Here is a 57,671-nt window from a genome sequence, read left to right on the forward strand (position 1 = left end):
CCCGCACAGGGGCGACGCCTGAAGCACGCTAACGAATCGCGGATGCCAGCGCAAAACCCAAACCGCGGATACCAGCCCGAACAGGCAAAGCAAAGCAAACCAAACCAAACCGCCCGCGCAACACCCCCACCACACCGCCAAAAAAGCCACCCCACGTCGCAGACAAAAAAAACCTACTTCTTAACACTCCTCTGCCGCACCGCTTCAAACAGACAAACCCCTGACGCAACGGAAACGTTAAGGCTCTCCACCGACCCAGCCATGGGAATATTCATCACCTCATCACACGTATCGCGGGTAAGCCTGCGCATCCCCTCCCCTTCGGCACCCATAACCAGCGCTACCGGCCCATCGAGCTTCGTCTCATACAGCGACGCTGTCGCCTCCCCAGCAGTGCCAACGATCCAAACCCCCGCATCCTTCAACTCCCGCAACGCGCGAGCCAGATTCGTCACGGTAATGTACGGCACCGTATCAGCCGCACCGCTCGCTACCTTCGCCGCCGTGGCATTCAACCCCACAGCCCGATCGCGCGGCGCAATCACCGCATGCGCGCCCGCCGCGTCGGCAACCCGCAAACACGCGCCGAGATTGTGCGGGTCCGTAATCCCATCCAGCACCAGCAACAACGCCGGCCCCTGAACGCCATCAAGCAGCTCGGCAAGGTTCTGCGCCAAAGGCAGATCGCCCGCACGCGCTACCACGCCCTGATGCCGCTCGGTATGCGCAAGCCCCCACAGCCGCGTCTCGTCGGCAGCAATCAGGCGCACTCCCGCCTCTTTCGCCACGGCCAGAAACTCGTTCATCCGGCGATCGCGGCGGCTCTGGTCGTAATAAATTTCTTCGACCGTCGATGAATCGTGACGCAAGCGTGCCGTCACCGCATGAAAACCGTAGAGAACCTTGAGACGTGACATGACTAGAACAACCTTTGAATGAGCGCACCTGACCAAACCAGTCGAACAGTTCAGGGCGCGCCCGATGAGAATGAGCGCCGCGCACGCATGACGCGCGCGCGGCGTTACTACGGAATCAACGCTTCTTGTGCACCGGCTTCGCGGTCGACTTCGACGCCGCGCGCTTCTTCGACGCCGCCGCCTTGCGCGCCGTGCGTGCTTCCTTCACGGCCGCTGTCTGCGCGGGTGCCGCTTTCTTGCGCCGCGCGCCGTCGACGGGCGCCGTGCGATCGACGGAACGCACGCGCGGGCCGCCAGCATCGCTCGCCTTCTCCACCGGGTTGCCGCGATGCGACTGCGACTTCACCGGCGTGTCGCGCACCAGACGGAAATCGATCTTGCGCGCGTCGAGATCGACGCGGCTCACCTGCACCCGCACACGATCCGACAGGCGATAACGGATGCCCGTGCGCTCGCCGCGCAGTTCGTTCTTGATCTCGTCGTACTGGAAGTAGTCCGAGCCGAGCTCCGTCACATGCACGAGCCCTTCGATAAAGAGCGCATCGAGTTGCACGAAGATGCCGAACGACGTCACGCCGCTCACCATGCCGCCATACTCTTCGCCGAGCTTGTCGCGCATGAAATAGCACTTGAGCCACGCTTCGACGTCGCGCGATGCTTCGTCCGCCCGGCGCTCGTTCGCCGAGCAGTGCAGGCCGAACTCTTCCCAGATCGCCGCGTTCGGACGGCCGCGATTGGTGCGATTGCCGCGCTTCTCGTCTTCCGCCTGCAATGCGCGGGCTCGCGGCGACAGCGCCGTGTTCAGCTCGACGCCGTGCGGCGCCTTCGGCTCGTACTTGCGGCCCTGCAGGATCGCATAGATCGCGCGGTGCGTGAGCAGATCGGGATAGCGGCGAATCGGGCTCGTGAAGTGCGCGTACGCCTCATAGGCGAGACCGAAGTGGCCGATGTTGTCCGGGCTGTAGACGGCCTGCTGCATCGAGCGCAACAGCATGGTCTGCAGCATCTGCGCATCGGGACGATCGCGGATGTGCGCCATCAGCGCGGCGTAGTCGCTTGCGTGCGGCGTGTCGCCGCCGCCGAGCGTCAGGCCCATGCCGCGCAGGAACGTGCGCAGGTTTTCGAGGCGCTCCGCCGTCGGCCCCGCGTGCACGCGGTAGAGGCCAGGGTGCTTGTTGCGCTTCATGAAGTCGGCCGCGCAGACGTTCGCGGCCAGCATGCATTCCTCGATCAGCTTGTGCGCGTCGTTGCGATGACGCGGCACGATCTGCTCGATCTTGCCCTGCGCATTACAGACGATATACGTCTCCGTCGTATCGAAGTCGATCGCGCCGCGCTTCTGGCGAGCGGCGAAGAGCGACTTGTAGACGCCGTACAGGTTCTGCAGTTGCGGCAGCAAAGCGGCGCGGCGCGTCGCCTCCGGACCCTTCGTGTTGGTCAGCACGGCCGCGACTTCCGTGTACGTGAGACGCGCGGCCGAATGCATGACGCCCGGATAGAACTGGTACGCCTTGATCTCGCCGCGCGCGGTGATGACCATGTCGCACACCAGCACGCAGCGGTCGACCTGCGGGTTCAGCGAGCACAGACCGTTCGACAGCTTCTCCGGCAGCATCGGAATCACGCGGCGCGGGAAATACACCGACGTGCTGCGTTCGACGGCATCGACATCGAGGCCGCCGTCGGGCAGCACGTAATGCGACACGTCGGCGATCGCGACGATCAGGCGGAAGCCGTCGCCGCGCCCCACTTTCACCGGCTCGCAGTAGACAGCATCGTCGAAGTCGCGCGCATCTTCGCCGTCGATCGTAACCAACGGCACATCGCGCAGATCGACGCGATGCTTCATGTCGACGGGACGCACTTCGTCGGGCAGTTTCGCGGCGGCGTCGAGGGCAGCCTGGCTGAACTCGTGCGGCACGCCGTATTTGCGCACGGCGATTTCGATTTCCATGCCGGGGTCGTCGATGTCGCCGAGCACTTCGACGACGCGCCCCAGCGGCTGCGAATGGCGGCTCGGAAAGTCCGTCAACTCGACCACCACCACCTGCCCGACCTTCGCCTTCTTCGTGTTCTGCGTGATCAGGATGTCGTGGCCGATACGCTTCTCTTCGGGCGCGACGATCAGCGCGCCGTTCTCGTTCAGCAGGCGGCCGATCACGCGCTTGTTCGCGCGGTCGGTCACCTCGACGATATGGCCTTCGGGACGCCCGCGCCGGTCATAACCGACGATACGCGCCAGCACGCGATCGTTGTGCATGACCTTCTGCATTTCGCCCGTCGGCAGGAACAGGTCGTCCTGGCCGTCGTCGCGGATCAGAAAGCCGTAGCCGTCGCGATGGCCCTGCACGCGGCCCGCGACGAAGTTCGACGGATGAGTCAACTGATAATGGCCGCGCTGATCGAGTCTGATCTGGCCATCGCGCTCCATCGCGGCAAGGCGCTTGAAAAACCCTTCGCGCTCCTGGCGCTTGATCGACAGTGCTTCGGCGATGTCGTTCGCTGCAAGCGGCGTTTCACTCGTGCGTAGCACGCCGAGGATTTCTTCGCGGCTTGGAATCGGATACGGATATTTGCTCAAGGGCTTGTCGATGATTGTTCTCGTTGCGTGGACGTCGGCGGATGGATGACGCTGCTCTAACTGAACTTGAACTGCAACTGCTGCTCTTGTGACTTTGTTGACTGCGACTGCTCTCTGACCGTCGACAACCGTGCGGCCGCGAATGCGGCCCTGAGCGAGGCCCCACTGAGACCCGCCGGCCCGTCACGCGGGGCCGCGCACGGGTGCCCGGCGCCAGCCTGCTACTGCGGCGATTCTAACACCCGTCTCGCCCGCTACGCGCCGCCCGGCGGGCGACTGCGCGACGCGCGCCACGCTCCCGCGCGAGCATGGCGGCCGTCACGCGAATGTTTTCGCGAAATGCTTGACACGCTTCTTCGACCCGCTATAATTGCGGTCTCTGCTTCAAACGCACCTTGCCCAGGTGGCGAAATTGGTAGACGCACTAGGTTCAGGTCCTAGCGGTGGCAACACCGTGGAGGTTCGAGTCCTCTCTTGGGCACCAGATTCAAATGAAAAGCCGCCTTCGGGCGGTTTTTCATTGTAGTGAGAGCATTGCGCTTCGCGGCGGTTTCAAGATCGCGACGAAGCATGGCAGGAAGTTGCAGTAACGGTTGATCGTCGAGTCATTTGATGCGCGAACAACCTGACGAAAAGATGAAGCGTTTTCAAAATACCGATTGACACGCAGATTCTTCTCGTTAAAATAGCGGTCTAGCTTGAGACGTGCCCAGGTGGCGGAATTGGTAGACGCACTAGGTTCAGGTCCTAGCGGTGGCAACACCGTGGAGGTTCGAGTCCTCTCCTGGGCACCACTCTCTCAAGCTGAACAGATCACCCCGCAAAGCGATAAGCCTGCGGGGTTTTTTGTTTTTCGGGCGGTCTCACCGCGGCCGATCGGCAACGCAACGACCCACGTCGCGTGTTCAGTGATTTCGCGTGTTCATACCTCACGAACATCGCCCAAGCCTGAACGACGACTGCTCAAGCGCTCAAGTCAGCGCGCGTCCGACCTGAACCGGACATATCCGCCCACGCTCCCTTCACGCCTCATCCCCAACTTCTGCGCAACGCGCTGCGAAGCGAGATTGCCTTCGGCGATACCCGCCACCACCGAATGCAGCCCAACCGTGCCAAATGCATGGGCGATCACGACGCGCGCCGCCTCGCTGGCGATGCCTCTGCCCCACGCTTCACGCACGAGGCGCCAGCCGATCTCCACCTCCGGCCCATACGTGTCTTCCGGAATCAGCAGCACCCAGCCGACAAAACGGGCCGGCGCACTCCGTTCGGCAATCGACCAGTAGCCGAGCCCATCCGGATACGCGCGGGTGATGCGATCCACGACAAACCGTCGATGCGCATCCGGCTCATGCCATGGACCATCGATATGCCGCGTGACCTCGGGATCGCGATCCATCGCGATGCAATCGTCGAGATCGGCCAGCGTGCGCGGCTTTAAATACAGGCGTTGCGAGAAAAAAGCGGGCAGCAATTGTTATTCCCGTTTATTACGAATAGCAAACCGTATTCAATCATAATTAATACATAGATTACATTATGCAGACATCATTCCCGATTCCGAAATCGATTATCCAGGGATAAGCACTGACAAAGCCAGGCTGTTTCATGCAGCCGCTTAATGGTCGGCGTACACTCGTCGCAGCCTTTAGTTACGGGCATGCCGTGCCATTCCAGGTCTTTCGCCAATTGAATGGCACGAATTGGAGACCGCAACCCACGTTGCATGGAATCAGAGTAAGCGCCAAAACGCCAACTCCGATCGACAGGAGAACAATTGAAATGAGCTGGACTCGGGAACAGAGAAACGTCACGATCGCGGCATATTTAGGCTGGACTCTCGACGCATTCGATTTCTTTCTGATGGTTTTCGTCCTGAAAGATATCGCCAGTGAATTCGGCACCGACATCAAATCGGTTTCGTTCGCCATCATGTTGACCCTGATGATGCGGCCCGTCGGCGCGCTCATCTTCGGCTACCTCGCCGACAAGTTCGGCCGCCGCCCCACGCTGATGGTCAATATCGCGTGCTTTTCGCTGCTCGAACTGTTGTCCGGCCTCTCGCCGAATCTCACCACGCTACTCGTGCTGCGCGCCCTGTTCGGCATCGCGATGGGCGGCGAATGGGGCGTCGGCGGCGCGCTGACGATGGAAACCGTGCCGCCCAAGGCACGCGGCTTCGTCTCCGGCCTGCTGCAGGCGGGCTATCCGAGCGGCTATCTGCTCGCGGGCCTCGTGTTCGGGCAGCTGTACCAGTACATCGGCTGGCGCGGCATGTTCTTCGTCGGCGTGTTGCCCGCCCTGCTCGTGCTGTACATCCGCGCGCACGTGCCCGAATCGCCCGCGTTCAAGACGCTCGAGAAGAAGGCGCGCCCCGGACTCGTGGCCACACTCAAGCAGAACTGGAAACTGTCCGTCTACGCCATCATCCTGATGACGGCGTTCAACTTCTTCTCGCACGGCTCGCAGGATCTGTATCCGACCTTCCTGCGCGTGCAGCACCACCACGACGCCCACACCGTGCAATGGATCACGATCGTGCTGAACATCGGCGCGATCTGCGGCGGCCTGTTCTTCGGCGCGCTGTCGGAGCGGATCGGCCGCAAACGCGCCATCTGCATCGCCGCGCTGATCGCGCTGCCCGTGCTGCCGCTGTGGGCGTTCTCGTCGACGCCCGTGCTGCTCGCAGCGGGCGCATTCCTGATGCAGATTTCGGTGCAAGGCGCATGGGGCGTGATTCCCGTGCATCTGAACGAAATCTCGCCCGATGAAATTCGAGCGACCTTTCCTGGCCTCGTGTACCAGCTGGGCAACCTGATCGCGTCGGTGAACGGACCGCTCCAGGCGGGCATCGCCGAAGCGCACGGCAACGACTACGCGAGCGTGATGGCGACGGTGATCGGCATCGTCGCTGTCGTGATCGCCGTCTTTATCCTGTTCAGCCGCGAACGGCGCGGCGTAGATATGACACAATCCGCCGAACAGGTCGCGGCGACGGTACACTGAGCGCACGCACCGCACATCCAACATCAGGGCGCCACGGCGCCCGGGCCAATGCAGCAGATACGAGGCCGCTCCGATTCGTTTCGGAGCGGCCTTTTTTGTCCGCGTCGTCTGCGAGGGCACGCGCGGTCGGACACTTTTAGAGGGGTTTATCGACACTCGCCTCTTGCCCGATCACCGACTGCATTCTTATCCTGAAAAAGAACGCACGTTTCAAATTCCAATTTGAATCGATTGTTTCGATGGGCGGGAGTCAGGCGCTGAAGCGCAAACTCCGCCCACACAGGGAGACACAACATGACAACACGGACGACGAGCCGCCACGCCGGCGACACGAAGGCGCGGATCCTCGATGCGGCAGAGACGCTCTTCATCGAATGCGGTTATGAAGCGATGTCGCTGCGGCAGATCACGTCGAAGGCGGAGGTCAATCTGGCCGCCGTGAATTACCACTTCGGCAGCAAGGAAGCGCTGATGCACGCCATGCTGGCGCGCCGCCTCGATCTGCTGAACCAGGAGCGCGTCAAGCTGCTCGACCGTTTCGACGCGATGCTCGGCACGCGCCTGACCTGCGAGCACGTGCTGGGCGCGATGTTCATTCCAGCGCTGCGCGTCTCGCGCGACACGCGAATCGGCGGCAAGGCGTTCCTGCGGCTGCTGGGCCGCGCGTACACCGATCCGTCGCCGTTCATCCGCGACTTCCTCAACGCGCACTACGCGAGCGTCTCCGTGCGCTTTTTCGATGCGTTCCAGCGCGCGCTGCCGCATCTGCCGCGTGAGGAACTCGGCTGGCGGCTGCACTTCGCGATCGGCGCACTCTCCGGCGTGCTGGCGGGCGCCGATACCGACAGCCTGATCAGCGAGTTCTCGCAAGGCAAGTCGATGAACGACCTGCAACTGATCGCGCGGCTCGCGTCGCTGATCGTGTCCGCGCTGAAGGCGCCGCTGCCCGATGCGAGCCAGCTCGCCGTGTTCGCCTCCGTGCTCGGCGATGCGGGCAGCACCGACATCGCGTGCGATGCGGTTCGGCAGGCGGCGCAAGATGGAGCGCAGGCGGCCTCGGAGCCGCAGACGCCATCGACGCCGCAAGCATCGCAGCCGCACCCATCGACCGATGCGGTCCACCGCTCCGGCCTGGGGTCCTTCGCGCAACCGGCGCAACCGGCGCAAGCCGACCGTCCCGCCGACACCCGCGATTACGGCGCGCACTACGCGACGCACGGCTGACACCCGCTGCAGCACGCGCGCAGGCACCGTCCCAGGTGTCTGCGCTTCGTATCGAACGAGGCAACGCTGGGCCTGAACCGCATTAGACGCGCCGCTCGGTGCGGCGGGCACGCAGGCTGCGATGGATAAGAGCGGGCGTCCGCCCCGCACCAGACAACCCGAAGACATCGCGAGCCGGCTATGTATCGCAAGCCGTGCTCGCCCTGAAAAAACGAAAAGGAGGGATCGCCATGACGTGGTTCATCGTTGCGCTGATCGTCGCCGCCGCGGCGCTCGTCTATGGGCAGGCACGGGCCTCGTGGTGGCTCGCGTTCCTCGTCGCGTGGGTCGCCGCTGCCTTCGTGACGCGCGCAGTGGGCGCGACGGCGACGATCCTGCTGTCGATCGTGCTGGTCCTTCCCGCGCTGGTGCTGACGCTCAAACCGCTGCGCCGCGCGTGGCTCAGCGCGCGGGTGCTCGACCTGTTCCGCAAGATCCTGCCCGACATGTCGCCGACCGAGCGCGACGCGATCGAAGCGGGCACGGTCTGGTGGGACGCCTCGCTGTTCTCCGGGCGCCCGCATTGGGACACGCTGCTCGGCTATGGCCCGGCCACGCTGTCCGTCGAGGAACAGGCATTCCTGGACAACGAATGCGAGCAACTCTGCGATCTCGCGAACGACTGGGAAACGACGGCCATCTGGCAGGACCTGTCGCCGCAAGCGTGGCAATTCGTCAAGGACAAAGGTTTTCTCGGGATGATCATTCCGAAGCAGTACGGCGGCAAAGGCTTCGGCGCCTACGCCCACTCGCAGGTCATCATGAAGCTCGCGACGCGCTGCTCGGCGGCCGCCGTCTCCGTGATGGTGCCGAACTCGCTCGGTCCCGCCGAACTGCTGCTGCACTACGGCACCGACGCACAGAAGAATCACTATCTGCCGCGTCTCGCGCGCGGCGACGAGATCCCCTGCTTCGCGCTGACGAGCCCTTACGCGGGCTCGGACGCGGCCGCGATTCCCGATGTCGGCATCGTCTGCAAGAGCACGTTCGAGGGGCGCGAGACGCTCGGCTTTCGCGTCACGTGGAGCAAGCGCTACATCACGCTCGGCCCGATCGCGACGGTGCTCGGTCTCGCGTTCCGCGCGCTCGATCCCGACCATCTGCTCGGCCAGGACGACGAACCGGGCATCACCTGCGCGCTGATTCCGACCCGCCACCCCGGCGTGAACATCGGCCGCCGTCACTGGCCGCTCAATGCCGTGTTCCAGAACGGCCCGAACTGGGGCAACGACGTGTTCATTCCGCTCGACTGGGTAATCGGCGGACGCGCGCAGGTCGGCAACGGCTGGCGCATGCTGATGGAATGCCTCGCGGCGGGCCGCGCGATTTCACTGCCGTCGTCGAATGTGGGCATGTCGAAAATCGCGGTGCGCGGCGTGGGCGCGTATGCGGCCGTGCGGCGTCAGTTCCGCACGGCGATCGGCAAGTTCGAGGGCGTGCAGGAAGCGCTCGGCCGCATGGGCGGCAACCTCTACGTGATGGACGCCGCGCGCCGCCTGTCCGCGCAGGCCGTCGATCTCGGCGAGAAACCGTCGGTGATTTCGGCGATCTCGAAGTACCACATCACCGAACGCAACCGCGAAGTGATCGATGACGGCATGGACGTCGTCGCGGGCAAAGGCATCTGCATGGGGCCGTCGAACTTTCTCGCGCGCGCGTACCAGCAGGTGCCGATTTCGATCACCGTCGAAGGCGCGAATATCCTCACGCGCTGCCTGATCATCTTCGGCCAGGGCGCGATCCGCTGCCATCCGTACGTGCTCAAGGAAATGGCCGCGACGCGCGAGCCCGACCGCGCGAAGGCGCTGCGCGATTTCGACGACGCGTTCTTCGGCCATATGAGCTTCACGCTGTCGAACGCAGTGCGCAGCCTCGTGCACGGCTTGACGGGCGGCGTGCTGATCGCGAAGCCGCAGCGCGCGCACGCGCCGCTCGTGCGCTACTACCGCGCGGCCACTCGCCTTTCGACCGTCTTCGCGCTGCTCGCCGACGTGTCGATGCTCGTGCTCGGCGGCGAACTGAAGCGCCGCGAGCGTATCTCGGCGCGTCTGGGCGACGTGCTGTCGCAGCTCTATCTGATCTCCGCGACGCTCAAGCGTTACGAAGACGAAGGCCGTCACGGCAGCGATATGGCGCTCGTGCAATGGGGTGTCGAAGATGCGCTGTATCGCGCGCAAACCGCCCTCGACGGCGTCCTGCAAAACTATCCGAACCGCTTCGCCGCGGGCCTCGTGCGGATGCTCGCGTTTCCGTTCGGCCTGCCGCATCGCGCGCCGTCCGATGCGCTCGGCAGCACCATCGCCGCACTGATGCAGACGCCGGGCGACACGCGCGACCGCCTGCTCGCGGATTCGTATGTGCCGCACGCCAGCGTCGACGCGATCGGCTACGGCGAGCTGGCGTTCGCGCTGACGCCGCAGGTCGCGCAGATCGAACAGCGCTTGCGCGAAGCGATCAAACACGGCCGCCTCGCGCCGATTCCGCAAAGCCTCGCCGATCTCGCCGAATGGACGGAGGCGGCGCAGCAGCGCGGGCTGATCGACGAAGACGAGCGCAAGGTGCTCGACGACTACGCGCGCTACGGCGCCGAGGTCGTGAAGGTCGACGACTTTCCCGCCGACTTCGGCCTGCTCGCCGACCTGCAACGGCGCAAGGAAGCCCTCGACAAGGCAATGGAACTGGCCGCCTGACCCATCTGCTCGATTCACCGCGCATCGTTTGACGGCTGCCGCAGGGGGGCGGCCGGCCAACGTCCTTCTTTCGCTCTCGATCCGTTAGTATTCCCCCGCAGCAACTCGAAGAAGGGACGCATAGATGCTAAGGATTCCAACGCTTGTCAGCCTTGCCTTTCTCGCCTCGGCAGCGTCGGCTGCCCACTTCGACAACCAGTCGGGACGCTATTCATTCACGCCGCTACCCTCGGCCGAAGCCGAGATGAAACGCATGAACACGATCATGGAGCTGTCGGATCAGCAACCCACGGGTCGCTACGTGCGTAAGGGCGAGACCGTGCGCGTGAACGTCGGCGGCATGCCCGGCGGGTATCGTGCGCGCGCGATGGTCGGCTTCCGCCGCATGATCGGAAAGTCGTCGCGGGATCAGCAGACCGCCCGCCTGCGCAACGGCAACAACCGGTTCGTCGCCAGCCAGAACGGCCCGCTGTTCATCACGATCACCGCGCCGGCCGGCAGGCCCGCCATGTCGACTGAAGTCGAGGTATCGATCGCGGATGGCAAGCCGTTGCCCCTCTTCGTGCAAGGCCGCACGAGCATGGGCGACTGGCGGGCGCAACTGGATCGCTACGCGGACGCGCCGTTCGTTCAACTGGTCGGCCAGCAAAGCATGATCACGTTGCCACGCGACGTGTTCCGGCGCGATCCCATCGCCGATCCCTCCGCCACCCTGGCGACGATCGGGCAGGTGCTCGCGATGCAGGACACACTGGCAGGATTCGACGGCGCAACACCGGCCGACGCGCGCACACCACTGCGCGCACACCTCGTGGTCGACTTCCGCACCTCACCGAAGGAAAGAAAAGGGGTGTACATGTATGCCACCGACCAGTTCATCGGCATGTTCGCGGACAACACCGCCGACCTCACCGACCCGGCGCGTCTGCGCAGGGAGTGGTCCATCTGGCATGAGGTCGGACATACGCACCAGCAGAACTCCTGGACATGGGACACGCTGGCCGAAGTCTCCGTCAACCTGTTCTCGCTGTATGTGCAGGAAAAGATGGGCGAGCCCAACCGGCTGGACGTGCCCGAACATGACGGCATCACGCCTCGCGAACGTGCGCGCGACTATCTCGCCCGTGCGTCGCGCGACTATGTATCGGACGTGGACGGCGAGTACGACGGCCTCGCGTTCGTGCGGCTCGTGATGTTCGATCAGCTGAAGCGCGCCTACGGCTGGGATCTTTTCACCCGGCTGTTCCGGTATTACCGCGAGCATCCTTTGCCTGACGACGTATCGGAGGCAAACAGGGTCGACCAGTTCGTGGTGGCGATGTGCACGGTATCCGGCAACGATCTGCGTCCATTCTTCGAAAAATGGGGTTTGCGGGCCAGCGCAGACGCGTACGGCAAGATCGCCGCGCTGCGTCTTCCCGTGCGCGCGATCGAAACCTGACCGGTCAGGCTGAAGCGTCCAGTTGCGGCGCGGCTGGCACATGACAGAGCCCACATCGTGCAACGCACCGCAACATGCCGCAGACGCCCGCCCCCGCAAATCCGTCCCCCAGCTTGCGGCAAGTCACGCGCTCCGTGCACACTGTCGTTCATCCGCCCGTCCGGGGGCCAGGAGCCAATAACGTGAACGATTCCTACCTGAACTTCGTCAATTCGCCGCTGGGCGCGCGGGTCGCGCGCTCGCTCGGTTTGCCGAAGCCCGAGGTACTGCGCCGCTACCGCGCCGATGCGCCGGAATTCGACGGCATCGTCGCCGTCGGCGCGGGGCCCGCGCCGCAACTGCTCGACGCGCTCGCCGACGTGGTCGCGCATATCGGCATGACGAGCGTCGCGCATGCCAGCGCGGGCCTGTGGGTGCCGCTCGCGAACCGCCACGGACTGATGACGGGCCGCTTCGAGCCCGCCGATCCCGCAGCCGGCTCGCAGGCGCGCGTCAAGGCGCTCGTGTTCGATGCGAGCGGCATCGAAAGCAGCGCGCAACTGGAATCGCTCTACACGTTCTTTCATGACGCAGTGCGCTCGCTCGACACATGCGGCCGGATCGTCGTGCTCGGCCGCCCGCCCGAAGCGTGCGCGAGCCCGCGCCAGTGGACGGCGCAACGCGCGCTCGAAGGCATGACGCGCTCGCTCGGCAAGGAAGCGCGGCGCGGCATCGCGGCCAATCTGATTTATGTGTCGCAAGGGGCCGAAAGCGGCATCGAATCGACGCTGCGCTTCTTTCTGTCGCCGCGTTCGGCGTACGTGTCGGGCCAGGTCGTGCGGATCGGCGCGGCGCCCGGCGGCATCGCGCCGAACTTCGGCCAGAACTTGGGCCAGGACTTGGGCCAGGACTTCGACTGGACCCAGCCGCTCGCCGGCCAGCGCGCCGTCGTGACGGGCGCGGCGCGCGGCATCGGCGCGGCGATCGCGAACGTGCTCGCGAGCCAGGGCGCGCACGTGATCGGCATCGACATTCCCAGCGCCACGCAAGCGCTCGACGCCACCCTGCGCCAGCTCGGCGGCACGGCGCTCGCGCTCGACATCGCCGCGCCGGAAACGCCCGCGCAGATCGCCGCGGCGCTCGACGAACTCGGCGTCGACGTGTTCGTGCACAACGCGGGCATCACGAAAGACAAAACCATCGCGAAGATGACGGAAGCGGCGTGGCGCAGCGTGATCGACATCAATCTGTCGGCGCAGGAACGCATCGACGACGCGCTGCTCGAAGCAGGCACGCTGCGCGACGGCGGGCGCATTATCTGCGTATCTTCGATCAGCGGTATCGCGGGCAACCTGGGACAGACCAACTACGCGGCATCGAAAGCGGGCGTGATCGGCCGCGTGCAGGGCATGGCGCCGTATCTGGCCGCGCGTCGCATCACGATCAACGCAGTCGCGCCCGGCTTCATCGAAACGCAGATGACCGCGAAAATGCCGCTCGCGCTGCGCGAAGCGGGCCGGCGGATGAATTCGATGAGCCAGGGCGGCCAGCCCGCCGACGTCGCCCAGACCATCGCCTGGCTCGCGCATCCCGGCTCGGCGGGCGTGACGGGCCAGGTCGTGCGGGTGTGCGGACAAAGCCTGATAGGAGCGTGACCGTCATGGCGTTCTACGACTCCAGTTCGGTGTTCGGCGCGCCGCGCCTGAAAACGATCGTGCTGCCGGAACTGCCCAAACCCGCGAACCTGTATGCGCGGGCGCTGACGGGTGTCGTCAAGGGCTTCCAGCGCAACCGCCCGAGCGATCTGCCGCTGCTCCGGCTGGTGCGTCCCGCCGTATCGCTCGATTCCGTCGCGATCGAGCGCTATGCGCGGGTGTGCGGCTTTTTCCCCGAGCAGGGCATTCCGTTCACGTTTCCGCATCTGCTGGCGTTCCCGCTGCATCTAATGTTGCTGACGGAGCCCGCGTTTCCGTGGTCGGCGCTCGGCCTCGTCCATCTGGCGAATAGCGTGCACATGCGCCGCCCGCTGTCGTTCGACGACACCTTGCGCGTCGAGGTCGAATTCGGTGCGCGCCTGCGCCACGACAAGGGCCAGGCGTTCGTGCTGCAGACGCGCGTCTACCGGCGCGGCGAAGCCGTCTGGGACGGCGACAGCGTGTATCTGAAGCGCGGCGTCGCGGCGAGCGGCGATCCGCTCGCGCCGCTGGAGACGGCGGGCGACACGCTCGCGCGCGCGGCGCGCTGGCAGCTTCCGTCGCAACTGGGCCGCGACTACGCGAAGGCCTCGGGCGACTTCAATCCGATCCATCTGTCGATGCTCTCGGCCAAAGCGTTCGGCTTTCCGCGCGCGATCGCGCACGGCATGTGGACGCTGGCACGCACGGCGGCGGCATTGCAACCGCCCAGGCGCCTCGCCGATGCGACGCTCGCAGGCGAATTCAAGCTGCCGATGCTGCTGCCCGGCGAAGCGTCGCTGTGGACGGCATCGCCCTCGCCCACTGCGCGCGAGTTCGAAGTACGCGATCCCGAAGGCGGCAAGCCGCACCTGCGCGGCCGCTTCCAGTGGAACCTGCAATGACGCGCGCCGTGCGCGCCCCGCTGCACGGCCTGCATCCGACGTTGGAATCCATGCCCGGCCTGATCCGTTTCAAGCAGGTGCCGGGCGCTGCATGCACGATCCGATCCGTCCAGCAGACGGACACTCCCAGGGAGCCACTCGATGCCTGCCCCGTCACATCCGCCATCCCACCCGCTTCCCGCCGCGCGCCGCGTGGCGATAGTGGGCGGCAACCGCATCCCGTTCGCGCGCTCGAACACGGCCTACGCGACGGCGTCGAACCAGGACATGCTGACTTTCGCGCTGCAAGGTCTGATCGACCGTTACAACCTGCATGGCGAGCGCCTCGGCGAAGTCGCGGCGGGCGCCGTCATCAAGCATTCGCGCGACTACAACCTGACGCGCGAAGCCGTGCTGTCGACCACGCTCGCAAAGGAAACGCCCGCCTACGACGTGCAACAGGCATGCGGCACGGGCCTCGAAGCGGCGATTCTGGTGGCCAACAAGATCGCGCTCGGCCAGATCGAAGCGGGCATTGCGGGCGGCGCCGATACGACCTCGGACGCGCCCATCGGCGTCAACGAACGGCTGCGCAAGATCCTGCTCGAAGCGAACCGCGGCAAGTCGGCGGGGCAGCGCGTCGGCGCGCTCGCCAAGCTGCGGCCCGGCATGTTCTTCAAGCCGCTTTTGCCGCGCAACAGCGAACCGCGCACAGGGCTGTCGATGGGCGAGCACTGCGAGCTGATGGCCAAGCGCTGGGGTATTTCGCGCGAGGCACAAGACGTGCTCGCCTACGATAGCCACCGCAAGCTGACGGAAGCCTACGCGCGCGGCTTTCTGAACGACCTGATGACGCCCTTTCGCGGTCTCGCACGCGACAACAACCTGCGCAGCGACCTGACGCTGGAGAAGCTGGCTACGTTGAAGCCCGTGTTCGACCGCGACGCGGGCACGATGACGGCGGGCAACTCGACACCGCTGACGGACGGCGCATCGGCCGTGCTGCTCGCCAGCGAGGCATGGGCGGCGGCGCGCGGCCTTCCCGTGCTGGCGTGGCTCAGCTGGCACGAGACGGCCGCCGTCGATTTCTTCGACAAGAAAGAGGGCTTGCTGATGGCGCCTGCGTACGCCGTGCCGCGCATGTTGAAACGCGCGGGCCTGACGTTGCAGGATTTCGACTTCTACGAAATTCACGAGGCGTTCGCGGCGCAGGTGCTCTGCACGCTCGCCGCCTGGGAGGACGATGAGTACTGCCGCACGCAACTGGGACTCGAAGGCGCGCTGGGAACCATCGATCGCGCGAAAATGAACGTGAACGGCGGATCGCTCGCGACGGGCCATCCGTTCGCCGCCACGGGTGGACGCATCGTCGCCGGACTCGCAAAGCTGCTCGCGCAGCTCGACAAGCCGGCGGGCACGGCGCGCGGGCTGATTTCGATCTGCGCGGCGGGCGGCCAGGGTGTGGTCGCGATTCTGGAACGGTAGAATCGCGCGCCATCCGCACCCGAACGATTCATGCACACGACACAAACAACGACAAAGCTGGCACTCCGGGAGACATCGCCATGACCGAGCCGACCACATCGCAATCAACGCAGACGCAGACGCAGATGCAATCTCAGACGCAACCGACACAACCAACGCAACCGACGCAAGCGCAGCGCGCGCCGAACACCGACGGCATCTGGTATGCGTCGTATGCGCCCGATGTGCCGCGCGAGATCGACGTGTCGCAGTACGCGTCGCTCGTCGAGTTCTTCGACGAATGCACGACGCGCTTTCGCGAGCGCGTCGCCTATGTGAGCGTCGGCGAAAGTCTCACGTACGCCGAACTGGCGCGCAAGGCGACCGCGTTCGGCGCGTATCTGCAGAGCATCGGCGTGAAGCCCGGCGACCGCGTCGCGATCATGCTGCCGAATACCTTCCAGTATCCCGTCGCGCTATTCGGCGTGCTGAAAGCGGGCGCGGTTGTCGTCAACGTGAATCCGCTTTATACGGTGCGCGAACTGTCGCATCAACTGAAGGACAGCGCCGCGCAGACCATCATCGTGTTCGAGAACTTCGCGAAGACTGTCGAAGACTCGCTGCCCGGCACGCGCGTGCAGAACGTGATCGTCACGGGCTTAGGTGATCTGCTCAAGGACGGTCTCAATCTGAAAGGCAAGCTGATCAACTTCATCCTGCGCCACGTGAAGAAACTGGTGCCCGCGTACAACCTGCCGCAAGCCGTGCCGTTGCTCGATGCGCTCGCAACGGGCTACCGGCGCACGCTCGCGCCCGTGCAGATCTCCCCTACCGACCTCGCGTTCCTGCAATACACGGGCGGCACGACGGGCGTCGCGAAAGGCGCGATGCTCACGCACCGGAACATGGTCGCGAATCTGCTGCAGGCGAAGGTCTGGGCGGAAGGCCAGTTGACCGACGAGATCGAAACGGTGCTCACCCCGCTGCCGCTCTATCACATCTACTCGCTGACCGTGAACGCGATGATCTTCATGGGACTGGGCGGGCGCAACATCCTGATCGCGAACCCGCGCGACATCAAGATGGTGATGAAGATTCTGCGGCACGAAACCTTCACGGGCATCACAGCCGTCAACACGCTCTACAACGCGTTCCTCGACAACGAAGAATTCCGTCACCGCGATTTCTCGAAGCTCAAGCTCGCGATGGCAGGCGGCATGGCGATGCAAAAAGCCGTGGCCGACCGTTTCCGCGAGGTGACGGGCAAGCCGATCATCGAAGGCTACGGGCTGACCGAGTGCTCGCCGATCGTCTCTATGAACCCGGTCGATCTCAAGCGCATGCGCGAGTTCGACGGCTCGATCGGCCTGCCCGCGCCGTCCACTCAGGTGCGCTTTCGCAAGGACGACGGCAGCTGGGCGAATATCGGCGAACCGGGCGAGCTGTGCGTACAAGGTCCGCAGGTGATGAAAGGCTACTGGAACCGTCCCGAGGAAACCGCCAAGGTGCTCGACGACGACGGCTGGCTCGCGACAGGCGATATCGGCGTGATGGATTCGCGCGGCTATATCCGGCTGATCGACCGCAAGAAAGACATGATTCTTGTGTCGGGTTTTAATGTGTATCCCAACGAGATCGAAGACGTGATCGCGATGCACCCCGACGTGCGCGAAGTGGCCGCGATCGGCATTCCCGACGTCGCGCAGGGTGAACGCGTGAAAGTGTTCGTCGTACGGCGCAACCCTTCGCTCACCGAGGAGCAGGTGATCGCGCATTGCCGCAAGAATCTGACGGGCTACAAGGTGCCGAAGGTCGTCGAGTTCCGCGACGAGCTTCCGCAAACGAATGTCGGCAAGATTCTGCGGCGCGAGCTGCGCGATCAGGAGCTGGCAAAGCAGACAACCTCGTGACGGTTTCGCGCGCCTGACCGCGTAGCAACGGCGAAGCCTTCCGCGCTTTTGGGAGCGATTCATGCGTCACCCGGAGTTGGTGGAAAAGCTCGCCCGCTGGTGGCCGCGCTTCGGCTCGCGCTGTGGCTCACTTTATGGCTCGCGCTGGATATCGCTGATCGTCGCGCAGCTGGCCTGCGTGTTCATCGCGGGCGCCGCCGCCGCGCAGAACGATGCCGCCGCGCTCGCCGCGCATGTCGCCCCCCAGATCGCGCTGGGCGCGAGCGAGGCCGTCGCGAATGCCGCGAAGCTGCCGCTGGAGCAGCAGGTCAAATGGCTGCGCAACGCCGCGCAAAGCGGCGCGCTCGAGCAGATGGACGACGCGCAGCTCGTCGCGTTGTTCGAATCGTTCGATCCGCTCACAGTGCCGCGCTATATCGAGGAAGGGCCGAACGGCTACCCGTCGTACGAGTTCACGATGCTGCGCCAGGAGCGCATTCGCGGCATCTGGCCGCGCCGGCCCGATCACATGCTCGTGCGGCTCACGCGCGAGCCGCTGCGCATCTACGCAAGGTGGCTGCCCGACGGCCCGCATTCGGGTCAGGAAATCATCTACGACGAGTCGAAGCGCGCCGACGAGATGTACGGCCATCTCGGCGGCATCTTCAACATCATCCCGCTATGGACGTCGATCAACGGCACGCTGGCGCGCTCGCAGTCGAACCATCGCGTGCGCGATCTGGGCACCGAGTTCATCGCGCAGCAGTTTCTCGACGAAGGCCGGAAGTTCGCCAATGTGGGGATCACGCGGCCTGCCAGCATCGACGTGCGAACGGTCGGCGGCGTGCGCGTCGTTGCCTTCACCTATGAAACGCCGACGGGTCAGCCCGAGTACTACGCGAAAAAGGAAGTACTCGGCCTCGATCTGCGGCATCCCTATTTCCGGACGGCCGAATCGTACGGCAACGACGGCCAGATTTTCGAACGCATCGTGTTCCTGACGATCACGCCGAAAACCTTCGACGACATGGCGTTCGATCCGAAAAACCCCGACTACCGGTTCTGATCAGGCTGTCAGCGCGAACGCGACCGACGCGCGCTGCGGCACGCTGCGCGCGTGCGTGATCGGCGCGGCGGGTGGCAGCGCAAGGCGCGCGAGCACGAAGAAGTCGGCGGCGCGCGTGAGACCGACGAGCGTCAGCCGTCCGCCCGGATGCAGCATGCGCGGCGCGAGCGTGTCGTACCAGAGCGCGGCGATATCGGCGTGCGGCGCGGCGCTCACATCGAAAACGGGCAGACGCATGCGCGCGGCGTGATCGCTCAGCGCCGTGGATTCGGGCAGCGCCGTGTCGATCAGCGCGAGATCGGCGCGCATCCCGTCCAGACGAAGCCACGGCATCCCGAAAGCCGGCGCTAGCCACGCGCCCGCTGCGATGAATGTGCGCCGCTGCATGTCATGCCCTCATGCTCGTGGTCATGTGTATCCGCGCCAGTTGCGAAACGCCTTTGGCCAGATGCCCTGCTTGCCCGGCGACAGGATACCCATCGGATCGAGCGCGTCCTTGATCGTCTCCGACAGCCGCAGCATGGCGCCGTCGTTGAAGCTGTAGCGCGCCGCCGCGAAGTCCATGTAGACCAGATGCGAGCGGTACTCGCCGTAACCCGCGCCGTGCGCGTCGCTCATCCACGCGCGCAGCAGGTCGCCGGCCAGTTCGCTCTGCCGCGCGTCGCTTTTGTCGAAGATCGCCGCGGCGATGTGATGCAGATGCCGCTCGCCCGACGTGAAGCCGCCGTAGTAGTCGAAGCCGTATTCGTTGGCGCGCGCCTTCGCCATCGAATACTGGCGCATCGCATCGCGCCCTGTTGCCGGACAGACGGGCGAAAAGTCGACATGCGCGCCACTGCCGCCGCGCCATTCGAGCATGCGGAACGCCGTCATGCCCGGAATGCCGGCGAGGTTGCGATCGCCGCCCGCCTCCGGCTCCGCGTTGCCGTCGTAGGTCTTCGACAGCATCCGCGCACCCGGAATGCGGCCGAATGCGCGCCGCACGAGCCGCTCTTGCGCTTCGATCACTTCGCGCTCGCCGTAGAGCGCGTAATGCAGATTCCAGCGGCCAATTTTGAGCGCCTCGGTCATCGACGCGATCGCGCTCTCCGGCATCACGCCCATGCCCTGATACCACTGAGAGCGCGGCCCGATGCCCGCCGCCCGCCGCAGCGCGCCTTCGATCACCGCCTGGTTGCCGATCGTGCCGTTCAGCCGCAACGGCCGCAGCGTCTCGACGACCGCTTCCAGATCGTCGTCGCGCTGAAACTGGATTTCGCCCAGCAGATACGCGCTCGGCGCGGGCATCAGCCAGACGCCCATCTTCGTGACGATGCCGTAATTCGACTGCATGAACATCGGATCGAACGACGGCCCGTAGCCATGCCTGAACGCCTGCCACGACGTGCCGATCTCGATCCCGCCCATGCCCGTTCGCACGAGTTCGCCATTCGCGAGCATCACTTCCATCCCGCATTGCGCCGCTGCGTGATCGCCGTAGTTCGTCGTGCCGAAGCCGCGTTCGAGCGTGTTGCCGACAATGCTGCCCCAGCCCGCTGCGGGCGGATCGACCCACAACTTGTAGCCGCGCTCGCGCAGATGATGATGCAGATCGAAGTAGCTGACGCCGGGTTCGACGAGCGCATAGGCGAGCGGCTCGTCGACGGCGAGAATCCGGTTCATCCGCTGCAGATCGAGCACCACCGATCCCGGCAAACGCGGCGCCGCTCCGCCATACGCAAAGTTGCGCCCTGTGGACACCGTCCAGAGCGGAATGCGGTACTCGTTCGCGACGCGCAGAATCGCGCGGATCTCATCGACGCTCGCGGGCAGCAGCGCAGCCGACGGCACGAACGATGCAGCCAGCGAGCCCGGCGCGAACGGATCGGCATAGGGCGCAAGGCTCGCTGGCGACGACGCGACCTGGGTGGCGCCGACGATCGCCTCGAAGGCGGCGAGCGCGCGGTCGAACGTCGCGGCGGAAATGTCCGGCGGCAGGATGCGTGTCAAGGTGTGCCCTCGTCGTGTCGAAGCGGTATTGGCTGGCTGGGTTGCCTGCTGTCGCCCGTTAGCGTTTGTTCATTACTGATAGTCGACGCGATGCGTTCGCGCGACACGCATCGCGCACGGTCAACGCCGATGCCCGCCACCCATGCCGCCCATGCCGCCCCATGTATGCCCGCCGCCCCATGTGTGCCCACCGCCCCATGTGTGCCCGCCGCCCCAGCCGTGCATGCCGCCCGTTCCGTGGAATCCGCCGCCCGGCCGCCCCCAGTGCACGTGGTTCATGTGATGGAAATGATGGAACCGGTCGACGAACACGAACGACGCGCCGAAGCCCACGGCGACAGGCGGCCCCCAATACCACGGATCATAGTAAGGATAGGCGGGAATCGGATAGACGACGGCGGCTGCGTCGCCGCCTTGCTGGATTTGCCATGTCCCGTCCGGCTGCTGGCAAGCAAGCCCGCTGATCTGCTGCGTCGTGCCGTCGATCTCCGCCTGGCCGACGATGTTGCGGCATGTCATCTGATCGTTGAGCGGCTCTTGCGCGGCAACGGGCGGTGAAGCCGGCACCGCGCATCCGGCGCACACGCACAGCGCCGCGCCGAGTCCAAACAAAGTACGCATGATGTGTCCTGCCCGACGGTGCGGCGTTGCGGCACGTTCGTGTGCCGTCGCCGTGAAGACGCCCTCGATTCGCCTTGCAGGACGCGCGGCCAATGGCCGCTGCAGATTAGCCGTGAGCGAAAAATCACGCGCCTGCACAACTTAAACGCTTGTGCACAAGGCGCTATTCCTGCCGCACGGGAAGCGGCGGCGCGGATCGTGTTACGCGATGTTTCCGGCACGTGGAACGACGCTGCGGCGCGACGATTACTGCCACGTCTCCGGACGGCCGCCGAGTTCGCCGCACACTTCGATCGCAATCGAGCGCAGCTTGTCTTCCTCGATCGGGCCGGACAACGCGTAGCCCATGCGGTCGCTGATCCAGTAGAAGGTGCGACGGTTGCCGTCGCGGAACAGCCGGAACGCGGTCTCGTCTTTCGGAATACCCGTCACGTAGAGCGTGAGCCGCGCGCCGCCCTGGTTCTCGTACATGAATTGCGCGGCGGGGCCTGCCTCGCCCGGCAACAGCCGTCCGCCGACGAGCGTATAGCCGTACTCCTGCAGCGACGGCACGGACAGGTGGCGGTTCAGGCGCTTCGACAGCCAGTTGATCAGATGCTCTTCCTCGGCGGCCGCCACCTCGACGGGATGACGGCGCTCCGGCGTATAGACGGCATACGCGATATCCGCGCGCCGCGCGAACGACATCACGTCGCCATTGCCGCCGCCTCCGAGGCGCGGCACCAGCGGGCCGAGCGCGAGCGCCAGCCCCGCGCCGACGGCGAGCCAGCACGCGGCGACGGCCACGCGGCGCCACCACGGAATGCGCGCGCGCAGCACGATGAACGGCGGCTCCTCGCGTTCGGGCGCGCCGCACAGCGCCTGCAGCGCGGCCTTCTGCGCGCGCCACGACGCGACCTGCGCGGATGCCTGCGGGTCGCGCGCCAGATGCTCGCGCACGGCCTCGCGCTCGCGCTCTGACAACTCGCCGTCGACGAATGCCGACAGCGCGCGCAGATCTGGCGCGTTCGCGGAACCGGTAGTGTTTTCGTCGTTGTTCATTGCGCGCTTCTCACCTGGCCTTCACCACTTTCAGCGACGGCGACTTGTGGACAGGCCCTTCCGTCAACAATGCCCGCATATGCTCGCGGGCGCGAGACAGCCGCGACATCACCGTGCCGATCGGCACGCCGAGCGCCGCAGACGCCTCCTGATAGCTCAACTCCTCCACGCAAACCAGCAACATCACCTCGCGCTGCTCGACTGGCAGACAATAAAGCGCGCGCTGCACATCGCGCAACACCAGACCGTCGACTTCGCCGCGCGGCGCTTCGAGATTGCGCCATGGCGCGCTCTCGTCGTCGACGGCGATTTCGCGGCGCACGCGCAACTGGTCGATATACAGGTGCCGCAGAATGGTCAGCAGCCACGCGCGCAGATTGCTGTCGGGGCGGAAGCCCTTCCAGCGCGCGAGCGCGCGCTCGGCCGTATCCTGAACGAGATCGTCCGCCCAAGCAGGGTCGCCCGTCAGCGCGCGCGCATAGCGCCGCAACTGCGGGAGCCACGAAATCACTTCGGCCTCGAAGTTCACCCGGCGCGCGCCGTCATGCGGGCACAGGCATCGTCAATAGCCGCCACTGCTGCCGCTCGTGCCGCTGCTGCTCGCACCCGAGCTTCCATCGCCCATGGCTTGACATGCGCTCAGCGAGAGCGACGCCACCCCGAGCGCGAGCACAACGAATACAGCCGATACCAGTCTGGACACTTTCATGTAAAACCTCCTGCACGGCGAGGCGCGACGTATCGCGTGGCCATGCGTTGATCCGGCGGCACGCGCGCGAGCGACAAATGACGCGACGCCGGTGACCCATTGGACAGTTGAGGAAACTTTCTGCAGAGACTGACGCCCATTGCCGATGCGTGCTGCTGATGCGTCCGTCCTGCCGTCTCACGGCTTCGCGGCTTTCGTGCGATGCCTGACCGATAAACGCTCGCGGCCGGCGTTTTATTCCGCCGCCTGCGCCGATGGCGGCATCTGTCGTCTCGAACGAGCGTGCGTGCCGACGCCGCCGGGCGCCTTCGTCCGCCTGTGAACGTTGGCTGGCGCGCATAGCGCCGCATTGATTTGGTAACTCAACGTTACACTTGATCTTTTAAGGATGCTTCCGCGCCCACAAGTGGTTATAGTGGTCGTCAACCCAGTTCGACCTCTGGAACCATCATGTCGCCACAAAGCGACAACGGGTAAAATCACGGCGAACAACCGTTTCTCTACACACAATTGTCCATGCCTTCCGCAGAATCGCATCCGCAAAACGACTTTATGAACGCAGCGCGCAAAGAACGTAAGCGCGTCGAGATTTACCTCGTCAACGGCATTCGCCTGACGGGCTGCATCGAGTCGTTCGACCAGTATCTGGTGATGCTGCGCACGCCTGTCGGGCTGCAAGGCATCTACAAGCGCGCCATTTCCACGATCCAGCTCGACACGGGCACACGCCCCGCGCCGCGCGCAGGACGGCCGTCGCATGGCGAACATTCCGCGCGTGGCCCGCACGGCTCGCGCGAACACCGCGAGCCCCGGGAACCGCGCGAGCCGCGTGAGTCGTATGGCGCATCGCAAGGGCCGTCGGACCGGTCTTCGTCGTCGGACGCTCCCGTGGTCGTCACCCGCCGCAGACGCCTGTATGGCGCGGGCAACAATGGTAGCGATCAGGGTAACAACGGCGGCGGCACTGAATAAGGCCGCGAGGCCGGACAGGCTTCACGGCAGAATGAGGCGCGCACCGGGCGCGCCTGCATCGCAACACGGGCGGCTGGCTAGCCGGGACGACTGGCCAGCTGCTTGAGCATCTTCTCGATCCGCACGCCCTGCTGGGCAGTCAGTTCATACCCGCACTTCACTTCGAGCACCCGTCGCTGCCAGTAGCGCGCGTTCAGCAGACGCACCATCGGCTGACGCATCGCCCACTCCAGATGCTCCAGTTCCGACTCGACAACATGTGACGCGTTCAAGCGCTGTCCGCTGCCATATCCGTTCGGTTGCATGGTCGCCCTCGTAAGCCAGCCGCGCCCGGCGCTTTCGTACGCGCCAGCGTCGTGTGACACCGTTATAACGAACGATCCCGCGAGAAATTCCATTGGCCTGCATGGAACCTACAACATGCTTTCGCGATCTTCAACCTGAGTCGCGGGTCCGTGTGCGATTCGCGCCACGCCGCGTGCTGTCCACGTGCATTTGACCTATGCCATTGGCCCAGGCGACTGCGACGGCCTGGTTGCGTTATGCTGACTTCAATCTATGTAGCGGAGCCCGTCATGTCCACTTCGAAACACCCCAACCCGAAGGCCCCCGAAACACATCCGTCCAGCGACGAACGCCTGGACGAAGCGCTCGACGAGACCTTTCCCGCCAGCGACCCGATCGCGGTCGATCCCGACGAGGACGACGACGATAACCGTCAAGGCAAGCAGAAGAAGTCGCGCTAAGGAAGGCACTTGCGGGGCGAGATATGCCATCCGCGCGGACGCTACGCGCGCGCGGGATGGGTAGAGACGGCCGTGTGAGCGACGACGCGTGCGCCGTGCGCGGATGCACGGCTCACGTTGCTATCGCTGCGTACGTCGACGCAAACGCCTCGCGGCGGCGCAGACGAACGAACACACGCATGGCCGGACGCGTGGCGCGGGTCTGCTCAAACAGACAAGGCGAGCCGCGAAACCGTGAAGGCCGGCGCGGCTCGCGCAACGTCAGTGCACCGGCAAACCGCTTTCGAGCTGGCGCTGCAGATCGCGCACCTGGCGCTGCGCCGCGCGCAACTGCTCCTGCGACTGCGCCTTCTGCTGCGCAAGCGCAGCCGCTTCGGCACGGGTCTGCTGCTGCATGCTGTTGACGATGGTCTGCTGCTGGTGCGCGATGTTCAGGTCGGCCTGCAGACGGTTCGCGCGTTCCTGCGACAGCGCGACGAGGCGATCGGTGTACGCCTTCTGCGCTTCGAGCTTGGTGCGGCGGATCTCGACATCAGACAGCTGCGCTGTCTGGCGCGCGAAGTCGCGGTAGATCTGCTCGGCGCGCGTTTCGTCCTGCGTCTTGATCACGCGCCAGAAGTTCTTCTGCTGGAAGAGCGCGACGTAGTACGTCATGTCCTTGCCATAGAACAACAGGCTCGCACCGTAGCTGCCGTTGTAGGTCGTGCGCAGTTCGGTGATATCGGTGCCGTGAATCTTCTGTTGCAGTTCCGCGACATTGCCCGCCGCCGACTGCTTCGCCTCGTCCGGCGTGAGCGCAATCGTTTGACTGGCCGCATCGACGGGAGCAGCAGCAGGCGTGGTCTGCGCAGCGATCACACTCGCTGCGTCGTCCGTGCCGTTGCCGGCGGAACTCTGCGCGTAGACCCCTTGAACGCCCCCGAAAACGATCATTGCCGACATCACGATGTGTCGAACTTTCGACTTCTGGTCCATGTAATTTCTGCTCGTGTCGTGTTTTAGTTTTGCAAAACCGTTCAATTATTACTCACTTTCACGAGTTTCGGGTTCCTCGTCGAAAATTTGGTACTTACGCATCTTTTCCCACAGCACCTTGCGGCTGATACCGAGGTATTGCGCCGTGTCCTGGCGGCGCCAGCTGTTCGCATCGAGCGCGGCGAGCACGCGGCTGCGCTCGGCCATATCCCACTTGCTGCGATCGACGAGCACTTCCGCCGCGCTCTCGGCGGGCACGGGCTGACTGCTGCGCGCCACCGCAAGCAGCCGGTGCAGCCGGGCCGCATCCCACGCGCCGATCTGCCGTACCGTCACGCCGATCCGTTCGGCCAGGTTGCGCAGCTCGCGCACGTTGCCGGGAAAGTACGTGTCGGCGACGGCGTCCGCGAGCCAGTACGGAATATCGGGCAGCGACGCGAGACGCTCGGCCCCGACCACGGAGGCGATGAACGCCTTGAAGATGGCGATCTTGTCGACCGCGCCCCGCTCTTCCAGCGACGGAATTTTCAGTTCGATCACGGCGAGCCGGTAGTACAGATCCGCGCGGAACGTGCCGTCCTTCACGAGTTGCGGCAGGTGCCGGTTGGTCGCCGCGACGAGCCGGAAGTCGAGCTTCACGGGCGTCGCCGAGCCGATGCGCGTGACGGCGCTGTCCTCGAGCACGCGCAGCAGCTTCACCTGCTGGTACAGCGGCAGGTCGCCGATCTCGTCGAGAAACAGCGTGCCGCCGTCGGCCTGTTCGAAATAGCCCTTGTGCGCGCCGACGGCGCCCGTGAACGACCCTTTCGAATGTCCGAAGAACAGCGACTCGAAGAGCCCGTCGGGAATCGCGCCGCAATTCACGGCGATGAACGGCCCGCGCCCATACCGCGAATGTTTCTCGTGCAGCAGTTGCGCGATGCGCTCCTTGCCGACCCCCGTTTCGCCATGCACGAGCACGCTCGTCTCGCAGTCGGCGAACGTGTCGACTTCGTGCAGCAGCGCCTGCATGCATTCGGAGTTCGCGACGAGCGCACTCGGCTCCAGCGTCTGCGCGGAATGCGCGCGCAGTTGCACGACCAGCTTCGTCACCATGCTGCGCAGTTCGGCGCAAGTGAAGTCGAGGGGCAGCACGTGCGAGTACTCGGCGGGATACATTGCCGGGTCGTGGTCGCGCGGCGCGGCGCCGACCCAGATCACGGGCATGCCGTGCGTCGCCTGCAGGTCGCGCACGGCGAAGCCCGCCGTATCGATCACCGACACGCTGATGAGCGCAAGCGACGGCCGCGCCGACGTGCGCTCCAGCGAGATCGCGACATCGTCGGCGCGGATCACTTCGACTTCGAAGCTCGCCATGCAGCGCGCGACGCGATCGACGATATCGGCCTTGCCCTCCCAGACGTACAGGTCCAGTTCCTCGATTTTCGTGGTGGCTCTCATAAGCAGGATTTCATTGGATGGCCGTTTCCTGTTAGTCGACGAGTTGCGCGTCGCTGCACGACAGCGAGGTCGCATGGACGGTGCTCACGCCGACCTGCACGCCGAGTAGTTGCAGCAGCGGCACCAGCACGGTGTCGAGGCTGCCCAGAATGGGTTGCAGCGTATCGGCGAGCGATTGCACGCTCGGCTGGTATGCAAGCGCCTGCCCCGCCGTCAAAGGCACGCCGGCGAGCGTCAGATAAACCCGGGTCGGCAGTTGCGAGATCAGTTGTCCGAGCAGCCCGCCCGATTCGGAGCCGAGCGCGTTCGCATTGCCGCCCTGCGTGTCGTCGCCGTCGCCTGCGGCGCCGTTGAACATGAGCGTCTCGGGTGCCTGGCTCTGCAACGCGACATTGAGTCCCGACGAAGGCGTGCCCGTGCCCGCATAAACCTCGACCAGCGATCCCACCAGGCTCGCCACTTTCGCGGGCTGCTGGCATTGCGCAACGTTCGTCGTATTGGTCAGTTTCGACGCGGCATCCCCGCCGATGCATGCGCTCGCCACGCCCGTCTGCATGACGCGTATCGTGCTCGTGCTCGCGGCCTTCGAAGCCGCGCACTGCGTCTGCGTCAGGGCAGCCGTGCCGTTCGCGCCTTCGACATAAAGCGGAAGGTCGATGGTCGCGAGCAGCGGAATGGTCAGATTCAGATCGAGATACACCCGCACCTGCGCGGCATGCGCGCTCGTGCGCCAGGCACCGCTGCCGTCCATGCCCGCCTCGCCGACGGCGATCACGGGCGCTTGCAGGATCGCGGCCTTCGCGGTCAGGCTCACAGGCAACGTCATGCCCGCCATCGCCGACGGATTGAGCGCCGCGCCGAGATCGAGCGCCGACGTGCCGTGCGCGAGTTCCGCGGCGACGATCAAGGCATCGAGCGCGCTGATCGCCGCCGAGGCGGCCGCCTGCCTATCGGCAAGACCGATCGCCAGCAATCCGGGCGCGGCTGTGCCGCCGTCGCCCAATGCGATCTTCGCGCCGCCGCTCGCCGCCGCCTGAATCGCCGTCAGCGCGGACGTCACGCTGGCACTCGCCGCGTGGTTCCGGCTGAGCACGCTCACCATTGCGCTGGCGAGATCCGGCACCGACGCTTTCGCGTTCAGCAGTTCGTCGATCGACGCGACGCCGATTTGCGCGGCGAGATCGCCCAGCCGCACGTTCGTCGATGCGAGCGCCTGCCACGTCGCGACATCGAGCGACACGTTCGCGCCGAGCAACGCGCTCATCAATCCGTTGATCGCGCCGCCCGACAGCGAAGCCAGATTCGTCGACAGCGAGAACGACGCCGTATCCGTTGCCTTCGCGGTCGCGACGGCCTGCACATCGCGCGCGGGTCCGATGAAGAAATGCTTCACGCTTTGGGTGGCCGTCACCTGCACGGCATTGAGCGGCGTCGCACGCGACGTGTCGAATTGCGCAGGCCCGCTCGCCGCCGTCCATCTGCCGCAGGCGACGCTGACGGGAGCATCCCCCGCATAGCCGTTGCGCGCCGCCGCCTGCTGCGCGGAAAGCGTTGCGCCCGCGCAGCCGCCCGCCATGCCGATGGTCTGCGCGCCCGCGACGGCGGCCATGTCGGCTGCCTGCTGCAACTGGCGGCGCACCAGAAAGACATGGCCGACGTCGAGCACACCGAGCGCCGCGACGGCCGTGCCAATCCACACCGCCGCCAGCACGGCCGTCGCGCCGCGCTGGCGGCGCGCGCTCGCGTGTCGGGAACGGTGTGCGAAAGTCTGCATCGACGATGGGCGGTCGGTCTGGCGCAATGGCATTTCAGTTCTGCTGCGCTCCACCCGTGTTCGTGTAATCGACCCGCAGCAGATTGCCGCCCCCGCCCACCGACGAGCCGAACGACACAGGAATCTTCGCCTTGAACGACTCCATGTAACGCTGGTACGCGAGGCCCGCTTCATCGCCGAGCATGGTCAGAGGCGGCGCGGCTTGCGCGCCGCTGCGCTGCAGGTCGAGCCAGGCATGCGTCGAGTGGCCGATTTCGCTTGCGAGCGGCGTGTCGACCGGGGGGCTGCCGCCTGCATCCTGCGCGCAAGCGCCACCCGTCATGCACAAGCTCGCCGCAACGATGCATGCCGCGCCGATGCGACGCCCTCTCATCTCCGTTTTCATCGCTCTCTCCCTGATCCCTGGTCGCCGCGCGAGCCGCGTCTTCATTGCGCAAACCGTTGCAGCAAACGCCGAGGCTGATCGACGGGCTGCAGGTTCGCCACCGGCGTCGGCGTCGGCGTCGGCGGCGCGGGCAGCGCAGTGGCCGCGCCTGACATGGATGGCATCGGCGGCTTTGCCGCGCGCGGCTCGCCGCCACGGCGCGCGCGGCTCGCGGCCGCCACCTTCGCCGCCTCGTCGCGAAGTTGCGTGCGCACGTCAGGCGCGAGCTTCTGCTCCTTGACGAGCGCCTGCGCGCGCGTGGTCTGCCCATCCGCGAGCAGATACAGCGCGATGTTGCCAATCACCTTCTGGTTGTGTCCGTCGAGTTCCGCCGCTTTCATCAGCGGCACGCGCGCGCCCGCTATGTCGCCCGCGCGCAGCCGTGCATAGCCGAGATCGGACAGTGTCGCGACATCCGTCGGCGCGAGTTCGGCGGCCTGTCCGAGCGCCTGCGATGCGCGCTCGAAGTCGCCCGACGCGCCCGCCAGCAGACCCAGCCCGCGATACCCGCGCGCGGCGAGCGGCGTGTTCAGCAATTGCGTGTAGGCGGCCGCGCTCGCCGCCGGCTGATCCGTCGCGCGCAATGCGTCGGCGCGCAGCAGGAGCGAATCGGGCGATACGCCGTACTGCTTCTCGTAGGCGTCGATATGCGCGAGCGACGCGTAGTACAGCCCTTGCGCCTGCATCCGGTCGATCAGGCCGAGGTACATGCCGGGCGTATCCGGCGCGGTGTCGCGCGTCGATTGCTGGAGCTTCGCCTCGCGCTCGGCCTGCGGCCCGACGCCGTAGCCCGACTCTTTCACCGCGCAAGCGCCGAGCAGCGCACAGGCGGCAAGCAGCGCAACGACGCGCAGCGGCTTCGACGCGGGGGACTGCAACGGGCGCTTCATATCGTAGTGCCTCTTCATGATGTTTCGTTTTCCCTATCGATGCCCCGCCGACGCCGACAGCGAATGCACGACGGCCAGCACGCCCGGCCCCGCCGTCACGATCAGCAGCGCGGGCAGCAGCGTCACGACCATGACGCCCGTCATCTTCACGGTGAGACGTCCGATGCGCTCGCGCAGCATCGCGCGGCGCGCTTCGCGCAGACGGTCGCCGAACTGCTTGAGCGGCTCCTGCACGGCGCCGCCATGCCGGTCCACCTGAATCAGCAGACGCACGATCGCGCGCAGATCCTCGTTCGCATAGCTCGATGCGAGACGGTGCAGCGACTGCTCGCGCGTGCGGCCCGCCGCGGCCTGCCGCTGCGCGATCGCGAGTTCGCCCGACAGCACGGGCAGTACGCTGCGAAAATCGCTGACCATCACCTGCAGGCTCTGATCGAGCGAAAGACCGACGCCTTGCAACAGACGCAGCAGATCGACGAGCATCGGCAGTTCGTCGATCACGGCAAGACGCCTCGCCGCCGCGCGCCGCCGCACGATGAGCTTCGGCAGCATGAAGCCCGCAAGCAGCGCGAACACGACGACGGCAGGCCCGCGCGAGCCCTGCGGATGAAACTCCGTCAGCGCCAGCGCGACGAGCGGCAACACGATCGCGCCGCCAATGCGCGCGATCAGGAACAGGCCGCGCGCGCGGGCATCGACGAAACCACACTGCTCCAGCACGCGCCGGTCTTCTTCGGCGACGACCTGACGGCCGAGCGGTGTGTCGAGCCAATGCATGCCCGCTTCCGACGCGCGCCCGATGAACCGTTGCAGCCCCTTCGCGGGCGTCGTCGCCGATGCATGAACGGAATCGGCAGAATCGGCGCGCACCGGCCGCGCGCCTGCGCTTGCAGTCGGGCCCGTCGCCGCCTGCGCCGCGCGCCGCTCCAGCGCATCGGCCAGCACTTGCGCGCTGCGCCGCGCAGCCGCATGACGCCGCCACAGCGCCACGCCCGCCAGCAACGACGCGAGCGCGGCACAGGCAACGGCGAGCGCGGCGAGACGGTGCGCGTCCATCGTCAGGCCTTCAGCCGCGCAAGGCGGTACAGCAGGAACGCGCCCGTCATCTGCAGCGCGAACGCGAGATACACGAGGCGTTGCCCGGACGCGTCTTTCCACATCCACGCAAAATAGTGCGGATTCGATGCGATCAGAAATGCGCCGATGCCGATGGGCAGCAGCGTCAGCACCCATGCCGACAGCCGCGTTTCCGCCGACATCGCCGACAGTTCGCGCTCCGCCTGTTCGAGGTCGCGCATGAACGACGCCATGCGGTCGAGCATCACGTCGGCCCGTCCGCCGTATTTCACCGACAGGCGCAGCACCGCACCCAGCAGTTCGAGTTCGTTCGCGCGATAGACCTGCGCGACATGACAGAGCGCGCGATCGATTTCGACACCCGCGCGCAGCATCTGCGAGACGTGGTCGAGGCACTGGCGCAACGGCGCCTCCGTGGTCTGCAGCGACGCCTGGAACGCGGCGGGCACGCTGTTGCCGAGCACGATCAGACGCACGATGCCGTCGAGAAACGACGGCAGCTGACGCACGATCAACTGGCGGCGCTTCAGGATGCGTCGCGCCATCAGCACGTAGAGCAGCACGGCGCAGGTGATCAGCGTCATGCAGAACACGCCCGCCCCCGCACGGCTGCCCGCGAACCCGGACAACGCGAGCGCTCCGGATAGCGCGCAGAACGCGGGCAGTCTTGCGTTCGATATGCCCGCGCGATTCATCGACTGGTCGAAAGCGAGCGCCATGCGCGCCTTGAGCTTGCGCCAGCCGGTTGCTTCGTCCGCAGTCTGCGCGAGCGCCTGTGCGCGCAGCGCGGCTGTCCGGTTGCCGATGCCCGCGGCCGCGCCGCCAGTGGCCCGCGCGGGCTGCGAAATCTGCGCCATGCGGCTGTCGATGAAACGCGCGGTGCTCGCGCGCTCCCTGCGCTGCGCGCCGCGTTGCGCGACGATCAGCGCCCCGGCTGCGCACAGCAGCGCGAGCGCCGCCGCGATGAGCGCGGCGCTATACATTGAAGCCTCCGCCGCCGAAGCCGCCACCCGCCGCGCCGAATCCACCGCCCGTTCCGCCGCCGGCGCCGCCACCCAGCGCCTGCCGGAACCGCGCGAGCTTGGGCGAATGCGGATGAATGCCCAGCGACGTCCAGTTGTCCGTCTCTTCGCCTTCGGGCGAGGTCAGCGGTTCGAAGCGATAGAGTTCCTGCGTCGCGATGATGTTGTCCGACAGCCCCGTGACCTCGGTGATCGACAGGATGCGGCGCCGGCCATTCGAGAGCCGCCCGATCTGCACGATGAAGTCGATCGCATTCGCGATCTGCCGCCGCAAGCTCGATTCCGTGCCCTGAAAGCCCGCAAAACCCGCGAGCATTTCGAGGCGGTACAGACATTCGCGCGGCGAGCTCGCGTGCACGGTGCCCATCGATCCGTCGTGGCCCGTGTTCATCGCCTGCAGCATTTCGAGCACTTCGCCGCCGCGCACTTCGCCGACGATGATGCGGTCCGGGCGCATGCGCAGCGTGTTGCGCAACAGGTCGCGGATCGACACGAGGCCATTGCCGTCGAAGCCGCCCGGCCGGCTTTCGAGCCGCACCACATGCGGATGATTGAGCGAGAGTTCCGCCGTGTCCTCGATGGTCACGACGCGCTCGGCGTCGGGGATATGAAACGCGAGCGCGTTGAGCAGCGACGTCTTGCCCGAGCTCGTGCCGCCCGACACCAGAATATTGCAGCGCGCCTCTACGGCCGCTTCGAGCAGCGCGCCGAGCTCCGCGTTGTACGTGCCGTTGGCGAGCAGATCGTCGGGGCGCAGCGGGTCCTTGCGGAACTTGCGGATCGACACGACCGGCCCGTCGATCGACAGCGGCTCGATCACCACGTTCACGCGGCCGCCGTCGGGCAGCCGCGCGTCGACCATCGGATTCGATTCATCCAGACGTCTGCCGATGGGCGCGAGAATGCGCCGCACGATGCGCAGCAGGTGCGCGTTGTCCGCGAAGCGCACGGGGATTTTCGCGAGGATGCCGTGGCGCGACACGTACACGTCGTTGTAGCCGTTCACGAGGATGTCCTCGACGGCGGGATCGTTCAGCAGATCCTCGATCGGTCCGAAGCCCGCCAGCTCCTTAGTCAGCGCCTCGGCGATACGCCGCACCTCGCTCTCGTTGATCGGGATGCGGCGCAGGCGCACGAAGCTGTCCATCTCCAGGTCGACGAACTGATTGATCGCATTGCGCGACCAGCGGCCGAACTCCGCGCCGAGTTCCTCGATGCGCGTGAGCAGATGTTCGTGCGCCGCGTTCTTGATGTCCTGGAACTGCTGGCTCTGCTCGAACGCGGGAGCATCGTCGGCAAATTCGATCTCTTTTGCCATCGTCTATGACCGTTTGCTGGAAGTGGGAAGGAAGCGCCGGAACGCGTCGAGCGCGGACTTGCCGCGCGCGCGGGGCGTGCTGGTGGGCGGCGCTGCGTCGGCTGCGCCGTCCGTCGCCGGCGCGATGGCTGGTTGGGCCGCCTTGCCTGCCTTGCCTTCAGCGCCCTGCCTGGCGGGCACGCCCGCGAGCCTCGTCACGAGTACGTCGAGCGCGCGCACATACGGGTCGCGCGGCGCGGCCTCGGCCAGCAGGTGGCCCTGATTCATCGCCTGGCCCAGCGCGACGCGCCGTTCGGGCAGCGTCGCGAGCAGGTCGAGTTCGAGACGCTGCGCGATCTGCGCGGGCGTGAGACCCAGTTCCGGCACGACCTTGTTGACGACGAGCCGCACCTTCTGCCGGATCTTCTCCGCTTCGATGCCGTGCGCGCACAAGTCGTCCAGCACGCCGACGGCCGACACGACGGACGGCACGCCCTGATCGCAGACGAGCCACGCTTCGTCGGCGGCCTGCACCACGCTGGCGATGAACTCGCTGTTCGTGAAGCCGCCGAGATCGACGATCTGCTGGTCGAAGAATGCGCGCAGCCGGTTCAGCAATCCCACCGACGACGCGTGCGAGACTTCGCGCATGTCGCCGGGATCGGCGGGCAGCGTCGTGAGCGCGAGGCCGCTGGCGTGATGCGACAACGCAGTGTGCACGAAGGTCTGATCGAAGCGGCGCACGTTGCGCACGGCTTCGACGAAGCCGAACTCGCACTTGGTGTCGAGCAGCAGCATGCCGTCGCCGGCGGGCAAGCCGAGATCGAGCAGCAGCGCCTCGCGGCCTCGCGCGGCATCGCGCCGTTGCAGCAGCACGGCGAGATTCGCGGCCAGCGTCGACACGCCCATGCCCGTACGCGCGCCGACGATTACCGTCAGTTTGCCGTGACGGCTGATGGGCTCGACGATGTGCTCGAATACCTCGCGCGTGATACGAAGCGCGTCGGCCGCCGGCGCGCACAGGTCGATGAAATCGCGCACGCCCGCGCGCAACGCGGCGAGCGCGCTCTCCGGCTCACGCACCGAACCGAGCGCAACGATTTGCAGGCCCGGATACGCAGTACGCGCCGCATGCGCCGCGGCGCTCGCGGCGGCGATCCGCCCGCCCGAAAAATCGACGAACACGAGCGACGGGTTGAGCGTGCCGATCCGCTGCACGAGCGCGTGCGGATCGAGGCTGACCGGCTCGACGGCGCCCGCCGACACCAGCGATCCGGCGAGCCAGCGCACGTGCTCGTCGGTTTGCGTCGCGAGCACGAAGCAGTCGGTGACGGCGTGCTCAGTCAAGGCGTAAGTTCTCGCGTTCATGTTGCCGTTCCTGTTGCGGCGGCCAGCCCATTGCCTTTGCCGTTGCCTTTGCAGATACCGATATCTGCCGCGCGTTCATTTCGAAAATCCCGGCGCGGCATCGCGCGACGCCGCGCCGCCGAGCAGCGACCGCCATACGGGCGCATCGCGCTGCTCGGACTGCTCGCCCGGTGTAGACGGCATCGCCGCGCCTTTCGCGAGCGGCGACACCAGATGCGGCGAGACGATGATGAGCAGCTCCTTGTCGCTCTGCGAGTAGTTCAGTTGCTTGAAGAACGCCCCGAGGATGGGCAGGTCGCCGAGCACGGGCACCTTGTCGACGTTCGACGCCGTCTCGCGATCGATCAGCCCGCCGATCACGAAGCTCTCGCCGTCGCCGAGTTCGACGGTCGTGTCGGCGCGGCGCGTCGTGATGGCGGGCACCGAGATGCCGTTCACCGTCACGGCGTGCACGAAGTCGAGCTGGCTTGCTTCGGGCGCGACTTTCAGTGCGATACGCTGCGGGCTGAGCACGGTCGGCGTGAGCGTGAGGCCGACGCCGTACGGCTTGTATTCGATCGACGTGGTGCCGAGCCCCTGCGGCACGGGAACGGGAATCTCGCCGCCCGCGAGAAAGCTCGCGCTCTGGCCGGACAGCGCGACGAGCGTCGGCTCGGCGAGAATGCGCGCGAGGTTGTTGCTCTCCATCAGGCTCAGGTCGGCGAACAGGTTATGCGCGACCGAGCCGAACACGAGATTGAAGGCGGACGCGATGGGCATCGTCGAATCGAACGAGGTGCCCTGGCCAGGCGTGAAGGTCGCCTTGTTCAGCGACGAAGGTCCGAACGAGCCGAACGCGAAGCCGTTGTAGCCTTTCGAGAAATTGAAGCCGATCTGCTTGAGCACCGCGCGGCTGAATTCGACCACACGCACGTCGACCTGCACGACCGGGCGCGTCGCGATCGACGAGACGTCGAGCACCGCGCCGCCCTTCCCGTTCGTGCCGGCCGAGGCCGCAGCGCCCGCCGCGACGCTTGCCGCCCGCTGATGCACTTCCATCGTCGCGGCCTTGCCCTGGATCACAGCCGTGCCGCCCAGCACTCTTACCTCCGCCGTACTGTCGTCGAGCAGATGGCTGGCGGCGGCAGAGGTGACGTTCACCGTATAGGTGAGCGGCGCATCGCCGTCGCGCTCCCACAGCATCACGCTCGTCGTGCCCGCCGATTTGCCGACCAGCAGCACGCCGCCGCGTTTTTTCGCACCGCTCTTGAGAATCAGCACGTCGGCGACATTCGGATCGCCGACGGCTACGCGCGTCAGCGCGCGGCCCGCCGCGAGCGTCTGCTGCGCGCCGACGGCGAGGTCGATGACGGGCGCGGCAGCGGACGCCGGCGCAAGGCCCGCGCTGTCGGCTGCACCGCTCGCGACGGGCCGCGCCGCCATCGGCAGCACGCACACGATCATGGCCACGCGCCACGCAAGAATCCGTTTTCTCATATTCCCCCGGACGCGCCTTCGCGCCCTCCCTGGAAGCACGCTTTTTTTCATCGACGGCCAACCGCGCCGTCCGTTTTCATCGCGCCGCGCGCGTTGTCACCATGCGAGCGTTTCCGACCGGCCGCCGCGTATCACCTCGATTGCACCGCCCGCCTCAGGCGCGCCTGCGACCAGCCGTCGGGCAGGCGCTCTGCGCGGCACGGCGGCTGGCGCGGGCAAGGACTGTCGCGTACGGCTGCCGGACAGTTCGTCGAGTGCGACACCCGCCGCCGCGCGCGTCGACGGCGGCGCGTCACGGCCCGCCGCCGTCTTCAGCACGCCCGGATACGCGGGCAAGGTGGCGGCATCGAGCACGTCGGTATCGCGCGGGTTGCGCAGCGCGAGCACGAGGCGCCCCGCGCCGTCCGCGAGCGCCAACCTGTCGACATCGGCAAGCGGCACGGCGAGCACGGCGGTGCGCGCGGGCGTGTTCGCATCGGGCGTGCCGTTGGCGGCGACGTTGCCCCACGCGAGCACGCGCACACGCGACAGCAGCAGCCGCGCCTGCGTCCGCTCGACTTCCGCCTGCCCCGCCGGACCCACGCTCACGCCATCGCGCTTCAACGTAAAGAACACGTCGACGAGATTGCCCGGACGCAAGCGGTTGCCGACCGCATTGGTTTCGTCGACGCGCACGGCCACTGCGCGCTCGCCCGGCTCGATGCGCTCGGCAATGCCCGACGACAGCTGTGCCTCGAGCACGGGCGCCTGCGCGCCGATCTCCGCGACGGGCACGCGGCCGGCGACCAGTGACGGTTCGTCGAAAGCGCCCGACGGGTTGATGGGCAGATTCTGGATGCGCAGCGCGTCGGCGGGTATCGGCTGCCCGGCGGGCAGCGCGCGCAGCGCGACAACTACGTGATAAGCCGCCGGCGCCGGCGCGACGGGCGCGGCCACGGGCGCGGGACGGCGGGCCAGCGTCAACGCGAGCACGCCGAGCACGACGGCGAGCGCGATCAGCACGCCCGCCACGATCCGCGTCACATGCGGAGTCAAAGTCGGACTCAGATTCGGCATGGCTCGCCTCCTGCGCGTACCCGCTTGCCGTTGGCCGGGTCATGTGCAAATGGGGAAAATGGGCGCGGCATCACAGTCACAGCACATACCCCGGGTTGAGTTGAACCATCGCCGAGCTCGTCAGTTGCGCAGGCAGCGCGACATCGAGCAGCGGCACGGGCGGCACGAGCGGATAGCTCTGGTAGTTGTAGGTGAGCGTGACGGTGACGCAGCGCATCGTGCCGTCGAACGTGCATGGGGCCCAGCTCGCGTCGCATTTCGCTTTCGCCGCGAGCCAGTTGGCCAGGTTGGCCGCCGCCGTGCACGCGGCCGCCGTGCGGTTGTCGAGCGCGGCATTCACGGTTTGCGCCTGCTGATAGTTGAGCGCGGCACGCGCGCCTTCTTCGGCAGCGAGCGTCAGGCTCTGCTGCGCGACGAAGATCAGGCTGAACGTCACGATCGCGTAGAAGATCATGAAAAACAGCGGAAACACGAGCGCGAATTCGACGGCGCTCGCGCCGCGCTGACGCCGCCGCGCATGGCACGCATGGCACGCATGATCGCGCTTGCGATTGCACTCGCATGTGGGCTGCAGGGCTGGCGTCGGCGCAGGAACGGTCATGTTCCTCCCAGTTGTCGCAGCACGAGCATGCCGAGCGCCGGGATGGCGAGGCACGTCACGTAGGGCGTCGCGCGGTGCCCGCGCAGCCCGAAGGTCGCCTCGCCGCTTCGGACGAGCGTGGCGAGCGGCGTGCGCGTCGCGACCAGCAGTGCAAGCGCATGCAGCCCCGCGAGGATGCTCGCGGCAATCCATAGATCGAGCAGCGCGTGCGGACCGCACCACGCGCCGAGCGCGGCGAAGACCTTGACGTCGGCGGCACCCATCACGCGCAGCGCGAAGAACGGCAGCAGCGCGGCAAGACCGAGCAGCGCGCCCAGTGCTGCCTGATCCGGCCCGACGCCGAACGGCATGCGCACGGTGAAGGTGCACGCGAAGGCCGCTATCAGCCCGGCTGCGATCAACGCGTTCGTGACGCGCCGGTAGCGAAGATCGCACGCCGCCACCGTCGTCGCCCACGCAACGAACATCAGACTTCCAATCCAGGTAGCCATAGGAATTCAGCAAGCTTTTACCGAACGGATACCAGGCAATACGAATTAATTACGACGCGCGATTCATTTCGCATTAATTCGTCATGCCTTTTTGAATAGACGCAAACTGGCAACGAGCGTCGCTGGCGGCGCTCGCTACGGGATGCTTCTAGATGAAAGCGATTAAGCCGCTGTCACGTTTTAGCTGCCGTGGCAGCCGAGGAAATCTTGCCGGCGATATTGTCGAACAGCGTCGACAGATTGGTTCCAACAGAACCGGCGGAAGTCGCGATTGCAATGGCGACGACACCTGCAATCAGGCCATATTCGATTGCCGTGACGCCCTTGTTGTCTCTCAGGAATTTGCTGGCGAAATGCTTCATTTTGGTGACCCTCGGTTTTTCTAGTCGTTGATTTGATGACACTCGCAATGCTTGCAGACGGCCCGTCAAGGACATTCTCTCCCATGCCCCATGCGGTTTATATGCCTTGGCCTGAAGCCTTTTATCTGCGCATGAACATACTGGCGTTGATGCGCTAAAGCAATTTGAAAGTGGTTGTCTGTTCTATAGCGCACCTCCCGCTCCAGGCGCCATTATGTTTTCAGATTTATAACTTAACAATCTTTTGGAAGCAATCGCGTTACGCCACAAATTTTCAGACCGTTGCGTTTGAACCATTTAGCGTTCTTGCAGATTAGCGGCAGTCTGTGCGCCACAATACATAGGACTTACCATAAGTTAGATTGGCTCCACCAAGCACCCGTTTGAGCCGTTCGTTTCAAGCACCGCGTTACCCCGCGTTACCCATCCTCCCGTAACGAAACCGCGTTCCCGTTACGTTACGCCGCGCTATGCGACGTCGCGCTCCCAGCTGTTTAGCGTTCCTCAGCAGTTATCCCACGTTCCGCGCAATCACCCGCCAGGGCGCGCCGGCATTGGAGCAGCGCGCTCCACACGCGACGGCTCCCGATTTCCTCATACGCAATGGCATACCTGTTGCAGATAGGGACGCGCAGCACCACCACACAACATGAGAGATCCGAGGACGAAATGAAAATTCAAACGACACACGCGCTGGTTCGGGCATCGATCGTCGCGGCTACAGTGACGGCAATGCTGTCGCTGGCCGCTTGCGGCGGATCGGGCTCGTTGAGCCAGGGCACGAAGGGCGGCAGCAGCGGCACGCTGTCGACGGGAGGCGCAAGCGGAACGGCAGGCAGCGGCACGGGCGCGGGAGGCAGCACGACGGCGGGCAATGGCTCCAGCGGCGGCTCGGACAACACCGGCAATGGCTCCAATCCGGCGACGAAGACGGCTAACCAGGTCGGCACCGTCTCGGCCGGTGCGGGCGGCGTCGTAACGGATGTCGGCTCGACGGTATCGGGCGTTGGCAGCACGGTCGGATCGCAGACACTGCCGGGCATCAGCACCGATACGACGCAAGCGGCTGGCGGGGTCGTGTCGAATCTCGGCGCGGCCGTGTCGACACTCGGCAACGGCGTGTCGCAAGGACTCGGGCAACTGGGCGCGACCAGCGATCCGCTGGGCACCACCGTAGCGAGCACGGGCGGGGTCGTGAGCCATGTCGGCGGCGCAGTAACGAGCGCGGGCGGGCTGGTGCAAAGCGTCGGCAGCGGACCGCTTGCGCCGCTCGCGGCCGTCACGACGCCGCTTGGCCGCGTCGTCGAAACGGTGGGCGGTGCCGTGACCGATGGCGGCAACGCATTGACCACCGCTTTGTCGACGGGGCCCGTTCAGCAGGTCACGCAACAACTGAGCACCGCCGTCACGCCGATCACGTCGACGGTCGCGGCGACCACGCAGACGGTTGGCAACACCACGGGCATCGGCGCGCCCGTCAACGGGCTGCTGACGACGCTCGGCAATCAGCTCGTGAAAACAGGCGGCATCGTCGCGACGACGGGCGGCAGTAATCCCGTCTCGGCGGGTCTGGGCAACGTCGTCGCCGATGCCGGCAAGACCAGCGTCGCGGCAGGCGGACTGCTGACGGGAGGCTCGGGCGGCGCGGGCGGCAATCCACTCGCGCCTTTGACGGGCGCGCCTGGCGGCCTGACGGGCGGTTCGAGTGGCTCGGGTAGCGCAGGCGGCTCGGGTGCGGGCAACCCCTTGAGCGCCGTGACGGGCGCGCTGGGCGGCATCACGGCCAGCGTCACCGGCAACGTCGCGGTCGGGATCACGGGTGGCGCGGGCGGCGCGGGCGGTGGCAATGCGGCTTCGGGCGGCAACCCGCTGGGCGGCCTCACGAGCGCTGTCACGGGCGTCGCCTCGACGGTCGCGGGCGCCGTCGCCGCGCCGGCGGCATCGACCTCTTCCACCGGTCCCACCGGTTCATCCGCGCCCGGCGGCCTCTCGCTAACTTCGACGGGCGGCGGCAACGCGAGCGGACCGGCCAATCCTCTTTCCGCCGTCACGTCGCTGGTCGGCGGCCTGCTGGGCGCGGGCGCGAAGAAGTAGCCAAAGCCTCGCTGGCAGTCTGCTGCCTTTGGCGAAGAGATGACGGCCTTCGCCCGCGCGCGACGCGCGTGCTTCACGCCGAAGTGAAGCACGCAGCGGCCGTTCGCGCCTGAAGGTGCACTGAAGGCGCACTGAAGCCCCGTATCGCAGAACCATCCAGGCACGAGAGCAGCGAACGCGACGCCCGGCCAGGCACGCGTGCGCAAAACAATAACGGGCCTCCGAGGACACACCGATGAAATTCGGGACCAGGCAATGGACATTCCTGCTGGCGGCCATCGCTGCGAGCGCGGTTCAGGCGCAGACGCGGCCTGCTGTCAGTGGCAACCCGCTGGGCGGCAACCCACTGGAGGCGCTTCCGCAAATCAAGGCGCCTGAGAAAGGCCCGAACGCGACAGCGCAAATCCAGCCGCAAGCGCCGCAACTCCAGGAACTGCTTGCACGGCATCTCACACCGACCAGGGTCGAGGTCGAAGGCGTCAAGTCGATTCCCTTCAACGACGTCGCGCAGCGCTTCACCCCGCTGGTCGGCAAGGACATCACAATCGGCGAGCTGATCGAAGTCGCGAACGGCGTCACACGGCTCTATCAGGAGCGCGGCTACCCGTTGTCGTTCGCGTTCATTCCAGCGCAGACGTTCGAGAACGGCGTCGTGCGCGTGACGATCGTCGAAGGCTACGTGGCGAACGTGACGGTGACGGGCAAGCCCGGCAAGACCGAGGACAGGATACGCGCGATCGCTGCGCACATCGCGGCGGACCGGCCGCTGCGCCGCACGACCTTCGAACGCTATATCAACGCGATGGGTCTCCTGCCCGGCGTGAAGGTCGCGGCGAACGTGCCGCCGCCGCAGACCACCGACGGTGCAACCACGCTGGAACTCAACGTCGATCGAAAACCCTTCAATGTCAGCACCGGCATCGACTTCAATCATCCCGGCGTGCAAGGGTTGCTGACAGCGACGGAGAACGGGCTCACGTCGCTCGGCGAGCAGTTGAGCGTGTCGGCGCTGCTGCCGAAGGGGCGCGACAACGTCACCTATCTGGCGGCGCATGGCGCGTTGCCCGTCGGCAGTGAAGGCATGACCGCGAGAGTCGATGCGTCGCACTATCGCGGCAATCCGAAGGACAATCCCGGCTTGCCGTCGTACGTCGAGCGCACGGTGATCAACGACAGGATCGGCGGTTCGGTGTCGTATCCGTTCATCCTGAGCAACGCGCGCAGTCTGTCGGGAACGGTGACGGCCTATGCATCGCACGACGAAGACCGCTTCAACAATACGATCACGGGCGCGGCGCTCGGGCTTCGTTCGCAGGTGCGCGTGCTGCAGTTGCAGGCCGACTACGCGGACGTGCAGACGGGCCAGGCGCGCAAGGCCAGCATCAACGTCGCGAAGGCCTTCGACATACTCGGCGCGGGCAAAGCCGGCGACTCGAACATCCCCGGCACGACGACCGTCAACCCCGCTTCGATCACCTTTGTCCGCACGGGTGCGAGCTTTTCGCAAACCAACGAGTGGCCGCTCGGCATCGGCACGACGCTCGCCACAACGGGCCAATACAGCCCCGATACGCTGCCCGCCTCCGAGCAGATTTCATTCGGCGCGCAACGCTTCGCGCAGGGTTATCAACCCGGCGAGACATCGGGCGATTCGGGCTGGGGCGCGTCGTTCGAAATCAATCGCCCTATCGCGCCTGGTTTCACGTATCTGCGCACGTTCACCCCGTATGTTTCGGTCGACATGGCGCGCGTCTATCTGCATGCGGGCACGCCGCAGCCGAAAAAGCTTGCTTCGGTAGCGCTCGGCTTCCGGATCTCCGACGCGAAGTATTACAGCCTGGATCTGTCCGTCGCGAAGGCGGTCGGCGATGCGCCTGTCGAGAGCGCGTCGCGCAGTCCACGCATCAACGCGACGTTCTCGTATCAGTTGAACTGACTCATGCGTCGTTGCCAGGACCCGCACCGATTAGAGCATTCACTATCAAACGACGCGGATACTTTCACGTATTCTGCCCTCTCTCATGTATCAAAAGACAGGCATGGCGCCGCCTCGAATCCGTACTCACACGGCGCCGCGCGACATCCATCGCGACGATTTTCAACAAGGAGGACGACAATGACATCACTCACCCGACGCGCGCGCTTTGCGCCCGGCACCACGTTGAAACAGGCCATCGTGGCCAGTGCGCTGCTCGCGGGCGCCGTCACGGCATTCGCACAAGCCGACACGCCCGTCGGCACATGGCAAACCATCGACGATCATACGGGCCAGCCCAAAGCACTCGTGCAGATCACGCAGGACGGGAACGGCAGGCTGAGCGGCAAGGTCATCAAGGGACTCGGACCGAACGATCAGCCGGATCGCCGCTGCACCGCCTGCACGGACGCGCGCAAAGATCAGCCGATTCTCGGCATGACGATCATCGACGATATGAAAAAGGACGGCGACGGCTGGGACGGCGGGCAGATTCTCGACCCGGAGAACGGCAAGCTCTACAAATGCAAGATGCACGTGGAAGACGGCGGACAGAAACTGGTGGTGCGTGGGTATATTGGCGTGTCGCTACTGGGGCGTTCGCAGACGTGGATTCGCCAGAACTGACGTTGTCGCGCGGTGCTCGACTGTCGGCGAGCGCCGCCGCAGGACGTAAAAAAGCCGGTCTGGCGTTGAGTCTCGCCAGACCGGCTTGTCGTTGTCGCGCGCGCTCAATTCGTTCGATCCGTCATGCCGCGTTCTTGAAAGGACTGGTGTAGTCGAACACCAGCGGTGCCGCAGGCACGCCCGACGGCGGCGTAAACAGCGGCATGGCGGGCACGGACGGCTTCACGGCATCGTTCGCGGCCGTGACCACGTTCGGCGCGTGAGTGCGCATGCGGGATTCCATCGTGTTGCATAGTTCGCCGCCTGCGTCGCCGAACAGCTGGTCCATCACACGTTGCAGAACGCCAGCCTGATGCCACGCCTTGAAACGGCGATGGCAGGTTTGATACGAGGGGTATTTACGCGGCATGGCAGACCAGGTAGCGCCGCTGTAGATCACCCAGAGCACACCGTTGAGCACGGAGCGGGTGTTGGCAAGCGGCCGGCCGCGCAGTTCGGAACGGGGCCGCAGTTCCGGCAGCAGCGGCGCGATGCGCTGCCATTCTTCATCACTAATATCGCGATAAGGGGTCATGAGTTCTCCAATCGTCAAGAGTATTTCGACGATATAGAGTCGTCCCACTACCGAATATCAGACCAATCCGAATCTTGAAAATGCACCGCCACCCGCCGCAGCATGGTTCAGCGCGTATCGCGCTATCCCAAACGGGCAGACACAGGTGGCAATTTGATCAGGTGAGCGATGTATCGACGATCCGTCGCGGCGCATCCAGATATTCCTGCGACTGCATCTCGACGATACGCGAAACCGTGCGCGTGAACTCGTTGGCCATCGGCCCTTCTGTGTAGAGCTCTTCGGGCGGCACGGCGGCCGACATCAGCAGCTTGACCTTGTGATCGTAAAAAACGTCGATCAGCCACGTGAAGCGGCGTGCTTCGGACTGCATACGAGGCGTCATCTGCGGAATGCCGGACAGAATCACCGCGTGGAAGCGGCTCGCCAGTTCGAGATAGTCGTTCTGCGAGCGCGGGCCGCCGCACAGCGTCGCGAAGTCGAACCAGACCACGCCGTCCGCGCGACGCAGCGCCTTCAGTTCGCGCTTCTCGATGTGCAGCAGCGGGCTTTCGTCAGGCACGGCCGCGAGCTTGCCGAATGCGTCGCGCAACGCCTTGTCGGAGGCGGCGCCGAGCGGCGTGTGATACACCTCGACCTGCGACAGCGTGCGCCGCCGGTAATCGACGCCGGCATCGACGTTGATCACATCGAGCTTGCTCTTGATCAGCTCGATGGCGGGCAGCAGACGATCGCGATGCAACCCGTCCGGATAAAGCAGATCGGGATCGTAGTTGGACGTCATCACGAACTGCACGCCGTTCGTGAACAGACGATCCAGCAACCGGTAAAGGATCATTGCGTCCGCGATATCGGACACGTGGAATTCGTCGAAGCAGATCAGCCGATAACGCTTCGCAATGCGCCGCGCGAGTTCGTCGAGCGGATCGGCCTGCCCTTTCAGTTCTTCGAGTTCGCGATGCACTTCTCGCATGAACTCGTGAAAATGCAGACGCGTCTTACGCACGAGCGGCACGACTGCGTAAAAGCTGTCCATCAGGAAGCTCTTTCCGCGTCCTACGCCACCCCACATATAGACGCCCTTCGGCAGATCAGGGTGCATGATCAGCTTCATAAAGGCGTTCGGACGACGCGCCTTATACGCAGCCCACTCTTCATAGCACTGTTGCAGACGGTCGACGGCCACGCGTTGGGCCGGATCAGACTCGTATCCCCGGGTCTGCAGTTCCTGTTCGTAGTATTCGGTGACGTTCATTGTGTGAGGCAGCAATGAAGAAGGCGGGAGGGATTCAACCCACCCGCCTTCGTCGTGTTTCGCTCTCAACCCGCATTCCGCATAATTCAGAACCGGGCAGATGCGTCTTACATGTTCAGCGCGCGCTTGTCGACGGCGAGCGCCGCTTCACGCATCACTTCAGACAGCGACGGGTGCGGATGGCAGATACGGCCAATGTCTTCCGACGCAGCCTTGAACTCCATCGCGACAACCGCTTCGGCGATCAGATCCGACGCGTTCGCCGAAATGATGTGCACGCCGAGCAGTTCGTCCGTCTTCGCGTCGGCGATCATCTTGACGAAACCATCCGCCTTGTTGATGCCGAGCGCGCGGCCGTTCGCCATGAACGGGAACTGGCCCGTCTTGACTTCGCGGCCTTCCGCCTTGAGTTGCTGTTCCGTCTTGCCGACCCACGCGATTTCCGGTTCCGTGTAGATGACCCACGGCACGCAGTTGTAGTCGATGTGCGGCTTCTGGCCGTCGATGATTTCGGCAACCAGCACGCCTTCGTCTTCGGCCTTGTGTGCGAGCATCGGGCCGCGCACCACGTCGCCGATTGCGTAAACGTTCGGCACTGACGTCGCGCAGTGATCGTCCACGTCGATGAAGCCGCGCTCGTTCGCCTTCAGGCCGATCGCTTCGAGGCCGAGGTTGTCGGTGTTCGGCACACGGCCGATCGACACGATCAGGCGGTCCGCGTCGAGCGTCTTCGCGTTGCCGTCCTTGTCCGTGTAAGCGATCGACACGCTGTTGCCCGTCGTCTTCACTTCACCGACCTTCACGCCGACGTGGATGTCGAGACCCTGCTTCTTGAACTGCTTGGCGGCTTCCTTCGCGAGCGCCTGGTCGGCGGCGCCGAGGAATTCGGGCAGCGCTTCGAGCACGGTGACTTCCGCGCCCAGACGGCGCCACACCGAGCCCAGCTCCAGGCCGATCACGCCGGCGCCGATGACGGCGAGCTTCTTCGGCACTTCGGTGAACGACAGCGCGCCTTCGTTGTCGGCGACGATCTTGTTGTCGACGGGAACGTTGGGCAGGTGACGCGCCTTCGAGCCCGTCGCGATGATCACGTTCTTCGCCGTGACCACTTCCGTTTCGCCTTCGCCCGACACTTCGATCTGCACACCGGCGTCCGTCTTGCCCGTGAACTTGCCGTGGCCCTTGAGCCACGTGATCTTGTTCTTGCGGAACAGGAACTCGATGCCCTTCGTCATCTTTTCGACGATGCCTTCCTTGCGGGCCAGCATCTTCGCGATGTCGACCTTCACGTTTTCCACGCTGATGCCGTGGTCCGCGAGGTGATGCGACGCGTTTTCGAACTCTTCCGACGAAGCCAGCAGCGCCTTCGACGGAATGCAGCCGACGTTCAGGCACGTGCCGCCCAGCTTCAATGCGCCGGCCGGGTTCTTCCACTTTTCGATACAGGCAACCGTCTTGCCGAGCTGCGCAGCCCGAATGGCCGCGATATAGCCGCCGGGACCGGCACCGATCACGACGACGTCAAATTCTTTGGACATGACTATCCTTTTTGGCTAGCCGACGCGGCCGCGCTCCGCGGCGCGCGTGGCTTCAGATACTGCGGGAATGCGAGAAACACCCGATACATATATCGCGACGGCGGCTTGAAGTTTCAAGCCGCCGTGCGGCATGCATTACAGGTCGAGCAGCAGACGGGCCGGATCTTCCAGCGCGTCCTTCATCGCGACCAGCGACAGCACGGCTTCGCGGCCGTCGATGATACGGTGGTCGTACGACAGCGCCAGATAGTTCATCGGGCGGATCACAATCTGGCCGTTTTCGACCACTGCGCGCTCCTTCGTCGCGTGCACGCCGAGGATCGCCGATTGCGGCGGGTTGATGATCGGGGTCGACAGCATCGAGCCGAACACACCGCCATTCGAGATCGAGAACGTACCGCCCGTCATTTCTTCGATCGACAGCTTGCCGTCCTTTGCCTTCTGGCCGAATTCGGCGATCTTCTTCTCGATGTCCGCGAGGCTCATCTGGTCTGCGTTGCGCAGGATCGGCACGACGAGGCCGCGCGGCGAGCCGACGGCGATACCGATGTCGAAGTAGCCGTGATAGACGATGTCGTTACCGTCGATCGACGCGTTCACCAGCGGGAACTTCTTCAGCGCGTGCACAGCCGCCTTCACGAAGAACGACATGAAGCCGAGCTTCACGCCATGTTCCTTCTCGAACTTGTCCTTGTACTTGTTGCGCAGGTCCATGACGGGCGCCATGTTCACTTCGTTGAACGTCGTGAGGATGGCGTTGGTTTGCTGCGACTCGAGCAGACGCTCGGCGATACGCGCGCGCAGACGCGACATCGGCACGCGTTGTTCCGGACGGTCCTTCAGCCACTGGTCAGCCGATGCCGGCGCGCCGACTTGCGGCAGGGCCGGCTTGGCAGCGCGTGCGGGCGCTGCTGCCGGTGCCGGCGCAGCCTTGGCAGCCGGTGCGCCTGCGGCGACGGCGTCCTGCTTCGTGATGCGGCCATCGCGGCCCGTGCCGGCGACGTCGCCTGCAGCGACGCCCTTCTCGGCCAGAATCTTCGTCGCAGCCGGCGATGCCGCGGTGCTTGCGCCCGCCACAGCGGCAGCTTGTGCCGGTGCGGCGGCAGTTGCCGGTTCAGCTTGCGGAGCCGGCTTGACTTCGGCTTCGACAGCCGCTTCGCCCGCCTTGCCTTCCGTATCGATCTTGGCGATCACTTCGTCGGCGACCACGATATCGCCGTCGTTCTTGATGACCTGCGCGAGCACGCCTGCCGACGGCGCCGGCACTTCGAGCACGACCTTGTCGGTTTCGATTTCGATCAGGATTTCGTCCTGGGCGACAGCTTCGCCCGGCTTCTTCTTCCACTGCAGCATCGTGGCTTCCGAGACGGACTCGGACAGCTGGGGGACCTTGACTTCAACAATAGCCATTTGATTTCTCTGAATACGTATCGGGTGACAACGAACCTTGTGCGAGCCGCGTCCGATATTTGCGCGTAGTAGTCGCGCTTACATGGGATGTTCCGACGCGGGGCGGGAAAGCGCTCAGCGCTTTCCCGGTTCGCTCTCTGTGGTTATTTAACGATGGATGCGCCTTTCAGACGGCCAAACGCGCCTTCGATCAGCGCCTTCTGCTGCTCGTAGTGCTTCGCGTAGTAGCCGACAGCGGGCGAAGCCGAAGCGGGACGGCCGCTGTAGGCCAGCTTCTGTCCTTCCTTCATGCCTTCGCGCAGGTGATGTTCGATGTAGAACCACGGGCCCTGATTCTGCGGCTCGTCCTGCACCCACACCACTTCGGTTGCGTTGTCGTACTTCTTCAGTTCGGCTTCGAACTGCTTGTGCGCGAACGGATAGAGCTGTTCGATACGCAGGATCGCGACGTCTTGCGCCTTCGCTTCGCGGCGATGCGCGACGAGGTCGTAGTACACACGGCCCGAGCAGACCAGCACGCGCTTGACCTTCTTCGCGTCGATCGAATCGTCCGCTTCGCCGAGAACCGGCTGGAACGAGCCCTTCGCGAGTTCCGACAGATCCGACACGGCTTCCTTGTGACGCAGCAGCGACTTCGGCGTGAAGACGACGAGCGGCTTGCGGAACAGGCGGATCATCTGGCGGCGCAGCAGGTGGAAAACCTGTGCCGGCGTGGTCGGCTGAACGACCTGCATGTTGTGATCTGCGCACAGTTGCAGGAAGCGCTCGATACGCGCCGACGAGTGCTCCGGACCCTGGCCTTCGTAGCCGTGCGGCAGCAGCATCGTCAGGCCCGACACGCGGCCCCACTTCACTTCGCCCGACGAGATGAACTGGTCGATCACGACCTGCGCGCCGTTCACGAAGTCGCCGAACTGCGCTTCCCACGCGACGAACGTGTTCGGCTCAGCCGTCGAGTAGCCGTATTCGAAGCCGAGCACGGCTTCTTCCGACAGCACCGAGTCGATCACCGTGAACTTCGCCTGACCTTCGGCGATGTTCTGCAGCGGCACGTACGTGCCGTCGTTCCAGCGTTCGCGGTTCTGGTCGTGCAGCACCGCATGGCGGTGCGTGAACGTGCCACGGCCCGAGTCCTGACCCGTCAGGCGCACGGCATAGCCCGATGCGACCAGCGACGCGAATGCCAGATGCTCGCCCATGCCCCAGTCGAGTTGCGCTTCGCCACGGCCCATTGCACGGCGGTCGTTGATCACGCGCTCGACCAGCGGGTGAACCTTGAAGCCTTCGGGGATCGTCGTGATGCGCTCGGCCAGACGCTTGAGTTCGGCGAGCGGCACGGCCGTGTCCGCTGCGTCCGTCCACTTGCGGTTCAGGAACGGAACCCAGTCGACAGCGTACTTGCTCTTGTAGTTCGACAGGACCGGGTCGACCGTGTGGTGACCTTCGTCCATCGCCTTGCGGTATGCCTTGACGAATTCATCGCCTTGATCGGCGGTGATGACGCCTTGCTGCACGAGCTTTTCAGCGTACAGCGCGCGCGTGCCCGGGTGCTTGGCGATCGTCTTGTACATCAGCGGCTGCGTGACAGCGGGCGTGTCCTGCTCGTTGTGGCCCAGCTTGCGGAAGCAGATGATGTCGATCACGACATCCTTGTGGAACTGCATCCGGAAGTCGATGGCCATTTGCGTGGCCAGTACGACGGCTTCGGGATCGTCGCCGTTCACGTGCAGCACGGGCGCTTCGATCATCTTGACGACGTCCGAGCAATAGAGCGTCGAACGTGCGTCGCGCGGGTCGGACGTGGTGAAGCCGATCTGGTTGTTGATGACGATGTGCAGCGTGCCGTGCGTGCCGTAACCGCGCGTTTGCGCCAGGTTCAGCGTTTCCATCACGACGCCCTGGCCAGCGAAGGCAGCGTCGCCGTGGATCTGCACGGGCAGCACCTGCAGGCCGTTCTCGTCGCCGCGACGGTCCATACGGGCCTTCGCCGAGCCTTCGACCACCGGGTTGACGATTTCGAGGTGCGACGGGTTGAACGCGAGCGACAGGTGAACCGGGCCGCCTTCCGTCGCGACATCCGACGAGAAGCCCTTGTGGTACTTCACATCGCCTGCGGGCAGATCGTCGACGTGCTTGCCTTCGAATTCGGCGAACAGGTCCGCGGGCATCTTGCCCAGCGTGTTGACCAGCACGTTCAGACGGCCGCGGTGCGCCATGCCGATGACGATTTCCTGCACGCCGCTCTTGCCTGCGTGGTGCACGACTTCGTCCATCGACGCGATGAAGCTTTCGCCGCCTTCCAGCGAGAAGCGCTTCTGACCGACGTACTTGGTGTGCAGGAAGCGCTCGAGGCCTTCGGCTGCCGTCAGACGGTTCAGGATGTGCTTCTTCTTGTCAGCCGTGAAGTTCGGCGTGGAGCGGATCGATTCGAGACGTTCCTTCCACCAGCGCTTCTGTTCGGGATCGCTCAGGTACATGTACTCGGCGCCGATCGTGCCGCAGTACGTGTCGCGCAACGCCTTGACGATGTCCCGCAGCGAAGCCTGCTCGAAACCGAAGTACAGGTTGTTCGTGTTGAACGTCTGGTCCATGTCGGCTTCGGTGAAGTCGTAGAACGCAGGTTCAAGCTCGGGAATGTTCGGACGTTCGCGGCGCTTCAGCGGATCGAGGTTGGCCCATTGCGAGCCGAGGAAGCGATATGCGCCGATGAGGGACTGCACATAGACTTGCTTGCGCGCGGTGGTGAGATCCTCACCGCCCGTGCGCGGCAGAAAGGCATTCGCCTTTGCGCGCTGAGCAAACGATTCGACGATCGGGCCATGGGCCACGTCGTTGGCACTGGTGCCATCCGATGCAGGAACGTTCTGCAGAGCGTCGAAATAATTGCGCCAGGTCTCGGGCACTGACGCGGGATTGTCGAGATATGCTTCGTACAACTCTTCTACGTACGGAGCATTGCCGCCGAACAGATACGAGTTCGACTGGAATTGCTTCATCATTTTACGCTCACCTTTCTTCGAGCTTCTCGAGAAATAGCGGGTTACTGAACCTTCCGCGACACGGCCTGACCGTTTAGCGGATTGCGCGAATCAAGTCTTGCTTGGAAGGACCTAAAACTTGCACTCGCCGGAGCATATCACATAACCCATAGTTGACATAGGACAGGCCCCAACTGGAAAGCCCGTGGTACGGGGCTTTGCGGCAAGTTTTATGCTTGCGTAACAGTGTTTGCGGCACTGCAGAAGAATACTTTAGGCGCTTCCACGAAGCTCTGCAGCGAAACGCGCAACGCAAATGCAAAAAGCCGCCCAAAGGCGGCTTTTTGCTGAGGCTTGCGCGAGACTTCGCGATCAGTCGACGGCAGCTTCGCGGCTGGCGCGGCGGCGCTCGTGTTCCTTCAGATGGCGCTTGCGCAGACGGATGCTTTGCGGCGTCACTTCGACGAGTTCGTCTTCGTCGATGAACTCGACCGCGTATTCGAGCGACATCTGGATGGCCGGCACGAGGCGCACGGCTTCGTCGGTGCCCGACGCACGCACGTTGGTCAGCTGCTTGCCTTTGATCGGGTTCACGACGAGGTCGTTGTCACGGCTGTGAATGCCGATGATCATGCCTTCGTACAGCGCATCGCCCGGCTTCACGAACATGCGGCCGCGATCCTGCAGCTTCCACAGCGCGTAGGCGACAGCCGCGCCGTCGTCCTGCGAGATCAGCACGCCGTTGCGGCGCTCGCCGAGCGAGCCGTCCTTGACGGGCGCGTATTCGTCGAACACGTGGCTCATCAGGCCCGTGCCGCGCGTGAGCGTGAGGAATTCGCCCTGGAAGCCGATCAGGCCACGCGCCGGGATGCGGTATTCGAGACGCGTGCGGCCGCGGCCGTCCGACGCCATGTCGAGCATTTCGCCCTTGCGGCGGCCCAGCTCTTCCATCACGCCGCCCTGGTGCGAGTCTTCGAGGTCGACCGTCAGCAGTTCGTACGGCTCGTGCTTCACGCCGTCGATTTCATGCAGCACCACGCGCGGACGCGACACGGCCATCTCGTAGCCTTCGCGACGCATGTTTTCGATCAGGATGGTCAGGTGCAGCTCGCCGCGGCCCGACACTTCGAACACGGTTTCGTCGCCAGTGTCTTTCACGCGCAGCGCGACGTTGTGATTCAGTTCCTTCATCAGACGGTCGCGGATCTGGCGGCTCGTCACGAACTTGCCTTCCTTGCCCGCGAGCGGCGACGAATTCACGAGGAAGTTCATCGTCAGCGTGGGTTCGTCGACGGTGATCATCGGCAGCGCTTCGGGCGCTTCCGGCGCGCAGATCGTCGCGCCGATGCCGACTTCTTCAATACCGTTGATCAGCACGATGTCACCGGCTTCCGCCTCGGCGACCTGCACGCGCTCGAGGCCTTCGAACGACAGCACCTGGTTGATCTTGCGGTTCAGGATTTCGCCTTCCGGACCGAAGCGGATCACGACCTGCTGCCCCGGCTTGATACGGCCGCGCGTGATACGGCCCACGCCGATACGGCCGACGTACGTCGAGTAATCCAGCGACGTGATCTGCAGCTGCAGCGGACCGTCCGGATCGGCCGGGCGAACGGGGACGTGTTCGAGAATCGCTTCGAACAGCGGGCGCATCGTGCCTTCGCGGATGCTCGGATCGAGGCCGGCGTAGCCGTTCAGGCCCGACGCGTAGACGACCGGGAAGTCGAGCTGGTCTTCCGTGGCGCCGAGCTTGTCGAACAGGTCGAACGTCTGGTTGATGACCCAGTCGATGCGCGCGCCCGGACGGTCGATCTTGTTGATCACGACGATCGGCTTCAGACCCAGCGCGAGCGCCTTTTTCGTCACGAAGCGGGTTTGCGGCATCGGGCCTTCGACGGCGTCGACGAGCAGCAGCACGGAATCGACCATCGACAGCACGCGCTCCACTTCGCCGCCGAAGTCGGCGTGGCCCGGGGTGTCGACGATGTTGATGTGCGTGCCTTCGTATTCGACGGCGCAGTTCTTGGCGAGAATGGTGATGCCACGCTCTTTTTCGATGTCGTTCGAATCCATCACGCGTTCAGCGATCTGCTGGTTTTCGCGGAAGGTGCCGGACTGGCGGAGCAGTTGGTCGACGAGCGTGGTTTTGCCGTGGTCGACGTGAGCGATGATGGCGATGTTGCGAAGAGCGCGGGACATAGGAACCTGGAGACGCTGGGATACGAGTGGAGTGCGCCACCTGCCCAGCCACCTTCGCCAAGCCCAAAGCGCACTTTTGGGAACCAATAAGTATAGCACGGACCCGTGACGCTTTTCTGGTATTCCCTGATACCGGACCCGAAAGTCTCGATAAATCGACGTGCGCGCCGCCGCAGCACACTCTCTCCGGACGCGAGAAAGATCCTTGCCTAAGCTGTAATAACGCTTGCCGCGTCAATTATTCGCCTCTACAATCCTGCATAGTCAACCATTGCATTCGCACGAGAATCATGACCGAACCGTCCCAGACACCATCGCCCGAGGTTAGCGAATACCAGTTGGGTGAGAGCGTCGGCTATCTGATTTCCCGCGTGAAGTCGACCATGTCGAACCTCGTGACCCAGCGCACCATGGCCGAACTCGGCATCACCAGCCAGCAAGCCAGCGTGCTGTTCATGGTTGCCAGCGGCAAATGCCTGCTCGCAGCGGAACTCGCGCGGGAATACGGCATCGACGCGAGCGCGGTCACGCGTCTGATCGACCGCCTCGAAAAACGCGGCCTGCTGACGCGGGTACGCAGCGCCGAAGACCGGCGCGCCGTGCGCCTCGCGCTGACGGCCGAAGGCCACGCAATCGCCGCGCGCATGCCGGCTGTCTTCACCAGCGTGACCGAGAAACTACTATCCGGCTTTTCGCCAGAAGAAACGGGATTCCTCAAAAGCCTTCTGAGACGCGTGCTCGCGAACAGCTGCGAAGCGTTCAGCGAAACCCGTGACTCGGCAAGCAATACCGATAACAAATCGTAAGAAATTAGTTGCATCGTCCATTATAGAAAAATGCCATCACACGCAAAGAGTCGAGCGATGAAATTCCTTTCCAGGCCCGCTCCCGTTTCATCGGGCCGTGCGGCCCTCGCCGCGGCCGTGGCGGCGTTCGCCCTCGCCGGCTGCGCAAATTACTTCGATCTGAAGAACGACAACAAGATTGCGTCGACCTCGCAGTTCGAAGCGTCGCAAAGCCTGCCCGCCGAAGGCGGCCAGTGGCCGACGCTCGACTGGGCCGGCCAGTTCGGCGACCCGCAGTTGCCGAAGCTGATCGCGGAGGCGCTCGAAGGCAATCCGTCGATCGCCCAGGCGCAGGCCCGTATCGCGAAGGCGTCGTCCTATATCGAAACGTCGAAGTCGGCGCTGTATCCGAAGGTGGAAGGCAGCTATTCGTGGACCCGCGAGCTGTATTCCGCCAATGCGCTATTCCCGCCGCCCTACGGCGGGACCTGGTACAGCGAAAACAACGTGCTCGCCAGTGCGTCCTGGGACCTCGACCTGTGGGGTAAGAACCGTCAGCGGCTCGGCCAGGCCGTGTCGCAGGAAAAAGCAGCCGAAGCGGACATGCAGCAGGCGCGCGTGACGCTCGCCGCGTCGGTTGCGCGTACCTACAACTCGCTCGCGCAACTGTACGCGCTGCGCGACATCGCCGAGCGCGAGATCAAGAACCGTCAGACGATCGGCGTCATCGCCAACGACCGCGTGAAAGCCGGCCTCGACACCAACGTCGAACGTCAGACGGCCAACGGCAACATCGCGACGAGCCAGTCGAACCTGACGGAACTGGACGGCCAGATCACGACCACGCGCTACGAACTCGGCGCGCTGCTCGGCAAAGGGCCGGACCGTGGCCTGCAGATCGCCAAGCCGGCGTTCAACCCAGGCGGCGCCGTCACGCTGCCCGACAACGTGCCCGCCGATCTCATCTCGCGCCGCCCGGACATCGTCGCCGCGCGCTGGCAGGTCGAAGCCGCGATGCACGACGTGAAGGAAGCGAAGGCCGAGTTCTTCCCGGACGTGAATCTCGCTGCCGGCTTCGGCTTCGATGCGTTCGGCTGGGGCAAATTCCTGACGTCGTCGAGCCGCCAGATCCAGTTCGGCCCGGCAATCCATCTGCCCATCTTCGACGCCGGCGCGCTGCGCTCGCAACTGAAAGGCCGCTACGCCGACTTCGACCTCGACATCGCGAACTACAACCAGACGCTCATCAACGCGCTTTCCGACGTCGCCACGCAGATTTCGTCGATCCGCTCGCTTGACCACCAGCAAGGCGACGCGCAGCGCGCGCTCGACGCGTCGGCGAACGCGTACGAACTCGCCGTGATCCGCTACCGGGCCGGGCTTTCGCCGCAGTTGCAGGTGCTGACAGCGGACCAGAACCGCCTCGCCGCCGAACAGACCGTGACCAACCTGAAGATGCGCCGCCGCGATCTGCAGATCGCGCTGATCAAGGCGCTCGGCGGCGGTTTCGACGCAACGCAGACGGGTCTCGTCGTGCCGACGGATGCACCCGCTTCGTCGGCCTCGACCGCCCACGCGGCGAACTGAGCGCGCAACGATCCGGGCATAAGCACAAGCACACCCGATTGCGATCCGAATAAACGATACAGACTGACAGAATCCGGAGCCTATCCATGAGCACGCCCCAACAACCCGCGAACGCGCAGCCGGCCAGCAACGGCAAACGCAAGCGCATGATGACGCTGCTGGTCATCGTGATCCTGATTGCCGCGATCGCGTACGGCCTCTACTACTTCCTCGTCGCGCGCTTTCACGAAGAGACCGACGACGCCTACGTGAACGGCAACGTCGTGCAGATCACGCCGCAGGTGACGGGCACCGTCGTCGCCGTGAACGCGGACGACACGCAGACCGTCAAGGTCGGCGATCCCCTCGTCGTGCTCGATCCCGCGGACTCGCGCATCGCGCTGCAATCGGCGGAAGCGAACCTCGGTCAGGTCGTGCGCCAGGTGCGCGGCCTCTATGCGGACGACAGCCAGTACCAGGCGCAAGTCGCCGTGCGCCAGGCGGACCTGTCGCGCGCGCAGGATGATTTGAAGCGCCGCATGCAGGTCGCCCAGACGGGCGCCGTATCGCAGGAAGAAATCTCGCACGCGCGCGACGCCGTCAAGAGCGCCCAGGCCGCGCTCGACGCGTCGCAGCAGCAGCTCGCCTCCAACCGCGCGCTGACGGCGAACACGACGATTGCCAGCCACCCGAACGTACAGGCCGCGGCCGCCAAGGTCCGCGACGCGTATCTGAACTACGCGCGCAACACGCTGCCCGCGCCCGTCACGGGTTACGTGGCGAAGCGCTCGGTACAGGTCGGCCAGCGCGTCGCGCCGGGCAATCCGCTGATGGCGATCGTGCCGCTGAACGCCGTGTGGGTTGACGCGAACTTCAAGGAAGTGCAGCTCAAGCACATGCGCATCGGCCAGCCCGTCGAACTGACGGCGGACGTGTACGGCTCGTCGGTCAAGTATCAGGGCAAAGTGGTCGGCTTCTCGGCGGGCACGGGCTCGGCGTTCTCGCTGCTGCCCGCGCAGAACGCCACGGGTAACTGGATCAAGGTCGTGCAGCGTCTGCCCGTGCGTATCGCGCTCGATCCTCAGCAACTCGAGAAGCATCCGCTGCGCATCGGCCTGTCGATGCAGGTCGAGGTGAGCATCAAGGACGACACGGGCGGCGAACTCGGCAGCGCGGTGAACACCGTGTATCAGACCAACGTGTTCGACAAGTACGGCGATCAGGCCGACGCGGAAATCGCCCGCATCATCGCCGAAAACGCCGGCCCGAATGCAGGTCAGCCGCAGAAGGCCGCGACGGGATCGAAGACCGCGGCCAAGCTGATGTAAGCGGTACGCATCTGCCAGGTATCTGCCTCAGACAAGGTTCGAACAATAGATGGCTCAGTCTCAAGCGCAACTCCCTCACCCGCCGCTCGAGGGCGCGCAACTGGTGATCGGCACCATCGCCGTGTCGCTCGCCGTGTTCATGAACGTGCTGGACACGT

At 65.0% G+C, this 57,671-nt stretch carries 48 protein-coding genes and 2 tRNA genes (1 of these 50 running past the window's edge); 20 read left to right on the top strand and 30 right to left on the bottom strand.

All coding sequences use genetic code 11. From position 1 onward, the window contains the following. Positions 1-173 precede the first annotated feature (173 nt). Together rlmB and rnr are read right to left on the bottom strand one after the other, a co-directional pair. Positions 174-917 (bottom strand): 23S rRNA (guanosine(2251)-2'-O)-methyltransferase RlmB, encoded by a 744-nt coding sequence (rlmB, locus tag KFO72_RS21415; protein WP_062915444.1) that lies wholly within the window; start codon positions 915-917, stop codon positions 174-176. Between the two features lie 115 nt (positions 918-1,032). Next, the gene (rnr, locus tag KFO72_RS21420; RefSeq protein WP_062915445.1) at positions 1,033-3,498 is read right to left on the bottom strand and encodes a ribonuclease R; all 2,466 of its coding nucleotides are present in this window, start codon (positions 3,496-3,498) and stop codon (positions 1,033-1,035) included. A 397-nt stretch (positions 3,499-3,895) separates the two neighbouring features. On the opposite strand from rnr, the gene KFO72_RS21425 reads away from it, so the two are divergent. Continuing rightward, a tRNA-Leu gene (locus tag KFO72_RS21425) sits at positions 3,896-3,982 on the top strand. 223 nt (positions 3,983-4,205) lie between these two features. Then, positions 4,206-4,292 (top strand) — tRNA-Leu (locus KFO72_RS21430). A 182-nt stretch (positions 4,293-4,474) separates the two neighbouring features. Here the strand turns inward: KFO72_RS21430 and KFO72_RS21435 are convergent. Further along, a complete protein-coding gene (locus KFO72_RS21435) occupies positions 4,475-4,972 on the bottom strand; it encodes a GNAT family N-acetyltransferase (protein ID WP_225032981.1) in 498 nt (165 codons plus the stop codon). A 308-nt stretch (positions 4,973-5,280) separates the two neighbouring features. Here KFO72_RS21435 and KFO72_RS21440 point away from each other — a divergent pair, with 308 nt between their 5' ends. The 9 genes from KFO72_RS21440 to KFO72_RS21480 all read left to right on the top strand — a co-directional run bounded on the left by KFO72_RS21440 (position 5,281) and on the right by KFO72_RS21480 (position 18,853). Next, the gene (locus KFO72_RS21440; protein ID WP_054930300.1) at positions 5,281-6,504 is read left to right on the top strand and encodes an MFS transporter; all 1,224 of its coding nucleotides are present in this window, start codon (positions 5,281-5,283) and stop codon (positions 6,502-6,504) included. Positions 6,505-6,798: 294 nt separating this feature from the next. After that, complete coding sequence (locus tag KFO72_RS21445) at positions 6,799-7,728, top strand: TetR/AcrR family transcriptional regulator (RefSeq protein ID WP_225032982.1); 930 nt, start codon at positions 6,799-6,801, stop codon at positions 7,726-7,728. A 230-nt stretch (positions 7,729-7,958) separates the two neighbouring features. Continuing rightward, positions 7,959-10,457 (top strand): acyl-CoA dehydrogenase, encoded by a 2,499-nt coding sequence (locus KFO72_RS21450; RefSeq protein ID WP_225032983.1) that lies wholly within the window; start codon positions 7,959-7,961, stop codon positions 10,455-10,457. Between the two features lie 124 nt (positions 10,458-10,581). Beyond that, positions 10,582-11,898, top strand: coding sequence for a M60 family metallopeptidase (locus tag KFO72_RS21455; RefSeq protein WP_082433780.1), 1,317 nt, complete (start codon positions 10,582-10,584; stop codon positions 11,896-11,898). A gap of 182 nt (positions 11,899-12,080) precedes the next feature. Continuing rightward, complete coding sequence (locus KFO72_RS21460) at positions 12,081-13,532, top strand: 3-oxoacyl-ACP reductase (protein ID WP_225032984.1); 1,452 nt, start codon at positions 12,081-12,083, stop codon at positions 13,530-13,532. 5 nt (positions 13,533-13,537) lie between these two features. Continuing rightward, entirely contained in the window at positions 13,538-14,455 is a 918-nt protein-coding gene (locus KFO72_RS21465; protein WP_060600436.1) for a MaoC/PaaZ C-terminal domain-containing protein, read from the top strand. A gap of 141 nt (positions 14,456-14,596) precedes the next feature. Beyond that, complete coding sequence (locus KFO72_RS21470; RefSeq protein WP_225032985.1) at positions 14,597-15,919, top strand: acetyl-CoA C-acetyltransferase; 1,323 nt, start codon at positions 14,597-14,599, stop codon at positions 15,917-15,919. A gap of 80 nt (positions 15,920-15,999) precedes the next feature. Next, on the top strand, positions 16,000-17,808 hold the full coding sequence (locus KFO72_RS21475; protein WP_054930295.1) for an AMP-binding protein: 1,809 nt from the start codon (positions 16,000-16,002) through the stop codon (positions 17,806-17,808). A 61-nt stretch (positions 17,809-17,869) separates the two neighbouring features. After that, positions 17,870-18,853 carry a DUF1571 domain-containing protein gene (locus KFO72_RS21480; protein ID WP_054930294.1) on the top strand — a complete coding sequence of 328 codons (984 nt, stop codon included), beginning with the start codon at positions 17,870-17,872 and terminating at the stop codon, positions 18,851-18,853. On the opposite strand, the gene KFO72_RS21485 is transcribed toward KFO72_RS21480, so the two are convergent. The 6 genes from KFO72_RS21485 to KFO72_RS21510 all read right to left on the bottom strand — a co-directional run bounded on the left by KFO72_RS21485 (position 18,854) and on the right by KFO72_RS21510 (position 23,213). After that, positions 18,854-19,240: a hypothetical protein gene (locus KFO72_RS21485; RefSeq protein WP_225032986.1), complete on the bottom strand. Its 387-nt coding sequence runs from the start codon at positions 19,238-19,240 to the stop codon at positions 18,854-18,856. 21 nt (positions 19,241-19,261) lie between these two features. Continuing rightward, positions 19,262-20,842: an FAD-binding oxidoreductase gene (locus tag KFO72_RS21490; RefSeq protein ID WP_225032987.1), complete on the bottom strand. Its 1,581-nt coding sequence runs from the start codon at positions 20,840-20,842 to the stop codon at positions 19,262-19,264. A gap of 120 nt (positions 20,843-20,962) precedes the next feature. Beyond that, positions 20,963-21,463: a hypothetical protein gene (locus tag KFO72_RS21495; RefSeq protein WP_225032988.1), complete on the bottom strand. Its 501-nt coding sequence runs from the start codon at positions 21,461-21,463 to the stop codon at positions 20,963-20,965. A 246-nt stretch (positions 21,464-21,709) separates the two neighbouring features. Continuing rightward, positions 21,710-22,504, bottom strand: a complete 795-nt coding sequence (locus tag KFO72_RS21500; protein WP_060600424.1) for an anti-sigma factor family protein — start codon at positions 22,502-22,504, stop codon at positions 21,710-21,712. A 10-nt stretch (positions 22,505-22,514) separates the two neighbouring features. Then, positions 22,515-23,033, bottom strand: a complete 519-nt coding sequence (locus tag KFO72_RS21505; protein WP_036004697.1) for a sigma-70 family RNA polymerase sigma factor — start codon at positions 23,031-23,033, stop codon at positions 22,515-22,517. 33 nt (positions 23,034-23,066) lie between these two features. Next, positions 23,067-23,213, bottom strand: a complete 147-nt coding sequence (locus KFO72_RS21510; protein ID WP_167352345.1) for a hypothetical protein — start codon at positions 23,211-23,213, stop codon at positions 23,067-23,069. Positions 23,214-23,729: 516 nt separating this feature from the next. Here KFO72_RS21510 and hfq point away from each other — a divergent pair. Further along, positions 23,730-24,185, top strand: coding sequence for an RNA chaperone Hfq (hfq, locus tag KFO72_RS21515; protein ID WP_054930290.1), 456 nt, complete (start codon positions 23,730-23,732; stop codon positions 24,183-24,185). Positions 24,186-24,262: 77 nt separating this feature from the next. On the opposite strand, the gene KFO72_RS21520 is transcribed toward hfq, so the two are convergent. Beyond that, entirely contained in the window at positions 24,263-24,490 is a 228-nt protein-coding gene (locus KFO72_RS21520; protein WP_060602628.1) for a hypothetical protein, read from the bottom strand. Positions 24,491-24,760: 270 nt separating this feature from the next. Between KFO72_RS21520 and KFO72_RS21525 the strand changes: the two genes are divergently transcribed. Next, a complete protein-coding gene (locus KFO72_RS21525; RefSeq protein ID WP_225032989.1) occupies positions 24,761-24,931 on the top strand; it encodes a hypothetical protein in 171 nt (56 codons plus the stop codon). Positions 24,932-25,192: 261 nt separating this feature from the next. Here KFO72_RS21525 and KFO72_RS21530 read toward each other — a convergent pair whose 3' ends face one another. From KFO72_RS21530 to KFO72_RS21595, 14 genes are all read right to left on the bottom strand, one after another. Next, positions 25,193-25,906, bottom strand: a complete 714-nt coding sequence (locus tag KFO72_RS21530; protein ID WP_054930289.1) for a DUF2968 domain-containing protein — start codon at positions 25,904-25,906, stop codon at positions 25,193-25,195. Positions 25,907-25,954: 48 nt separating this feature from the next. Beyond that, the gene (locus KFO72_RS21535) at positions 25,955-27,346 is read right to left on the bottom strand and encodes a sigma 54-interacting transcriptional regulator (protein WP_054930288.1); all 1,392 of its coding nucleotides are present in this window, start codon (positions 27,344-27,346) and stop codon (positions 25,955-25,957) included. 31 nt (positions 27,347-27,377) lie between these two features. Beyond that, complete coding sequence (locus KFO72_RS21540) at positions 27,378-29,153, bottom strand: TadG family pilus assembly protein (protein ID WP_225032990.1); 1,776 nt, start codon at positions 29,151-29,153, stop codon at positions 27,378-27,380. A 1-nt stretch (position 29,154) separates the two neighbouring features. Continuing rightward, a complete protein-coding gene (locus KFO72_RS21545; protein WP_225032991.1) occupies positions 29,155-29,505 on the bottom strand; it encodes a DUF3613 domain-containing protein in 351 nt (116 codons plus the stop codon). 41 nt (positions 29,506-29,546) lie between these two features. Further along, positions 29,547-30,452, bottom strand: a complete 906-nt coding sequence (locus KFO72_RS21550) for a pilus assembly protein (RefSeq protein ID WP_412101793.1) — start codon at positions 30,450-30,452, stop codon at positions 29,547-29,549. A 15-nt stretch (positions 30,453-30,467) separates the two neighbouring features. Further along, positions 30,468-31,490 carry a type II secretion system F family protein gene (locus KFO72_RS21555; protein WP_107202364.1) on the bottom strand — a complete coding sequence of 341 codons (1,023 nt, stop codon included), beginning with the start codon at positions 31,488-31,490 and terminating at the stop codon, positions 30,468-30,470. Between the two features lie 2 nt (positions 31,491-31,492). Next, a complete protein-coding gene (locus KFO72_RS21560; RefSeq protein ID WP_062915881.1) occupies positions 31,493-32,494 on the bottom strand; it encodes a type II secretion system F family protein in 1,002 nt (333 codons plus the stop codon). After that, complete coding sequence (locus KFO72_RS21565) at positions 32,487-33,851, bottom strand: CpaF family protein (RefSeq protein WP_054930281.1); 1,365 nt, start codon at positions 33,849-33,851, stop codon at positions 32,487-32,489. The genes KFO72_RS21560 and KFO72_RS21565 overlap by 8 nt, the downstream gene beginning before the upstream one ends. A gap of 3 nt (positions 33,852-33,854) precedes the next feature. Beyond that, positions 33,855-35,198 carry a fimbrial protein gene (locus KFO72_RS21570; protein WP_225032992.1) on the bottom strand — a complete coding sequence of 448 codons (1,344 nt, stop codon included), beginning with the start codon at positions 35,196-35,198 and terminating at the stop codon, positions 33,855-33,857. Positions 35,199-35,273: 75 nt separating this feature from the next. Continuing rightward, positions 35,274-36,674, bottom strand: a complete 1,401-nt coding sequence (locus KFO72_RS21575; RefSeq protein ID WP_225032993.1) for a type II and III secretion system protein family protein — start codon at positions 36,672-36,674, stop codon at positions 35,274-35,276. Positions 36,675-36,770: 96 nt separating this feature from the next. Next, positions 36,771-37,709: a Flp pilus assembly protein CpaB gene (cpaB, locus tag KFO72_RS21580; RefSeq protein WP_225033000.1), complete on the bottom strand. Its 939-nt coding sequence runs from the start codon at positions 37,707-37,709 to the stop codon at positions 36,771-36,773. Positions 37,710-37,806: 97 nt separating this feature from the next. After that, the gene (locus tag KFO72_RS21585) at positions 37,807-38,331 is read right to left on the bottom strand and encodes a TadE/TadG family type IV pilus assembly protein (RefSeq protein WP_082433779.1); all 525 of its coding nucleotides are present in this window, start codon (positions 38,329-38,331) and stop codon (positions 37,807-37,809) included. Next, entirely contained in the window at positions 38,328-38,822 is a 495-nt protein-coding gene (locus tag KFO72_RS21590; protein ID WP_225032994.1) for a prepilin peptidase, read from the bottom strand. Before KFO72_RS21590 ends, KFO72_RS21585 begins: the two co-directional genes overlap by 4 nt. A 173-nt stretch (positions 38,823-38,995) precedes the next feature. Beyond that, complete coding sequence (locus tag KFO72_RS21595) at positions 38,996-39,184, bottom strand: Flp family type IVb pilin (RefSeq protein ID WP_054930276.1); 189 nt, start codon at positions 39,182-39,184, stop codon at positions 38,996-38,998. Between the two features lie 669 nt (positions 39,185-39,853). Between KFO72_RS21595 and KFO72_RS21600 the strand changes: the two genes are divergently transcribed. The 3 genes from KFO72_RS21600 to KFO72_RS21610 all read left to right on the top strand — a co-directional run bounded on the left by KFO72_RS21600 (position 39,854) and on the right by KFO72_RS21610 (position 43,880). Then, entirely contained in the window at positions 39,854-41,278 is a 1,425-nt protein-coding gene (locus tag KFO72_RS21600; protein ID WP_225032995.1) for a collagen-like triple helix repeat-containing protein, read from the top strand. A gap of 235 nt (positions 41,279-41,513) precedes the next feature. Continuing rightward, positions 41,514-43,214 (top strand): ShlB/FhaC/HecB family hemolysin secretion/activation protein, encoded by a 1,701-nt coding sequence (locus tag KFO72_RS21605; RefSeq protein WP_225032996.1) that lies wholly within the window; start codon positions 41,514-41,516, stop codon positions 43,212-43,214. A gap of 180 nt (positions 43,215-43,394) precedes the next feature. Beyond that, on the top strand, positions 43,395-43,880 hold the full coding sequence (locus KFO72_RS21610; protein WP_060600405.1) for a DUF2147 domain-containing protein: 486 nt from the start codon (positions 43,395-43,397) through the stop codon (positions 43,878-43,880). 121 nt (positions 43,881-44,001) lie between these two features. Here the strand turns inward: KFO72_RS21610 and KFO72_RS21615 are convergent, their stop codons facing one another. The 6 genes from KFO72_RS21615 to typA form a co-directional block, all read right to left on the bottom strand. Next, positions 44,002-44,454, bottom strand: a complete 453-nt coding sequence (locus KFO72_RS21615; protein ID WP_225032997.1) for a transposase — start codon at positions 44,452-44,454, stop codon at positions 44,002-44,004. A 157-nt stretch (positions 44,455-44,611) separates the two neighbouring features. Then, positions 44,612-45,709 carry a cell division protein ZapE gene (gene zapE / locus KFO72_RS21620; protein ID WP_062915464.1) on the bottom strand — a complete coding sequence of 366 codons (1,098 nt, stop codon included), beginning with the start codon at positions 45,707-45,709 and terminating at the stop codon, positions 44,612-44,614. Between the two features lie 107 nt (positions 45,710-45,816). Continuing rightward, entirely contained in the window at positions 45,817-47,247 is a 1,431-nt protein-coding gene (gene lpdA / locus KFO72_RS21625; protein ID WP_224099430.1) for a dihydrolipoyl dehydrogenase, read from the bottom strand. 135 nt (positions 47,248-47,382) lie between these two features. After that, on the bottom strand, positions 47,383-48,657 hold the full coding sequence (gene odhB, locus KFO72_RS21630) for a 2-oxoglutarate dehydrogenase complex dihydrolipoyllysine-residue succinyltransferase (RefSeq protein ID WP_062915466.1): 1,275 nt from the start codon (positions 48,655-48,657) through the stop codon (positions 47,383-47,385). Positions 48,658-48,800: 143 nt separating this feature from the next. Further along, complete coding sequence (locus KFO72_RS21635; RefSeq protein WP_054930269.1) at positions 48,801-51,656, bottom strand: 2-oxoglutarate dehydrogenase E1 component; 2,856 nt, start codon at positions 51,654-51,656, stop codon at positions 48,801-48,803. 351 nt (positions 51,657-52,007) lie between these two features. Beyond that, positions 52,008-53,834 (bottom strand): translational GTPase TypA, encoded by a 1,827-nt coding sequence (gene typA / locus KFO72_RS21640; RefSeq protein WP_054930268.1) that lies wholly within the window; start codon positions 53,832-53,834, stop codon positions 52,008-52,010. Between the two features lie 290 nt (positions 53,835-54,124). On the opposite strand from typA, the gene KFO72_RS21645 reads away from it, so the two are divergent. The 4 genes from KFO72_RS21645 to KFO72_RS21660 all read left to right on the top strand — a co-directional run. Continuing rightward, on the top strand, positions 54,125-54,640 hold the full coding sequence (locus KFO72_RS21645) for a MarR family winged helix-turn-helix transcriptional regulator (protein ID WP_054930267.1): 516 nt from the start codon (positions 54,125-54,127) through the stop codon (positions 54,638-54,640). Between the two features lie 57 nt (positions 54,641-54,697). Beyond that, positions 54,698-56,206 (top strand): efflux transporter outer membrane subunit, encoded by a 1,509-nt coding sequence (locus tag KFO72_RS21650; protein WP_062915467.1) that lies wholly within the window; start codon positions 54,698-54,700, stop codon positions 56,204-56,206. Positions 56,207-56,292: 86 nt separating this feature from the next. Continuing rightward, the gene (locus KFO72_RS21655; protein WP_054930265.1) at positions 56,293-57,513 is read left to right on the top strand and encodes an EmrA/EmrK family multidrug efflux transporter periplasmic adaptor subunit; all 1,221 of its coding nucleotides are present in this window, start codon (positions 56,293-56,295) and stop codon (positions 57,511-57,513) included. 49 nt (positions 57,514-57,562) lie between these two features. Next, positions 57,563-57,671, top strand: the 5' portion of a protein-coding gene (locus tag KFO72_RS21660) for a DHA2 family efflux MFS transporter permease subunit (RefSeq protein ID WP_054930264.1). Its footprint extends 1,454 nt past the window's final position; 109 of the gene's 1,563 nt are visible here — the first part of the coding sequence; it begins with the start codon at positions 57,563-57,565; its stop codon lies beyond the right edge, outside the window.

The sequence above is a fragment of the Paraburkholderia sp. XV genome, assembly GCF_020177535.1.
GTDB lineage: Bacteria > Pseudomonadota > Gammaproteobacteria > Burkholderiales > Burkholderiaceae > Paraburkholderia > Paraburkholderia caribensis.

Coding starts and splice junctions, on each gene's coding strand:
- rlmB (WP_062915444.1), bottom strand. CDS start 917: ATGTCACGTCTCAAGGTTCTCTACGGTTTTCATGCGGTGACGGCACGC.
- KFO72_RS21440 (WP_054930300.1), top strand. CDS start 5,281: ATGAGCTGGACTCGGGAACAGAGAAACGTCACGATCGCGGCATATTTA.
- KFO72_RS21445 (WP_225032982.1), top strand. CDS start 6,799: ATGACAACACGGACGACGAGCCGCCACGCCGGCGACACGAAGGCGCGG.
- KFO72_RS21450 (WP_225032983.1), top strand. CDS start 7,959: ATGACGTGGTTCATCGTTGCGCTGATCGTCGCCGCCGCGGCGCTCGTC.
- KFO72_RS21455 (WP_082433780.1), top strand. CDS start 10,582: ATGCTAAGGATTCCAACGCTTGTCAGCCTTGCCTTTCTCGCCTCGGCA.
- KFO72_RS21465 (WP_060600436.1), top strand. CDS start 13,538: ATGGCGTTCTACGACTCCAGTTCGGTGTTCGGCGCGCCGCGCCTGAAA.
- KFO72_RS21470 (WP_225032985.1), top strand. CDS start 14,597: ATGCCTGCCCCGTCACATCCGCCATCCCACCCGCTTCCCGCCGCGCGC.
- KFO72_RS21475 (WP_054930295.1), top strand. CDS start 16,000: ATGACCGAGCCGACCACATCGCAATCAACGCAGACGCAGACGCAGATG.
- KFO72_RS21480 (WP_054930294.1), top strand. CDS start 17,870: ATGCGTCACCCGGAGTTGGTGGAAAAGCTCGCCCGCTGGTGGCCGCGC.
- KFO72_RS21485 (WP_225032986.1), bottom strand. CDS start 19,240: ATGCAGCGGCGCACATTCATCGCAGCGGGCGCGTGGCTAGCGCCGGCT.
- KFO72_RS21495 (WP_225032988.1), bottom strand. CDS start 21,463: ATGCGTACTTTGTTTGGACTCGGCGCGGCGCTGTGCGTGTGCGCCGGA.
- KFO72_RS21500 (WP_060600424.1), bottom strand. CDS start 22,504: ATGAACAACGACGAAAACACTACCGGTTCCGCGAACGCGCCAGATCTG.
- KFO72_RS21510 (WP_167352345.1), bottom strand. CDS start 23,213: ATGAAAGTGTCCAGACTGGTATCGGCTGTATTCGTTGTGCTCGCGCTC.
- hfq (WP_054930290.1), top strand. CDS start 23,730: ATGCCTTCCGCAGAATCGCATCCGCAAAACGACTTTATGAACGCAGCG.
- KFO72_RS21520 (WP_060602628.1), bottom strand. CDS start 24,490: ATGCAACCGAACGGATATGGCAGCGGACAGCGCTTGAACGCGTCACAT.
- KFO72_RS21525 (WP_225032989.1), top strand. CDS start 24,761: ATGTCCACTTCGAAACACCCCAACCCGAAGGCCCCCGAAACACATCCG.
- KFO72_RS21530 (WP_054930289.1), bottom strand. CDS start 25,906: ATGGACCAGAAGTCGAAAGTTCGACACATCGTGATGTCGGCAATGATC.
- KFO72_RS21535 (WP_054930288.1), bottom strand. CDS start 27,346: ATGAGAGCCACCACGAAAATCGAGGAACTGGACCTGTACGTCTGGGAG.
- KFO72_RS21540 (WP_225032990.1), bottom strand. CDS start 29,153: ATGCCATTGCGCCAGACCGACCGCCCATCGTCGATGCAGACTTTCGCA.
- KFO72_RS21545 (WP_225032991.1), bottom strand. CDS start 29,505: ATGAAAACGGAGATGAGAGGGCGTCGCATCGGCGCGGCATGCATCGTT.
- KFO72_RS21550 (WP_412101793.1), bottom strand. CDS start 30,452: ATGAAGAGGCACTACGATATGAAGCGCCCGTTGCAGTCCCCCGCGTCG.
- KFO72_RS21555 (WP_107202364.1), bottom strand. CDS start 31,490: ATGGACGCGCACCGTCTCGCCGCGCTCGCCGTTGCCTGTGCCGCGCTC.
- KFO72_RS21560 (WP_062915881.1), bottom strand. CDS start 32,494: ATGTATAGCGCCGCGCTCATCGCGGCGGCGCTCGCGCTGCTGTGCGCA.
- KFO72_RS21565 (WP_054930281.1), bottom strand. CDS start 33,851: ATGGCAAAAGAGATCGAATTTGCCGACGATGCTCCCGCGTTCGAGCAG.
- KFO72_RS21570 (WP_225032992.1), bottom strand. CDS start 35,198: ATGAACGCGAGAACTTACGCCTTGACTGAGCACGCCGTCACCGACTGC.
- KFO72_RS21575 (WP_225032993.1), bottom strand. CDS start 36,674: ATGAGAAAACGGATTCTTGCGTGGCGCGTGGCCATGATCGTGTGCGTG.
- KFO72_RS21585 (WP_082433779.1), bottom strand. CDS start 38,331: ATGACCGTTCCTGCGCCGACGCCAGCCCTGCAGCCCACATGCGAGTGC.
- KFO72_RS21590 (WP_225032994.1), bottom strand. CDS start 38,822: ATGGCTACCTGGATTGGAAGTCTGATGTTCGTTGCGTGGGCGACGACG.
- KFO72_RS21595 (WP_054930276.1), bottom strand. CDS start 39,184: ATGAAGCATTTCGCCAGCAAATTCCTGAGAGACAACAAGGGCGTCACG.
- KFO72_RS21600 (WP_225032995.1), top strand. CDS start 39,854: ATGAAAATTCAAACGACACACGCGCTGGTTCGGGCATCGATCGTCGCG.
- KFO72_RS21605 (WP_225032996.1), top strand. CDS start 41,514: ATGAAATTCGGGACCAGGCAATGGACATTCCTGCTGGCGGCCATCGCT.
- KFO72_RS21610 (WP_060600405.1), top strand. CDS start 43,395: ATGACATCACTCACCCGACGCGCGCGCTTTGCGCCCGGCACCACGTTG.
- KFO72_RS21615 (WP_225032997.1), bottom strand. CDS start 44,454: ATGACCCCTTATCGCGATATTAGTGATGAAGAATGGCAGCGCATCGCG.
- zapE (WP_062915464.1), bottom strand. CDS start 45,709: ATGAACGTCACCGAATACTACGAACAGGAACTGCAGACCCGGGGATAC.
- lpdA (WP_224099430.1), bottom strand. CDS start 47,247: ATGTCCAAAGAATTTGACGTCGTCGTGATCGGTGCCGGTCCCGGCGGC.
- odhB (WP_062915466.1), bottom strand. CDS start 48,657: ATGGCTATTGTTGAAGTCAAGGTCCCCCAGCTGTCCGAGTCCGTCTCG.
- KFO72_RS21635 (WP_054930269.1), bottom strand. CDS start 51,656: ATGATGAAGCAATTCCAGTCGAACTCGTATCTGTTCGGCGGCAATGCT.
- typA (WP_054930268.1), bottom strand. CDS start 53,834: ATGTCCCGCGCTCTTCGCAACATCGCCATCATCGCTCACGTCGACCAC.
- KFO72_RS21645 (WP_054930267.1), top strand. CDS start 54,125: ATGACCGAACCGTCCCAGACACCATCGCCCGAGGTTAGCGAATACCAG.
- KFO72_RS21650 (WP_062915467.1), top strand. CDS start 54,698: ATGAAATTCCTTTCCAGGCCCGCTCCCGTTTCATCGGGCCGTGCGGCC.
- KFO72_RS21655 (WP_054930265.1), top strand. CDS start 56,293: ATGAGCACGCCCCAACAACCCGCGAACGCGCAGCCGGCCAGCAACGGC.